A 56,541-nucleotide genomic window follows, 5' to 3' on the forward strand; every position below is an offset into this window, starting at 1 on the left:
GGGCTTTTCGACAGGACTCCTGTCCTGACGAAAAGGGATCGACATCCATGTCGATCCCCCTGCGGGCCTGTCGACCCCGCCTCACCGCCGCACAGCGGCCCCGGGTAGAGCGGCGCGCGTCCTGCGCGCACTGTTTGTAAGAGCTGGATCAAAAGTAGGGCAGGAGCAGGAGCAAAGCTCCATGCCGAAGCCGAAGGGTTCCGTAGACGGTGGCAATTGGCGCCAGCGCCCCCAGATTGGGGGCTTCAGATATGCCGAGAGCACCACATGATCCCTTTTTCCGTCCTTGACCTGGCCCCCGTTACCGAAGGCAGCGATGCCGGGCAGGCGTTCCGCAATACGCTGGATCTGGCGCAGCTGGCCGAGAAACTCGGTTATCAGCGCTACTGGCTGGCCGAACATCACAACATGCCTGGCATCGCCAGCGCGGCGACGGCGGTGTTGATCGGCCATGTGGCGGGGGGCACCTCGACGATTCGCGTTGGGGCCGGCGGGATCATGTTGCCGAATCACGCGCCGTTGCAGGTGGCCGAGCAGTTCGGCACGCTGGCGTCGCTGTATCCGGGGCGCATCGATCTTGGGCTGGGCCGGGCGCCTGGTACCGATCAGCCCACGGCGAAGGCGTTGCGCCGCTACTTCGACAGCGCCGATGCGTTTCCGCATGACGTAATGGAGCTGCTTGGGTATTTCGAGCCGGCCAAGCCCGGTCAACTGGTGCGCGCGGTACCTGGGGCCGGGATCGAGGTGCCGGTGTGGCTGCTCGGTTCGAGCTTGTTCAGCGCGACATTGTCGGCGCGGCTAGGCCTGCCATTCGCGTTTGCCTCGCACTTTGCGCCGGATGCGATGGATGAGGCGCTGGCGCTGTACCGCCGTGACTTCAGGCCTTCGCAGCGCCTGCAGCAGCCGTACGCGATGCTGGGCATCAACGTGGTTGCCGCCGACAGCGATGCGCAGGCGCGGCGACTGTTCACCACCCAGCAACAGAGCTTCATCAACTTGCGTCGCGGCCGGCCGGGGCTGATCCCGCCGCCGATCGACGACATCGAGTCCTATGGGTCGCCGGTCGAAAAGCTTGGCGTTGAACGTTCGCTGGCCTGCGCGGTGGTTGGCGACGAGGACACGGTGACTGACGGCATCGGCGCCTTCATTGCCCGACATAAACCGGATGAATTGCTGATTACGGCCAACGTGTTTGAGCATGCGGCGCGGCGGCATTCGTTCGAGATCGCGGCGGCGGCACGGGATCGGCTTGGGGCGGCCAGTTTGCACGCTAGCTGACCGGGTGTGGCCGCAAAACAGCGAACGGGACCGCTGATCGGCCATAATTGGCGCTATTCCTCGCATTGTTGAAGCTTTCCGACGCATGAAAACACCTAAGGGCCTGCAGGCACTGATCGACGAGGGCGTGATCGATCAGGTGCTCCGGCCACTCAAGAGCGGCAAGGAGGCCTCCGTGTATGTGGTGCGCGCGGGCGACGACATCCGTTGCGCCAAGGTCTACAAGGACATGGCGCAGCGCAGTTTTCAGGCTCGCGTGCAGTATCAGGAAGGTCGCAAGGTGCGTGGCAGCCGGCAGGCCCGCGCAATCGGCAAGGCCAGCAAGTTCGGCCGCAAGGAGATGGAAGCCGCCTGGAAAAACGCCGAGGTCGATGCGCTGTACCAGCTCACCGCGGCCGGCGTGCGGGTGCCGCAACCTTACGGTTACTTCAACGGCGTGCTGGTGATGGAGCTGGTCACCGATGCGGACGGGTATTCCGCCCCGCGACTGGGCGAAGTGGAGCTGTCGGCAGAGACGGCCCGCGCCTATCACCGTTTCCTGATGCAGCAGGTGGCACGCATGCTGTGCATCGGCCTGATCCACGGCGATCTTTCCGAATACAACGTGCTGGTGGCGCCCGAAGGTCCGGTGATCATCGATCTGCCACAGGTGGTCAGCGCATCTGGCAACAACGCGGCGCGAGCCATGCTGCGGCGTGACGTGGGCAATATCACCATCAGCCTGTCGCGCTTTGCGCCGGAACTGCTGGACACCCACTATGGCGAGGAAATGTGGGCGCTGTTCGAGCTGGGTGAACTGCATCCGGACAGCGAACTCACCGGCCACTTCGAGTTCGACGAAAGCGTTGCCGATGTCGACAGCGTGATGCAGTCGATCATCGACGCCCGCGAAGAAGCGATCATCCGCCAGCAGGGCCGCGAAGCGGCGGCGCAGGGCGACTGACGGGCTGTTGCGGCGAGGTTCTTGTGGGAGCGACTTCAGTCGCGATCGCTCTTTCCTGCGGGACCGAAGAGCATCGCGACTGAAGTCGCTCCCACAGGAGCTGGCTCAGCCATCCTTGCTTAGGGCGCGTGGACATCCAGCAGTTCCACATCGAATACCAGCGATGCATTCGGCGGGATGTCGTCGCCGGCACCGTTGGCGCCGTAGCCGAGTGCCGCTGGTATCAGCAAGGTGCGCTTGCCGCCGACATGCATGCCGGCCACGCCCTGGTCCCAGCCCTCGATGACTCTGCCCTGACCGAGCGTGAAGGAAAACGGCATGCCGCTATCGAGCGAGCTGTCGAACTTCGTGCCGTGTTTGTCCTTGGCGGTTTCGTCGTAGAGCCAGCCGGTGTAGTGGACCTTTACTTCCATGCCCGGCTTCGCTTCGGCGCCCGTCCCGACTTTCCGATCGATCGTGATGAGCTTGTCTACATGGCCAGCGGCGTGGGCTTGTGGCGTACCACCGCAAGCGGCGAGAACGAGCAGGGCGAGCAGGGACAGCAACCAACGCATGGCGTGATTCCGTGAAAGGAGTGGATGGGGTCGTGCGCTGATTATCCGGGAAAACCAGCGATGATGGAGCGGCGCATAGCGTGCCGATTCGATCGGAAGGGAGCCGGTCAGTTCACCATTTCTGGCGGCGCCATGCGTCGCACCGGATCCACGGTTACCGAGTCGGCATCATTCATCAACTGCAGCTGGCCATCCTGGATCAGGCATTGCAGGCGCATGCCACGCTGCAGCAGCGTGACCAGTTCGGTGACCGTGGCTGCGGGAATATCAAGTACGGTGAGGTTCTTGTTGCGACTCAGCGAGGGGCCGAGCTTGTTCCACCAGATCTCCGACGCATTGCCGCCGTAGTTGATCACCACTACCTGGCGCGAACGCCCGCAGGCCTTGCGGATGCGGGTTTCGTCCGGCTGACCCAGCTCGATCCACAGCTCGATTTCGTCCGTATACGCCTTGCGCCACAGGGCCGGCTCGTCCTCATCGCTGATGCCCTTGCCAAACTCCAGCCGGTCGTCCGCATACAGGGCGAACGCGAGCAGCCGGACCATGAGGCGTTCCTCGGTTTCCGACGGGTGCCGCGCGAGGGTCAGCGCATGGGTGGCGTAGTAATGCCGATCCATGTCGCTGATCTGCAGTTCGACTTTGTAGATGGTGGAGTTGAGGGCCATGGACGTGCCTTGAGACGACAACCGTCCATTCTACGCGCTGCGGTGGGGGTGTGGCCGGGTGGCGACCCTGGGCGGTATGGACCTTCGTCACCCGGCGTAGGCCAGGGCCCAGCGCCCCTGCCTGTGACCTGTCGCTGCCCTTGCTGCGCATGTAGCTCTTGTGGGAGCGACTTCAGTCGCGATGCTCTGGCTTTGCTGTTTGGGTTGCTTGTTTTTAGAGCTTAAGCTCTTGAGCTCTGAAGCAAGCGAAACAGCAAAGGCCAAACAAGAGCATCGCGACTGAAGTCGCTCCCACAAGAGCAACGGCAAATTCGCGCGAGCACCCGCCCCTCACGCTCTGCCCCCTCTCCCATGAGGGAGAGGGGGCAGAGCGCCGCCCCACCGGCGCGACAAGCCGCAGCTAAGACTGCCAGTTCGGTAGGGCGCACTACACTGGGGGCAGCCATGACATCGCCCACCCCATCCTTCATTCGCGCCCCCCACGCCAGCACCATCCATCTCCCGCCCGGCGAATGGACCACCGTGCTCGACAGCCTCTGCGCCCACTTCGCCACGATCAGCCGCGCGCAATGGCTGGATCGCATCGCGCGCGGGCTGGTGCTGGATGGACAAGGTGTGGCGATCGCACCGGATACGCCGTATCGGGCAGGGTTGCGTATTCATTACTACCGCGAGGTGATTGACGAGGCGCCGATCCCGTTTACCGAGACCGTGTTGCATGTCGACGAGCATCTGGTGGTGGCGGACAAGCCGCACTTCCTGCCGGTGACGCCGGCCGGTGGGTTTGTCGAGGAGACCTTGCTGCGGCGATTGATCCACCGCTTGGGCAATCCCGATCTGGTGCCGCTGCACCGGATCGATCGCGCTACCGCGGGATTGGTGTTGTTCTCGGCGAACCGGGCCAGCCGTGCTTACTATCAGGCGCTGTTTCGCGAACGCAGGATCGACAAGCGGTATGAGGCATTGGCACCGGCGTTGCCAGAGTTCGATTTTCCGCTGCGACGCCATTCGCGCATCGTCGTGGGCGAACCGTTCTTTCGCATGCAGGAGATCGACGGGGAACCCAACAGCGAGACGGGCATCGATGTGATTGCGCGTGGTGATGCCTGCTGGCGCTATGCACTGCATCCGGTGACGGGCAGGAAGCATCAGTTGCGTGTGCATATGGCCGCGCTCGGTGCGCCGATTGTCGGTGACACGCTCTATCCGGTGCTGACGGAAAAAGCCGCCGATGACTATCAGCGACCATTGCAACTGCTGGCGCACAGCCTGGCGTTCGTCGACCCGCTTTCGGGCATGCCGCGACGGTTCGAGAGCCGGCTGAGGCTCTGACGGGTCCGGATTTTCGGCCCGGGAGTAACCACGCACGGCCATTCCACGCTATCTTCCGCAGCAGCATCTGTCCGGGGAGTAACAAACGTGAGTGCACAGCCATTGTCCAGCGCGACACCGCGCAAAGAATTGACCGTACGCGGGTTGATCATCGGCATCCTGATCACGCTGGTGTTCACCGCAGCGAACGTCTATTTCGGCCTGAAGGCCGGCCTCACGTTCGCGACGTCGATTCCGGCGGCGGTGATCTCGATGGCGGTGCTGCGCTACTTCAAGGGCTCCACGATGCAGGAGAACAACATCGTGCAGACGGTCGCGTCAGCGGCAGGCACGTTGTCTTCGATCATCTTCGTGCTGCCGGGCCTGATCCTGATCGGATGGTGGACCGGCTTCAATTACTGGACATCGTTCGCGATCTGCGCGCTGGGCGGCATCCTCGGCGTGATGTATTCGATCCCGCTGCGCCGCGCGCTGGTCACCAATTCCGATCTGCCGTATCCCGAGGGCGTGGCCTGCGCCGAAGTACTGAAGGTGGGTTCGGGCGGCGGTGAGGGTGTCAGCGCCGAGGCGGCTGCTGAATCCAATCGTGCCGGCCTGCTCGCTGTGCTGTGGGGTTCGATTGTCTCGGCGGTATTCGCGGTGGTGGTCGCCACGCGGGTGTTCGCAGGCGACGTGGTGCAGTTCTTCCGTGTCGGCGACAGGGGAGGGGTGACCGGGTTCGACTTCTTCCTCTCGTTCGCGCTGTTCGGCATCGGCCACCTGGTCGGGTTGTGGGTCGGCGTTGCGATGCTGGTGGGTGCGTTGATCGGTTGGGGTTGGGGCGTGCCGCATTTTTCCGTGCTGGCGCCGGCAGCCGCTTCGATCTCGGATCTGGCGCTTGCAACATGGAGCCACAAAGTTCGTTTCGTCGGCGCGGGTACCATCGGTGTAGCCGCCATCTGGACACTGGCCAAACTGGTCAAGCCGGTGATCAGCGGGCTGAGTTCCGCGATGGCTGCCTCGCGCGTGCGTGGCGCAGGTAATGCGGCCTTGCTGCCGCGTACCGAGCAGGACATCCCGATCAAGCAGGTTGGCTTGATCTCGCTGGTGTCGCTGCTGCCGATCGGCTGGCTGATTGCGAACTTTGCGACGACGGCCGGTCATGGTCTGGGCGACCATATTGTGGCGCTGGTAGTGGGTGGTCTGATCTTCGTGGTGCTGATGAGCTTCTTCGTATCCGCTGTGTGCGGTTATATGGCCGGCCTGATCGGTTCGTCGAACAGCCCTCTGTCGGGCATCGGCATCATCGTGGTGATTGCTGCGGCGCTGCTGTTGGTGTTCGGCATCCGCTCGACGCTGCCTGTGGACAGTGAGAAAGCGCTGGTGGCGTTCGCGCTGTTCATTACCTCGATCGTGTTTGCCGCCGCGGCGATCGCGAACAACAACCTGCAGGATCTCAAGACCGGCCAACTGGTCGATGCGACGCCGTCGAAACAGCAATGGGCGCTGGTGATCGGCGTACTTGCCGGGGCCGCGATCATTCCGCCGATCCTGGACCTGCTCAACCACGCCTATGGATTTGTCGGTGCGCCAGGTCCGCAGCGCGAACACGCGCTGGCGGCGCCGCAGGCGGGCTTGATCTCGGCGCTGGCGCAAGGTGTGATCCAGAACAATATCGACTGGAGCCTCATCGAGATCGGCGGCGTGATCGGCGTGGTCATGATCATCGTGGATGAAGTGTTGCGACGCACGACGAAGTCCGCGCATCTGTCGCCGCTCGCTGTGGGCTTGGGTATCTACCTGCCGACCCAGAGCACGCTGATGGTGGTGGTCGGTGCGGTCGCTGGCTGGTACTTCGACCGCCGCGCGGACCGCAGCTCGAAGAATCCCGAAGCGACCAAGCAACTTGGCGTGCTGCTCGCGTCCGGCATGATTGTCGGCGAGGGGTTGCTCGGCGTGGTCATCGCCGCGTTTGTCGCGTTTTCCGGAAAGGACTACCCGCTTGCGCTGGTCGGCGACACGTTCGCGAATGGACCGGCGCTGTGGGTCGGTGGCGTTGCGTTCGTCGTGGTGATGGTGTTTCTGTATCGCTGGGTGGGTCGTTTGGGGCAAGCCTCGACGAACGCATAGCGAACCCCTGGCTGCCCCCGAAGCGTCGCCCTGGCGCGGGCGCACGGGGGTTGTGCAGCCATCGTCAGCAGCGTTGCGATAGTGATCTGGTTTTCGTTAATCACCTGAAACAGTCGAGGCTCTACACTAGGCGGTCACCAAGGGAGTCTGTCGTCGCGTGGAGCAGCAAGAAAAGGTTGAGCAGGTTCTGAGCGCCACGGAAGCTTTGGCGCCACCGAGCCAGCGCATGGTGGTGTTGCGCAGGCTCGCCGGGCCGTTACTGTCGGTGGGCATGCTGTGCCTCGCGCTATGGGCACTGCACCTGCTGGCTAAAGAGGTGAACTACCACCAGGTCCGAACCTACGTTCAGAGCATTTCGCGTGCACGGCTGTTGCTCGCCGCGCTGCTGACCGCGATGGGCTACGCGGTGATGACTCTCTACGACCGTTTCGCGCTGGCCTCGATCGGACGCAAACTGCCGTGGAGGCAGGTCACCCTGATTTCATTCATCAGCTATGCCTTCAGCAATGCGATAGGCATGTCGCTACTGGTGTCTGGTTCGATTCGCTATAGCTTTTATATCCAGAGCGGCCTGTCCACCAAAGAGGTGGCGAAGGTGGTGCTGTTTTGCACCAGCAGTTTCTGGCTGGGGCTGCTGGCGCTGACCGGGGTGACCTTGCTGTGCGTACCGTTGCCGCCGTCGCTTCCGCTGGCGGCGTTCCGCGTGCCGGCCGCCTTGCTGCTGACGCTGGTGCCACTGGCCTGGCTCGCCGGCGGCTTGATCAAACATCCCATACGGGTTTGGCGCTGGCGCGTGAGCATGCCGTCAGTGGCCACCGGCGTGCGGCAGATCCTGGTCGGCGCGTTCGACTGGGGATTGGCGGCGGCCGTGCTCTATGTGCTGATGCCGAATGAGCTGAACAACGGTTTCGGGCATTTCCTGGCGATCTTCGTGATTGCCCAGATCATCGGGCTGATCAGCCACGTGCCTGGCGGCCTAGGTGTATTCGAGGCGGTGATGCTGGCCGGCTTCGGCGCCACCGGCAACGAAGCGCTGGCCGCGCCGATCATCGGTGCGCTGGCGGCGTTCCGCGTTATCTACTACTTGCTGCCGCTGTGCATGGCCACCGTGCTGGTGCTGCAGCGCGAGGCGCGCGGGCTGCGCCAGAAGTCCCTGCTGACGCCATGGTTCACTGGACTGCTGCCGTCTTTCTTTGCGGGCCTGACCCTGGTTTCGGGCGCGGTACTGCTGTTTTCCGGTGCCACCCGCGCGTTGCCCAAGCGCATGGATATCCTGCGCGATGTGCTGCCGTTGTCAGTGCTGGAAGTCTCGCATCTGCTGGCCAGCGTGATCGGCATGATGCTGCTGATTCTCGCCCGCGGCCTGCAGCGCCGACTGGATGCGGCCTATTGGCTGACCCTGGTGTTGCTGGTGGCCGGCGCGGTGTTCTCGCTGCTGAAAGGCATCGACTATGAGGAAGCCACGCTGCTCACCTTGCTGGCGATGGCGCTGGCACCGGCGCATTGGCTGTTCTATCGGCGGGCATCGTTGTTCAGTACGACGTTCTCGGTGGGCTGGATCGTGTCGATCGTGGCGGTATTTGGCTGTGCCACCTGGCTGGTTTTGTTTAGCTACAAGCACGTCGCCTACAGCAGCGACCTGTGGTGGGAATTCAGTTTTTACCAGGGTGGTGCGCCGCGCGCGCTGCGTGCGCTGGTGGCTGCAGCGGCAGCCGGCCTGCTGTTCGCGCTGGCTAGTCTGATCCGACCGCGACGGCTGGCGCCTGAGCCACCCACCGAGGCGGAACTGGTGCAGGCGATGCCGCTGATCAAGCAGTTCCCGTCTGCGCAGGCTCACCTTGCGTTGATGGGCGACAAGACGTTGTTGTTCGATCCCGGCGGCAAGGCTTTCGTGATGTACGACATCGAAGGTCGCAGCTGGGTGACCATGGGCGACCCGGTCGGTAACGACGATGCCGCACGGCGCGAGCTGGTGTGGATGTTTCTTGATCAATGCGAACGCGCCGGTGGTTGGGCGGTGTTCTATCAGGTCAGTCCGGAAGATCTGGATCTGTATCTGGAAGTGGGCATGAGCCTACTGAAAATCGGCGAAGAAGCGCGTGTGCGACTGGCCACGTTCAACCTGGACGGCAAGTCGAAGAAAACCCTGCGCGGCACGGTGAACAAACTCGCGCGCGATGGTTTGCGACTGGAAATCGTGCCGGCGGAATCAGTGGCGCCGCTGTTGCCGCGGCTCAAGGTCATTTCCGACGCCTGGATGCTCGACAAGCGCGTGCGCGAGAAGCGCTTTTCACTGGGCGCGTTCGATCCGCGCTACCTGGTTCGCACACCGATGGCGGTGGTGTGGCAGAACGACCAGATCGTGGGATTCGCCAACCTGTTTCTCAACGAGACCAAGCAGGAAGCCTCGCTTGACCTGATGCGCTTTTTGCCCGAAGGTCCGGCCGGAATCATGGACTATCTCTTCGTGGAACTGATGCAGTGGGCGCGGCAGGAGGGCTATACCTGGTTCAACCTGGGCATGGCACCGTTGGCCGGGCTGCAAAATCGGCGACAGGCGCCGTTGTGGAACCGGTTTGGGGCCTTGGTGTTTGGTCGCGGCGAGCGTTTCTACAATTTCCGTGGGCTGCATCGCTACAAGGATAAATTCGATCCGGAATGGGAGGCGCGCTACATGGCGGTACCCGGCGGTATCGCGTTGCCGATGATCCTGGCCAATGTGGCCAGCCTGATTTCCGGCGGACTTTCCGGCGTGGTGCGCCGATGAAACGCAGGACAGGGATCACGCTGGCAGTCATCGCGGCCCTCATCGTGGGCGGCGTGATGGTCTGGAGTCCGTGGTCGCGGGTCAGCCTGGAGCAGACCACCGTCGTGCTACCGGTCAGCCACATCAGCACCGCACCACCGGCTGGCAAAGGCGACGTGATGGCGATCATCTATTCCGGTGACGGTGGCTGGGCCGATCTGGACCGGCGCCTTGGCATTGCGTTTATCGACCGTGGTATTCCCGTGCTGGGGGTCAACACGTTCAAGTACTACTGGCGCAATCGCACGCCAGACGAATCGGCGCAGGAACTCGACGCGCTGATGACGAAATACGTGAGCGTGTGGGGCAAGCAGCGTATCTGGCTGGTGGGATATTCCTTTGGTGCCGACGTCCTGCCAACCATTGTGGGCAAGCTCAGCCCTGCCAATCGCGCGCGCATCACCCAGATGGTGCTGCTGGCACCCAGCAAGGAAGCGAACTTCGAGATCGCCCTCGAGGGTTACATGATCAAGCAGGGATGGTGGCAGGAACACCTCAAGACGCTGCTGCAGAGCCTCAATCCGATCAAGGATTACGACGCGATGCCGCCGTTGCAGGCGCTGGACAACAAGCCGCCGGTGGTCTGTTACTACGGCATCGACGATAGCGACGACACCGTCTGCACCGAGCCCCAGCTGCCATCGTGGGTCGTCGTGCACCCCAAGAAGGGCGACCATCATTTCGACGGTGGTTACCAGCCGTTGACCCGGCAGATGCTGGATGAGCTGCCTGCGAGTGCGTCGACGGCTGGTATCACGCACTAATTCGCGCCCAGTACGGGGCCGTTTAGGCGCACCACCTGCGTAGTGGCGCAGAATGGGAGGCCACGGCCGGGCGCTGTGTCTGGCTGCACGACGGCGAGGAAACTCCCATGTTGGATTGGCTGGGTTACCGCAAAGAATTGATGGGGCGCATCGGCGACATCGCCAAGCTGAGCCCTGACACGGTGAAGGGCTACCAGACCCTGTCCGGTGCCGGCGGAAAGACCGGTCATCTGGATGCCAAGATGCGCGAATTGATTTCACTGGCCGTGGCGGTCACCACCCGCTGCGACGGCTGCATCACCGTACATGTCGGTGAGGCTTTGAAGCATGGCGCGACCCGCGAGGAAATCGCCGAGGCACTCGGCGTGGCGATTGCGATGAACGCCGGCGCCGCGTTGGTGTATTCGGCGCGGGCGATGGATGCGGTCGAGGCGCATAGTAGCGGCTGAGTTCGCGCGGCAAAACAGCGCCGGCATAGCAACGCTTGCCAGCTCTTTGACCGACAGCCACGTACAATGCCGCCTTCGTTTACGGTTGAAGAGATCACGTGACTGCTGCCGGTGTATTTGCAGCCGCGCCGGATTCGGCGCTGGCTGCGCTGTTTGTTCCCTTCGAATCGGCAGAGTTGCGTCTGCCGTCGGATGGTCGCGTGCTGTTTCTGCGCGCGCGTGCAGGTGTGCGGTTGCGCGAGGTAGCCCAGCCCGGCTGGCTGTGTGAGCAGAGCTTCATGCCGTTTGCCGACGAGCTGGGCCGCAATGGTTTTCGTGTGGGCAAACCTGGAGCCGACGAACTGTTTTCATTGGTACTGGTGCTGCCTCCGCGTCAGCGTGACGAGGCACGCGCGTTGTTCGCGCGCGCACTGCGCCATACCGCGCCGGGCGGTACGGTGTTGGTGAGCATGCCGAATGCCGAGGGTGCGAAGTCCGGTGAGACGGATCTGAGGAATCTGGTCGGTACCGTGCAGCATCTTTCCAAGCACAAATGCCGGGTGTTCTGGAGCACGCCTGACGTGGCCGGGATCAACCAGGCTTTGCTGGATGAGTGGTTGGCTTTGGACGCGCCGCGCGCGATCGTCGCTGGTTACGTCAGCCGGCCTGGCCTGTTCGCATGGGATCGCATCGACCGCGCCTCGGCGTTGCTCGCTGCGCACTTGCCAGACGATCTGCATGGGCGCGTGGCGGACCTCGGTGCCGGTTACGGTTATCTCGCCGCTCAGGTCATCGCGCGCTGTCCGCAGGTTCGCGCGATGGATTTGTACGAGGCCGAGGCGCGTGCACTGGAGCCGGCGCGGATCAATCTCCAGCAGGCCCAGCGCGAATATGGCCGCGAGCTTGACGTGTCGGTGCACTGGCACGACGTCACCCGCGGTTTGCCGCAGCGTTACGACGCCATCGTAAGCAATCCGCCGTTTCATCAGGGGCGTGCCGACTTGCCGGAGCTGGGTCGCGCGTTCATCACCAGCGCGGCCGATGCGTTGCAACAGGATGGCCGCCTCTGGCTGGTGGCGAATCGGCATCTGCCTTACGAGGCAATATTGACCGCGCGTTTTCGCGACGTGCGCAGCGTGGTGGTGCAAGAGGGTTTCAAGGTGATCGAAGCTAGTGGAGTGCGCGGATGAAATTGGTCAAGCTGATCGCAAACCTGGGGTATGGCAGCCGCAAGGATGTGTCGCAGATGTTTCGTGCTGGCCGCATCACTGATCCAGACGGCGAAGTGCTTTACGCCGACGACGTCGTGCCGCACGAAAGCATCCGCATCGACGACGAGCCGCTCGATCCGGCTGCCGGGTTGATCCTGATGCTCAACAAGCCGCTGGCAGTTACCTGTTCGCGCAAGGATCCGGGACGGGTCGTGTATGACCTGCTACCGCCGCGTTACAACGTGCGTACCCCGGTGTTGTCCAGCGTGGGACGGCTCGACCGAGACACCACCGGATTGCTGCTGTTCACCGACGATGGCGCGCTGCTGCATCGGATCATTTCGCCGAAGGCGCAGGTGAGCAAGGTCTACGAGGCCACGTTGGCGCAGGACCTGCGCGGCGACGAGGCTGAACTGTTTGCCAGCGGCACGTTGCTGCTGGAATCGGAAAAGGAGCCGCTGGCGCCCGCGATACTTGAGGTGCTGGGGCCGCGTCACGCCCTGCTTACCGTGACCGAGGGGCGCTATCACCAGGTGCGGCGCATGTTCGGCGCCACCGGCAATCACGTCGAGACGTTGCAGCGCATCGCGGTCGGTGGACTCACGTTGGGCGAATTACCGCTGGGTGAGTGGCGCGTGCTCAACACCGATGAGATCTCGCTGATTTTCAGCGGCAATCCCTAGAGGGAAACTCCTCTGGCAGGAGCGCACCCTGTGCGCGAAAGGATTCGAGAAGACCCTGTGGGAGCGACTTCAGTCGCGATAGCTCTACAAGCAAGATCGCGTCTGAAGTCGCTCCCACAAAAGCTTTCGCGCACAGGGTGCGCTCCTACAGTTAGAGCAAATGCACCGCTGTGGGAATCGACGCGCCGTACCACTTGTGCCGCTCGTCGCGGCAGCTTGGGCTGCCCATCGCGTATTTGCGGCAGATCGCCGGGCGATCCTCGTAGATGGTGCAGCCAGAGGTATTCGGATTGACGGCGGCGCACCAGCCGTCTTCACCCTTGGCCAGGGTTTCCATGCCGTGCAGGTCACGATGGATCAGCCATGACGGCACGTGGTCGTCTGGCATCAATACGACGGTGAGGCGGCAGCAGATGGCTTCGCAGGACGTGCATTGCACGCCCGGATCGACGCTTTCAGCGTACAGGTCGGGGAGATTGTTCACTCGCCAGCATGACAGCTTCGCCCGACGGGAATGTGAATCGCACGTCGTCAGCGTGCCCAATCACTCCTTCGTTTCGCGCCACAGTGCCTGCCAACCATCGGTGCCCAGGCGTTGCAGCGTCTCGATGTTGCGTCGATAAATGCTGTCGGTATCGCTCATGCTTTCCATCGCGCGCTCGATGCTCGCTTCGCGCAACAAGTGCAGCGTGGGGTAGGGCGAGCGGTTGCTGAAGTTCTCGATCGCGTTGGGCGCACTTTCGGCGAACTGGTAATCGGGGTGGAAGCTGGCCACCTGCCATTCACCTTCCAGCCCCAGTGTCTGAACGGCTGCGTCGGCGACGTCGAGGAAATCGTTGTAGTCGAGAAAATCCGTCAGCACGAACGGGTGGATCAGCAGGCCGGTCTCGCATTCGTCCGGCGTCAGCGCATTCAGCGATTGCAGTTCGCCGCACAAGTCATCCAGCAGTGCATCGGTGTCACGCGCATGGCTCACGCGCATGCGCAACTTGCCCTGTACGTGCGGGGCGCGCGCGAACGGACACAGGTTGAGCCCGATCACCGCGCGCTCCACCCAGCGTGTGGTGGCGGCGATGAACGGCGCGTCCTCGGGCAGTGCGTCGGCGTTGAGGCTGGCGGGAGGAGTGTCGGTCATGTGGTTCTCAGGTTGATGCTGGCGGCGGCGACTATAACGCCATGCGGTTCCAGTGGCTCCCGGACAACCGCTCTTCTTTAGCTCGTCATTCCTGCGAAGGCAGGAACCCGGCGCCCTTAGCCCTCCAGGAACACGAGGCTACTGGGTTACTCGCTTTGCTCGCCCCTTCGGGGCCGCTCTTCGAGCGTTCTGCGCGCTTTGCGCTTGTCCTGCCTACGCCGGGATGACGAGCGGGGGGGCGGGTCATTCGAGGTGCCCCGCACGGCTCTTGCATGTGTCGATCCGCGCCCGAATATAGGGTCAGCCCGTTCATCAGATCCTGCCGCCCATGTTCAACCCTCGTTTCGACAACGCATTTGTCCGCGACGTGCCCGGTGATGCCGAGCACGGGCCTCGTCTGCGTCAGGTCGAAGGTGCGCTGTACTCGCCGGTCGACCCCACGCCGGTTGCCGCGCCACGAGTGCTGGCGCATTCGGCCGAGATGGCCGCGGCGCTGGGCTTCAGCGAGGCGGATATCGCGACGTCGGAGTTCGCCCAGGTGTTCGGCGGGAACGCCTTGCTGGATGGCATGCAGCCCTATGCGGCGAATTACGGCGGTCATCAGTTTGGTCATTGGGCCGGACAGCTCGGTGACGGCCGCGCGATCTCACTGGGCGAAGTGATCAATGCGGCCGGTGAGCGCTGGGAATTGCAGCTGAAAGGTGCCGGGCTGACGCCGTATTCACGTGGTGCCGATGGCCGTGCGGTACTACGTTCATCGGTGCGCGAATTCCTGTGCAGCGAGGCAATGCATCACCTCGGTGTGCCGACCACGCGGGCACTGAGCCTGGTGGATACCGGCGAGCCAGTATTGCGCGACATGTTTTACGACGGTCACGCGAAAGCGGAGCCCGGCGCGATCGTCTGCCGCGTCGCGCCTTCATTCATCCGCTTTGGCAATTTCGAGTTGCCGGCCTCGCGTGGCGACACCGCTTTGCTGCGGCAGCTCGTCGACTTCACCATCCGCCGTGACTATCCAGAGCTCCATGGCCAGGGCGAAACGCTGTATGCGGAGTGGTTTGCTCAGGTGTGCGAGCGCACCGCGACGATGATCGCGCACTGGATGCGCGTGGGTTTCGTGCATGGCGTGATGAACACCGACAACATGTCGATTCTCGGCCTCACGATCGACTACGGCCCCTATGGCTGGGTCGACAATTACGATCCGGAATGGACGCCGAACACCACCGACGCGCAGCGCCGCCGCTATCGCTACGGCCAGCAGCCGAACGTGGCGTGGTGGAACCTCAGTCGCCTGGCAGGCGCGCTGGCGCCGTTGTTTGCCGGCATCGAGCCCTTGCAGGCTGGATTGGATCGCTATGCCGCAACTTATGCCGCCGCCGATCGCGCCAACATCGCCGGCAAACTTGGCCTGGCCGAATGCCGCGACGACGACGTGGTGTTGATGCAGTCATTGCATACGCTGATGCAGCAGGCCGAGATCGACATGACGCTGTGGTTTCGCGCGCTGGCGGACGTCGATGCCCAGACGCCGTCGCTGGCGATATTCCAGGACGCGTTCTACGACGAAACGAAGCGGCGAGAGGCAGAGTCCGCGCTCAATGACTGGCTGACGCAATATGTCGCGCGTCTTGCGACAGATCCGCAATCGGCCGAGCAACGTCGAGCAGGCATGCGCGGAGCCAACCCGCGCTACGTGATGCGCAACTACCTGGCGCAGCAGGCGATCGATCGCGCCGAGCAGGGCGATGCCAGCGGCATTCATGAACTGCTCGAGGTCATGCGCCACCCGTACGACGATCAGCCGGGTCGCGAGTCCTTTGCGGAAAAACGCCCGGACTGGGCGCGGCATAAGGCTGGCTGCTCGATGCTGTCGTGCAGTTCGTGAGCGCGGCACTCGCCCAGACGGCCAGAGGCCGGCATGCCGGCCTCTGGATTCAATGACTTTGGTGCCCTCGAGACGATTCGAACGTCCGACCTGCCCCTTAGGAGGGGGCCGCTCTATCCAACTGAGCTACGAGGGCAGCGGCGGGATTTTCGCATGGATTCCGGGCGGGTGCGATCCAGCCTTAACTGGCGGCCTGCTAGAATTGCCCTTTTATACGCCTTCAATTCACGGCGCCGGCAGGCGCCACGCAAGTCCAGGAGACATCCATGTCCCACGCAATCCTCACCGCGCTTGGCCTCAACGGCGAGCAGTCCGGCAGTTATCTCGGGCAGGGCGAGTGGTCCAAGACCACCGACGCCGGCACGTTGCAGCCGGTGAACCCCGCGACCGGCGAAGTGCTCGGTACGGTGCATGCTTCCAGCGCCGCCGACTATGAAGTGATCGTCAAGCGCGCGCAGGCCGCGTTCAAAGTATGGCGTACCACGCCGGCGCCGCAGCGCGGCGAAGCGGTGCGTCTGTGCGGTGAAGTGCTGCGCAAGAACAAGGATGCGCTGGGTTCGCTGGTCGCGCTGGAGATGGGCAAGATCAAGCCCGAGGGCGACGGCGAAGTGCAGGAGATGATCGACATCGCCGATTTCGCCGTGGGCCAGAGCCGCATGATGTATGGCTCTACGATGCACTCGGAGCGTCCGGGTCATCGCATGTACGACCAGTACCATCCGCTCGGCCTGGTTGGCATCATCAGCGCGTTCAACTTCCCGGTCGCGGTGTGGGCATGGAATACCTTCCTGGCCACCATCTGCGGCGATATCTGCATCTGGAAGCCGTCGCCGAAGACGCCGCTATCGGCCATCGCGACGATGAAGATCTGCAATGAGGCGCTCAAAGCTGGCGGCTTCCCGGATCTGTTCTTCCTGTTCAACGATGCCGGCACGGAGCTGTCGCAGGCATTCGTCGAAGACAAGCGCATCCCGCTGATCAGTTTCACCGGCTCGACCAAGGTCGGCCGCATGGTCGGCGAGCGCGTGGCGCATCGCATGGGTCGCTCGCTGCTGGAGCTGGGCGGCAACAACGCGATCATCCTGGACGAAAGTGCGGACCTGAAGCTGGCGATCCCGGGCATCGTGTTCGGCGCCGTCGGTACTGCCGGTCAGCGCTGCACCACCACGCGTCGTCTGTTCGTGCACGAGTCGATTCATGACAATGTCGTCGACACGCTGGTGAAGGCCTATGGCCAGGTCGAAGGCAAGATCGGTGACCCCACCCTCGCCACCACGCTGATGGGTCCGCTCAACAGCCCCGAGGCCGTGCAGGGTTATCTCGCTGCGATCGAGAAGGCCAAGGCCGCCGGTGGCAAAGTGCGTACGGGCGGCAAAGCGCTCACCGATCGCAAGGGCAACTTCGTGCTGCCGACTATTGTCACCGGCCTGAAGAATGCCGATGACGTGGTACAGACCGAAACGTTTGCGCCGATCCTCTACGTGATGCCGTTCAAGACGCTGGATGAGGCGATCGAGCTGCAGAACGCCGTGCCGCAGGGCCTGTCCTCGTCGATCTTTACGCAGAATCTGCGCTCGGCCGAGCAGTACCTGTCCGCGGCGGGATCGGACTGCGGCATCGCGAACGTCAACATCGGCACCTCAGGTGCAGAGATCGGTGGCGCGTTCGGCGGCGAGAAGGAAACCGGTGGTGGTCGCGAGTCCGGTTCCGATGCATGGAAGGTCTACATGCGTCGCCAGACCAACACCATCAACTACTCCGATGCGCTGCCGCTGGCCCAGGGCATAAAGTTCGAGTTCTAAGTGGTACAAGTCGATCGCGGGCGGTTCGCTGCCCGTGATCGATGACGAGGCAAGACGGCGCTATTCCCACTTCCAGCAGAGTGAGCGATCCGATGAGCTATCAACCTTCTTCCCGTTCGACCACCAGTTCGCTGGCGATTGTGAGCCTGGTATTCGGCATCCTTTCCTGGTGTGTATTGCCGTTTATCGGTGCGATCGTGGCGGTCGTCTGCGGTCACCTGGCACGCAGCGAGATCCGTCGCTCAGCCGATGGCCCGATGGAAGGTGACGGCATGGCTGTGGCCGGCCTGGTGCTCGGCTACCTGCACCTGCTGTTGTGGCTGTTGCTGATCATGATTGGCATTGCCGCCCTGATTTTTGGCTTTACCTTCACGCACTGGCACTGGCACTGGCATTGATACCTGTTCGATGACGACCCAACCTGCCTCCCCACCGTACGATTTTCAGGGCTATCGCGTCGTCGTCGCTGGCGGAAGTCGCGGCATCGGTCGAAGTATCGCATTGGCATTCGCGCAGGCTGGCGCGGCCGTTTCGATCTGCGCGCGCGGCGAAAGTGCGCTGGAGGAAACCCGGCAGTCCATCGCCGCCTTTGGGGGCGTCGCCCACGCGCAGTCTTGCGATCTGGCCGATGCCCAGGCGATCGAGCGATATATCGAGGGTGCTTCGAGTGCACTCGGCGGCATCGACGTGCTGGTCAACAATGCCAGCGGCTACGGCTTTGGCGACAACGATGAAGCCTGGCTCGCCGATTTCAACGTCGACCTCATGGCCGCGGTGCGCGCCTCGCGCGTGGCGCTGCCGCATCTGGCGAAGTCAACGCACGCGTGCATTCTGCATACCAGTTCGATTGCGGCATTGCGACCGCGCGCAGGCAGCCCGTCCTACGCGGCGATGAAGGCCGCGCTTAGTCACTACACCGCGTCGCAGGCACTGGTGCTCGCCGAGCAGCGCATCCGCGTCAATGCCATCGCACCCGGTTCGATTGAGTTTGCCGATGGCATGTGGGATCGCTGCAAGCATGAGGACCCGGTGCGCTATGCCGCGGTACTGGCGAAGATTCCGTTCGGCCGTTTTGGTACGCCTGAGGAGATTGCCCATGCGGCCCTGTTCCTGGCTTCACCGTGGGCTGGCTGGATCACCGGACAAACTTTGGTCGTCGATGGCGGTCAGATGCTCAATGGCTGATAAGGGCGAGCACTGATGACCGCGAGGTTGATGGCATGAGCGAATTGCACTCCACGTCGCGTTTCAGCGATCGCGTCGACGACTACGTGCTTTACCGGCCGGACTATCCACCGGCGTTGCTAAATTGGCTACAGCGCGAGCAGGGCGTCGACATCAGTTGGCGAGTGGCCGATATCGGCGCAGGCACTGGTATCTCATCGAAGATGTTTCTCGATGCCGGCTTTCGCGTCACGGCCGTGGAACCGAATGCGCCGATGCGCTCTGCTGCGGAACTGTGGCTGGAGGCATACGCAGAATTCGAAGCCGTCGATGGCCGCGCCGATGCCACCGGGCTGGACGACGCCAGCGTAGACCTGGTGACGGTGGCACAGGCATTCCACTGGTTCGACGAGCAGGCGACGCATCGCGAGTTCGCACGCATCCTGCGACCCGGTGGACTGGCGGCGATCTGGTGGAATTCGCGTCGTCTGACCGGTACGCGCTTTCTCGAAGGTTACGAGGCACTGCTGCAGAAGTTCGGCACCGACTACGTCAGCGTAGCGGAGCGCTATGCGGATGATGCGCAGATGCGTGCCTGGTTCGGCAGCGGCTATCGGGGGAGCGCCAGTTTCGAGCATGGCCAGCGACTGAATTTCGAAGCTCTTCGCGGCCGGCTGATGTCCTCATCCTATGCACCGAAGGCGGGGGATCCACAGCATGAGCCCATGCTGCAGGCACTGCGCGAACTGTTCGATACCTGCGCAGAGCACGGCACGGTAAGCTTCGATTACGACACCCGCATTTTCGCGGGCCATCTGGTCTGACCCATGTACGACTACCTGCGCCCGCTGCTGTTCAAGCTCGATGCCGAGACCGCGCATCGGGTCACCCTGTACGGCCTGGGCGTGGCCCAACGCAGCAATTTCGCGCAATGGATCGCCAAACCTCCGGCTGATCTGCCGACGACCGCGTTCGGCATCACGTTCCCGAACCCGGTGGGCCTGGCCGCTGGCCTGGACAAGAATGCCGAACATCTCGATGCGCTGGACGCGCTCGGTTTCGGTTTCATCGAAGTAGGTACGGTGACGCCACTGCCGCAACCGGGCAACGACAAGCCACGGATGTTCCGGCTGCCGCAGTACGAGGCGATCATCAACCGGCTCGGCTTCAACAACGGTGGTGTCGATGCGCTGGTGCGCAACGTGCAGCAGTCCAGTTATCACGGCGTGCTTGGCATCAACATCGGCAAGAATAAAGACACGCCGAACGAGAAGGCGGTCAACGATTACCTGATCTGCCTGGGCCGCGTCTACGAACACGCCAGTTACATCACCGTCAATATTTCCTCGCCGAACACCCAGGGCCTGCGCGACCTGCAGGAGGAAGCCACGTTGCGCCGCTTCATCTCGATCCTGCGCGAGGCGCAGGAGCGGCTTGGCTCGCAGCATGGGCAGCGCAAGCCGATGCTGCTGAAGATCGCGCCGGATCTGAGCGAAGCGGAGCTGGACGCGATTGCCGAAGTGCTGTTGCGCACCGGCATCGATGGGGTGATCTGCAGCAACACCACGATCGACCATGCCGCCGTGGCCGATGACCCTCGCGGCCACGAGATCGGCGGCCTGTCCGGCAAGCCGTTGTTCGCGCGGTCCACGGAGGTGCTGGCCGGCATGAGCAAGCGCCTGCAAGGGCGCATTCCGCTGATCGGCGTGGGCGGCATTCTCGATGGCAGTGACGCGGCAGAGAAGATCGATGCCGGTGCTGCGTTGGTGCAGGTCTATTCGGGCTTGATCTATCGCGGGCCGCAGTTGGTTGGCGAGTGCGTCAATGAAATCCGCCGTCAGCGCGAGGACGCTTTTGATGGACGCCCACCTGATGAGAGCGGTTATGCCGGCTGAGCGAGTAGACATGCCGGCGCAGCGAGTGGACATGGGCGGCTACACGCTCATCGAAAATGCGCCGCTGGCCAATCGAAACACGCTACGCGTCGCTGCTCGGGCGAAGCTGCTGGCCGAGTTCCGTGACGCCAGTCGATTGCCTGAGCTGCTGGATTTTCCCGCTATTCGCAACAGTCGCCTGCTGGTGCTGGGCGAGGGCAGCAACGTGCTGTTCACCGGTGACTTCGACGGCACCGTTCTGGTGATGGCGACCCGCGGCGTGCAGGTCGAGAGCGATGGCGACAGTGCACGCATCGCCGTGGCCGCCGGCGAGCGCTGGGATGACTTCGTGCGCTGGACTCTGGGCCAGGGCTATGCCGGTCTGGAGAATCTGATCCTGATTCCCGGCACAGTGGGCGCTGCACCGATCCAGAACATCGGCGCCTACGGCTGCGAAGTGGCCGAGTTCATCGAAAGTGTGGAAGCGTGGGATACCCGCGAGCACTGCGTCGTGACCCTCGATCACGCCGCTTGCGCGTTCGCTTATCGCGACTCGTTGTTCAAGCACGAGCCGGGGCGTTACATCGTCACCGCGGTGCGTTTCGTGTTGCCACGCAGTCGCCCGCTGCGCACCGACTACGCCGGCATCAACGAGCAGCTGGCGCGGATGGGCGTGGACAAGCCCGCACCGTTCCATGTCGCCGAAGCGGTGGTGCATCTGCGCATGAGCAAGCTGCCCGATCCCGCGGTGATCGGCAACGCTGGCAGTTTCTTCAAGAACCCCATCGTCGATGCCGCGCTCGCCGAACAGCTCAAGCGCGATCATCCCGGGCTTGCCGTTTGGCCACAGGCCGACGGTCGCTGCAAAGTGTCGGCGGCCTGGCTGATCGAGGCAGCCGGGTTCAAGGGCATGCGTGAAGGCGACGCGGGCATTTCCCAGCGTCATGCGCTGGTACTGGTCAATCACGGCAAGGCGAGTGGCCCCGAATTGTGGGCGTTGGCCCAGCGCGTGATCGCCGGTGTGCAGGAAAAGTTTGGCGTGCGGCTGGAGCCGGAGCCGTTGGTCATTGGCGCAAGCGCTTGAAGCCGGCTGTAGGCTCTCGACTACAACTCGCGGCGCACCCAGGCATGCCTTATGGCACACGGATACCCGCAACGGCACGCTCAGAATCAGCTAGATAAGCCATGGAGCGCGCGGCTCGCGACGCGACTCCATCCCGTTCGGTAGTCACCAGGAAGCACATGCATGAAGTTGCATAAACTCACCACCCTGACATGGAGCGTATGGCTTGGCATGGGGATGCTGGGGGGTGTCGCCCATGCGGCCACCGCAACGCCAGCTGCGTCCAGTCAAAGCAGCAACGTGCTGCGCGCAACACTGAAGAACGGGCTGCGCGTGGTCATCGTGCGCGACACCCTGGCACCGATGGTGACCACCCAGATCACCTATCTGGCCGGCGGCTATGAAACGCCGAAGGGCTTTCCCGGCACGGCGCACGCGCTGGAACACATGATGTTTCGCGACAGCACCGGCATGACCGGCACGCAGTTGAACGTGATGACCGGCAAGATGGGTGGTGACAACAACGCCTTCACCACCAACGACGCCACGCAGTATTACTTCGTCGCGCCGTCAGCCTATCTCGACATCCTGCTGCACATCGAAGCCACGCGGATGCAGGGGCTGCTGGTCAGCGACAAGGACTGGGCGCTGGAAAAAGGCGCGATCGAGCAGGAAGTTTCGCGCGATATTTCCGATCCGGGTTTCCTCGCTTTCCAGAAGGTTGAAGATGCCCTGTACGCAGGAACCGGTTACGCCGCGGATCCGCTGGGCACGCGTCCTTCCTTCGACAAGACCACGCCCGATCTGCTGCGGCAGTTTCATAAGGATTGGTATGTGCCGAACAACGCGATTTTCGTGATCGTCGGCGATGTCGATCCGCAGGCCACGCTGGCCAAGGTGAAAGAGCTGTTCGAGCCAATTCCCGAACGCGCCACGCCCGAACGCGTACCGATCAAGCTGCAGGCGTTCAAGCCGCAGACCATCTCCAGCAGTACGCCGCAAGGCACCGGTTCGGTGCAGTTCCTGTATCGCATGCCGGGCATGCAGACGAAGGATTTCGCCGCAACGCAGGTGCTGATGGACGTGTTGGGCAACGCGCGCAGCGACCTGTCGGAACTGGCGGTGCAGGGCAAGGTACTCAGTGCCGATGCGCAGATCCAACCGTTCTCGCACGGTGGCATCGGCGTGGTCGAGGCCAGCTTTCCGAAGGGAGGCGATGCGAAACAGACGCAGGCGGATCTCGATCAGGTGATCGCGCAACTGCTGAAGGACGGTGTCCCGTCCGATCTGGTCGATGCCGCCAAGCGTTCGGAAATCACCCAGGCTGAGTTCAACAAGAACAGTGCAGTCACGCTGGCCAGCGCATGGTCGCAAGCCCTGGCCTGGCAGGGGCTTGATTCACCGGACGAGGCCGAGCAGCAGATTCGCAACGTGACCGTGGATGACGTGAACCGGGTCGCCCGTGCGTATCTGAAAACGGATGGCCGCGTGACCGTGGTGCTTACGCCCGACCAGAACGGCAAGCGGCCGCCCGACAGCAACGGCTTCGGCGGCACCGAGTCGTTCGGCAGCAAGGACAAGGTCGATGCGCCACTGCCGGAGTGGGCAGAGCAGACCCTGCGCACGCTGGCGATGCCGCACTGGACGCTGGCGCCGGTCGACATGAAGCTGGACAACGGCATCCGCTTGATCGTGCAGCCGGAATCCATCAGCAAGACGGTTACCGTGGTTGGCCATGTCGATCAGGACGCCGGCTTGCAGGAGCCGACGGGGCAGGAGGGTGTCGGGCGCTTGCTGTCGTCGTTGTTTGACTACGGTACCCGCAGCCTCGATCGCAGTGCGTTCCACAAGGCGCTGGACGATATCTCGGCGACTGAATCGGGTGGCACCGATTTCAATCTGGCCGTACCGAGTGGCCAGTTCGACAAGGGCATGCAGTTGCTCGCCGACAACCAGCTGAATCCCGCATTGCCGCAAGCCGGCTTCGACGTGCAGCGCAGCTCGCTGGCGCGCACGCTCGCCGGCGAGATGCAGTCGCCCGACTACAAGATGATGCGCGCGCTGAAGCAGGGTTTGTTGCCTGCCGGCGACTCGGGTTTGCGCCGAGCCACGCCTGAGACGGTTGCCGCCCTGACCCTGCCGCAGGTGAAGGATCACTTCGCAAAGACCTACCGCCCGGATCTGACCACCCTCGTGGTGGTCGGTGATGTGACGCCGGAACAGGCCAAGGCCACGGTGGAAAAATACTTCGGCGGCTGGAAGGCCACTGGTCCCAAACCTGATGTCGTGCCGAAGCCGGTTCCACTCAATCCCGCTGGCTACACGCTGGTGAACAATGCCTACGCGTCGCAGGACCAGGTGCTGATGGGGCAGGTACTCGACGTCGACTTGTACAACCCGGATCGGTTTGCACTGAAGCTCGGTAATGATGTGCTCGGCGGCAACGGCTTCGCTTCGCGCCTGATGACCGATGTGCGCGTGCGCCACGGCTACGCCTATGGCGCAGCCTCGGGCATGCAGTTCGATCGTTCGCGCTCGTTGTTCTACGTGGAGTACGGCAGCGACCCGGGCAAGGTGGCTCCGGTGGATGGGCTGATCCGCCAGAATCTGGCGGACATGCAGAACACGCCAGTGAAAGATGACGAGCTGATCAACGCGCGTCAGTTCGAGATCCGCTCGATTCCGCTGGGCGTATCCAGCGTCAACCATATCGCACGCTCGCTGCTGAGCTGGGGCTACAAGGGCCAGCCACTGGACGAGCCAATGGTGGCGGCAAGCTATTACCTCAAGCTCACGGCAGCGCAGGTGCAGGACGCGTTCAAGAAGTACCTGAAGCCGGAGCATATGGTGCAGGTAGTGCAGGGGCCGCCGCCGGCCAAACACTGAGTAGCGCATCGTCCCGGCCCGCGCATTTCGCGGGCCGGAGATCGTCAGGCTCTCGGAGTCTGTCTGCTTGCCAAGCGATCATCGTCCCTAAAAACATGAGAGCGAGTTCTTCTGTGGGAGCGATTTCAGTCGCGATCGCACTATCTGAGGCTGCTCAGACAAATCGCGACTGAAGTCGCTCCCACAAGAGCCCGCTGTTACGCATGGAGAGCGTAGGTTGGGGTGAGCGTAGCGATTCCCAACGTTTTTCCGGAGGTTGGAGTGCGTGTTGGGCATCGCTGCGGTCACCCCAACCTACGCGTCGGCCTGGGGTCATTGGCGCTAGTTGAGTTTGTCGTCTTTGTAGTAACGCGCCCTTGGCGGTGATCTTGCGTGCAAACATAGAATCTCCCACAAGAGACGACGCTCAGAGGCTGGGTTGGAGCCGAACTTCTCGCGCGAGCTGCGATAAAAAAAGGGCTGTGGGGAGGTTTGAACAATCCCTCACACTTCCCTCGTCAAAAAGACGCTGTACGGATCTTCAACGTAGTCCGCAAATGGCCCGCATGGCTTAAATCCAAAACTGGCATAAAGGCGATGGGCGGGCACAAACGCCGCCATCGAACCGGTTTCCAGGCTTAGCCGCCGATAGGAACGACGCTTGGCCTCATCGAGGATGTGGCGCATGAGCGCTGCCGCAACGCCCTTGCGCAAGTGCAAGGACGCCGTGCGCATGGACTTGATCTCGGCGTGCCGGGTATCGAGCTCCTTGAGCGCCGCGCAACCCATCAATTCAGCGCCCTGCCATGCGCTCCAGAAAGTGATTTCCGGCTTGCGCAGCGCGTCGAGGTCGAGCGCGTGAATGCTTTCCGGGGGAGAATGCAGCGCCATAGCTTGCAGGTGTTCGTGCAGCAACTGGGCAATCGCCGGACCACTCAAATCATCGACGCGAATATCCATGGCGGCCTGCATCTGCTGCTGTTTGTCACGTTTCTCGGTACTACGTCCGCCCTGCGTCGACGTAGTGCCGGCTGCCGTCCGCGGCATCGAAATAGACGGCAACCATGGCCCCACTTTCCGGATCGACAAAACGCTCGCCGGTGTCAGACCAGCGCGGATCGGGTCGGGCCTTGCCGACCGGTTTGTAGCGCCAGCGTTCGATCGCCAGCCCTACGATCAACAACAGGCCGCCGATCAGCAGTTGCGGCAACAGCAGCACGAACAGGCCGGTGATTGCCGCCAGCGCCGCGCCGAGAAGCAGCGCGGCGCCGATGACATAGAGTGTGATCGACAGCATCGCTGCGGACTCAGGCTGGCGGATCGAGCACGACGGCGGTGCCATAGGCGACGATCTCGCTCATGGTCTGACCGATCTCCGCCGAATCGAAGCGCATCATCACGACGGCATTGGCACCCATCGCGGTGGCATTCTGCACCAGCCGGTCGAGCGCATGGCGGCGTGCCTCTTCGAGCATCTGCGTGTATTCGTGGATTTCTCCGCCGACGATCGAGCGCAGGCCGGCCATCAGGTTGCCGCCGATGCCACGGCTGCGCACCACCACGCCGAATACCTGGCCTTTGACGTCCCTGACCTGGCGTCCGTGAACATTTTCAGTCGTGACAACGATCATCTGGATCCTCTCCTTGCTGAGTAATCGGTGAGTCATGCGGCGACAAGCCAGTTCGAGTTGGGCCGGCCGACGCGCTGACAGCTATCGCTTGTCCGTCAGCGGCGTGTCTTGGACAGCAAGCGCAGAAGTTCCATGTACAGCCATACCAGGGTGACCATCAGCGCAAACGCGCAGTACCACTCCATGTACTTCGGTGCGCCCTGTTCGGTAGCGCGTTCGATCATGTCGAAATCGAGTACCAGGTTGAGCGCTGCCAGCCCGACCACCAGCAGGCTGAAGCCGATACCCAGCGCGCCCGATTCGTGAATGAAGGGAATCTGGATACTGGTAAACGCACGCAGGCCCATATCCACCAGATACAGCAGCGCAATCGCACCCGTGGCAGCGACCACACCCATGCGGAATTTATCGGTCACCTTGATCAGGCCGGAGCGGTAGAGCAGCAACATGGCCGCCAGCACACCTACCGTCAGCATCACCGCCTGCAACACGATACCCGGATAGCGCAACTCCAGTACCGCAGAGATGCCACCGAGAGCGAGGCCTTCGGCCAGTGCATAGAGAGGAGCGGTAAGGCCGGCCCAGCGTTGGGCGAACGTCGTCACCAGCGCCAGCACGAAGCCGGCAATCAGGCCACCCCACATATACGGCGTCACGGCCGCCAGCGCCGCTGCCGTGTTGCCGCCACCGGCGGCGGTCGCGAAGGTATGCCAGGTCCAGCCACCGCTCAGGATCGTCAGCGCCAGCAGCAGGGCGGTCCTGGTAATGGTGCCGTTCATCGTCATCCGCTCGCCAGTGACGGTCAGTCCCTGGAAAGCCTTGTCCTGCAGTACTGGATTGCCTGAGCGCATTGTCCGACCCCTTGGAGGTTGCCACGAACGCATCGCATGCGTTGCCAGCGGCCATGCTAACGCGTTGCCGACATGACGTCAGCCGGCGGGTATGCGCACTGCGAGCGGGGTCAGCTGTGCCGGGGTTGTTCCAGGTTCGGCAGAAACACCGTGATCAGGCCCATCAGCGGCAGGTAGGCGCATAGCTGGTAGACGTACTCGATGCCGTGGGTGTCGGCCAATTGTCCGAGTACTGCCGCGCCGACGCCGCCCATGCCGAACGCGAAGCCGAAAAACAGTCCCGAGATCATGCCGACCCGGCCCGGAATCAGATCCTGCGCGTAGACCAGGATTGCCGAGAACGCCGATGCAAGGATCAGCCCGATGATCACCGTCAGCACGCTCGTCCACATCAGGTTCGCATGTGGCAACAGCAGGGTGAACGGCGCGACGCCGAGGATCGACACCCAGATCACCCATTTGCGTCCGATACGATCGCCGATTGGACCACCAATCAGCGAACCGGCCGCCACCGCGAACAGGAAGATAAACAGATGGAACTGTGCGCTCTGCACCGACACGCCGAATTTATGGATCAGATAAAAAGTGAAATAGCTGCTGAGACTGGCGAGATAAAAATACTTCGAGAAGATCAGCAAGCCGAGAATGGCCAGCGCACCCATGACTTTGTTGCGCGACAGCGTCACCACAGGAAGGTGACGCGCCTGCGATTTGCTGCGCGCCACGTGATGCTCGCCATACCAGCGACCGACCTGCAGCAGCACCACGATCGCCAGCAGCGCCGCCAGCGAAAACCAGGCCACGCTACCGCGTCCGTACGGCACGATGATCCACGCGGCCAGCAATGGGCCCAGCGACGAACCGGTATTGCCACCGACCTGGAACAACGATTGCGCCAGCCCATGCCGGCCACCCGAAGCCAGTCGTGCCACCCGCGAGGATTCAGGATGGAAGATCGACGAGCCGGTACCGACCAGCGCAGCGGCCAGCAACAGCACCGGGAAATTCGGCGCGACCGCCAGCAGCAACAGGCCGCACAGGGTGAAACCCATGCCAACCGGCAGCGAGTACGGCATCGGCCGGCGATCGGTGACCATGCCGACCAGCGGTTGCAACAGCGAGGCAGTGAGCTGATAAGTCAGCGTGATCAGGCCGATCTGGGCAAAGCTCAGGTGGAAGCTGTTCTTCAGGATCGGATAGATCGCCAGGATCAGCGACTGGATCATGTCGTTGAGCATGTGCGCGAAGCTGATGCCGCCGAGTACGGCAAATTGGGTGCCTTCGCTCGCCAGCGCGCTGCCCGGCATGTCGGTCGACATCGGCATCGCGGTAGGTGACAGCGGGGAGGTTTCGACGCGGGTTTCCATGCTGTGCTCGATCAGGGGTGGTTCTTCGGCATAGCCGTTGCGTTGCCGGGAGCGCCACTTTAGAGTGGCTGGCGTCGGCCCGCACACATCGGTGGGTCAAGTTCTATCGAATTCGGGCCAAGATCCCGTCATCATGCGCAACACACGCGTCATCCACTACGAAGATACGCCGCGCGATGTCGTCACCACGGGTAACGACTATCCGCCGCACTATGTGTTGCCGCGACACGCCCACAAGCGCGGGCAACTCCTGTACGCCGCCACCGGCGTGGTCACGGTGATCACGGACGAGGGCAGCTGGGTAGTGCCGCCCCGTCGCGCGCTGTGGATTCCGGCCGGCGTCGCGCACGAGGTGCGCATGAGCGGTGCCGTATCCACTCGCAGCGCGTATGTGAGGTACGAGGCTTCTTCAAACCTACCGGCACATTGTCGGGTGATCGGGGTTTCGCTGCTGTTGCATGCCTTGCTGCTGGAAGCCGTGGACTTGCCTGCCGAGTACGCGCTGGATGGTCGCGATGGTCGGGTGATGGCACTACTGCTGGACGAGATCGCCGCGATGCCGGCGCTGACGCTCAACACGCCGTTGCCACGTGATCCGCGTCTGGCCCGTCTGTGCCGTGCGCTGATCGCCGCCCCCGCGCTCGAAATCGATATCGATGCGATGGCGCTAAAGGCCGGCATCAGCCGGCGCAGCTTTACGCGGCTGTTCCGCCAGCAGACCGGCATGAGTTTTGGTGCATGGCGCCAGCAAGCGTGCCTGCTGGCCGCCTTGACCCGGCTGGGCAGTGGCGATTCAATTACCCAGGTGGCGATCGAGCTGGGTTACAGCAGCGCCAGCGCGTTCACAGCCGCGTTCCGTCGTGTGCTCGGCGCCGCGCCCAGTCGCTATCTGGCATCGCACGAACGCATCGCCCGCAGCACGGCGGATGGCTGATCAGGGCATGCTGGCGAACACCGCAGTCACGGGGTTGTCAAAGTGCTGCGGCAAGCTGGGTAAGCCACCTTGTCATGCCTCTCACCGCGCCTGCACTGCATCGCGGGTTACCATGCTCCTCCAGATACAAAGCCGCAGATACAACGACGGGCCGCACTCGCGACCTGCCTGACCGGATCATGGAATGTACCGATGAACACCCGCATCATCCGTGAGACTTCGTCGACCGACGCCTCCACGCCGGCCGCCAACGATGCCGTGCCGCCCGTACCGGCACGCGATCTCAATGACAGCCGGCTGTACATCAACCGCGAACTGTCGCAGCTCCAATTCAATATCCGTGTGCTGGATCAGGCGTTGGACGAGCGCACGCCGCTGCTGGAGCGGTTGAAGTTCCTGCTGATCTTCTCGCGCAACATGGACGAGTTCTTCGAGATCCGGGTGGCTGGGCTGAAGGGCCAGGTCGCGCTGGATCATGAGCTGATCGGCCAGGACGGTATCCCACCCCGGCGCGCACTGGCCGAGATCAGCGAGATCGCGCACCGGCAGATCGAGCGGCAGTACACGATACTCAACGAACGCATCCTGCCGGAGCTGGCCGAGCAGGGCATTCGCATCGTGCGTCGCACACAGTGGTCGCACAAGCAGAAGCTGTGGGTGCGTCGCTATTTCCGCGAAGAGGTGGCGCCGCTGGTCACACCGATCGGCCTCGACCCAACGCATCCGTTTCCGCTGCTGGTCAACAAGAGCCTCAATTTCATCGTTCGCCTGGAAGGCGTCGATGCGTTCGGCCGCGATTCCGGTTTGGCGATCGTCCCGGCGCCGCGCGTGCTGCCGCGCCTGATCCGCATGCCCGAAGCGATTTGCGAGGGTGGCGACAACTATGTGCTGCTGTCGTCGATGATCCATGCGCACGCGGACGAGTTGTTCCCCGGCATGCAGGTGCTTGGCTGTTACCAGTTCAGGCTGACCCGCAATGCCGATCTTTCGCTCGATCCGGAGGACGTCGAAGACCTTGCGCTGGCGCTGCGCGGCGAGTTGTATTCGCGTCGCTTTGGCGACGCGGTGCGACTGGAGGTGGCCGACAACTGCCCGAAGGATCTGATCGACTACCTGCTCAAGCAGTTCGGCCTCAGCGAGTCGGAGCTGTACGAAGTCAACGGTCCGGTGAACCTGGCGCGACTGTTCCGGATTGCCAGTGAGGCAGGTTACCCGCAGCTGCAGTACGTGCCATTCACCCCGGCGTTGCCAAAAGCGCTCAAGCATGCCGAAGATCTGTTCCAGGTCATCGGCAAGCAGGATGTGTTGCTGCTGCATCCTTACGAATCGTTCTCGCCGGTGATCGATCTGCTGCGCCAGGCAGCGAAGGATCCGCAGGTGCTGGCGATCAAGCAGACGCTGTACCGGACCAATGCCAATTCGGAAATCGTCGACGCGCTGGTCGATGCGGCGCGCGCCGGCAAGGAAGTGACGGCGGTAGTGGAGTTGCGTGCGCGCTTCGATGAGGAGTCGAACCTGACACTCGCATCGCGCCTGCAGCAAGCCGGCGCGATGGTGATTTACGGCGTGGTAGGCATCAAGACGCACGCGAAGCTGATGTTGATCCAGCGCCGCGAAGGCAGTGAGCTGGTGCGCTATTCGCATATGGGCACCGGCAACTACCACACCGGCAACGCACGGCTATATACCGATTACAGCTTGCTCACTTCCGATGAGGCCTTGTGCGAGGACGTGCACAAATTGTTCAGCCAGCTCACCGGCATGGGCAAGGTGTTGCGCATGAAGAAACTGCTGCATGCGCCGTTCACGCTGAAGAAGACTTTGCTGGAACTCATTGCGCGCGAGACCGCGCATGCCGAGGCCGGCAAGCCGGCGCAGATCATCATCAAGGTCAATGCACTGACCGAGCCGAAGATGATCCGTGCCTTGTACAAGGCCAGCATTGCCGGAGTGTCGATCGACCTGATCGTGCGCGGCGTATGTTGCCTGCGCCCGGGCGTGGAAGGTGTCTCGCAGAATATCCGCGTGCGCTCGATCATCGGGCGCTTCCTGGAACATAGCCGCGCTTACTGGTTTGCCAATGACGGCGAACCGGCGCTGTACCTGTCCAGCGCCGATCTGATGGAGCGCAACCTGGATCGCCGCGTGGAAAGCGCGTTCCCGATCGAAGGCAAGAAGTTGCAGCAGAAGGTACGCGACGTGCTGCAGCTTTATCTCAACGACAACACCAGCGCTTTGCTGATGCACTCCGACGGTCAGTATGTGCATCCGTCATTGGCCAGTGGGGAAAACACCCGCAACGTGCAGACCCAATTGCTGGATAAAATCTGCGGGAGTGGCACCAAGAACAACCACTGATGGTGCGGTTGGGCAGCGTATGGTCGTCTGAGCTTCTTCAGGCTGGCCGACGGCGCTGCCGCATCATGTTTGCGACTCGCCGCCGGCGGGTCCCCAGAAGATCACCCAGGTGGAAAAGTCCGCAGAGAAATTCTCGAAGCGGTGTTCGACGCCGGAGCCCACAAAGAACACATCGCCCGCCACGAAGGCGTGCCGGACCTCGGCAATAACCAGCTCGCCAGCGCCGGCCTGAATGATGTAGAGCTCATCGCGTCGGTGGGGCTGCTGTAGATCACTGCCAGCGGGCGCGTAAAGTCCTACCGACATCGAACCGTGCGAGAACCCCTGCGCGAAACGCTCCGCTGCCGGCGACTGCGGCGATGGTGCGCCGGGAATACGGGCTAGCAGCTCGGACAACGATGCTTTCATGGCACGTCTGGCCTCTCCAGCTTCAGCGGTCGGCTCAAATGGGTTTGGCGAAGAATATTGACGGATGGACTTTTCCGTCGCCTGGCTCGAAGTAGAGCCCGTGTCCCTCCAGCTGATTGGCGGTCGTCAATTTTGCCGTCACCGTGCCTGATTCGGTCGCGCGATTGCCTTCCTTGGACCAGAGGAACGTCAATATCTGGTCTTTGAACGTCCCCTGGATCGAAAACGGCTCACCTGCGTCAGGACCGGTGAGGCAGATGTATTTTCCACTGACCCGACCGCCAATACAGCTGATTTCGATCCTGAAAGTACCGACGTCGCCGGAACCCTGAAAGTTTTCTGTTGCCTCCCAGGAACCTTCGATCTGCTTCGCCTGGCGTCGCAGATCCCCGTCGAAGATGCTCTGCAGCCAGGGCCAGCTCTGCTGTAAAAGCAGCACCACAAAACCGCCGAGGACTCCGATGAGCAGGTCGTACGCCGGTTTTGCCATCGTGATTCCAAGGATGGATACAGTCGTTTGATCAACTACCATCGTCATATCCCCCAACGCCTGGATGATCAGTTTTCCCGGTCGGATTGAAGCGGCGGCCGGGCTGTCTGTCTTGATGCCTTGTGAGCTATCTCTCAGATCACCGCTTTTCTTCCATGAGCCCGACCAGGTTGCCATCGGGATCGCGCAGGAAAGCCAGCCACAATTCGTGGTCTGGCAGCTTCGCGACGAAGTGAGGAGCCTGCTCGCCGGATGCTCCGCGATTCACAATCGCGGCATAGGCTGCAGCGATATCGGCAACCTTGAAGTACAGAACGGAGTTTGCGCCGATGGTCCCCGCACCCTGCGGCGTGCTGAGCATGACCCGCACCGCGCCAGCGGACAGGAAAGCCAGATTCGGTGCAGGGCTGAACAGGAAGGTCAAACCTAGCGCATCCCGATAAAACGGCAACGCCTTTTCGACGCTGCTGACGGTGACAGCTATCTGTCCAATCTCGGAAAGCTTGATTTCCACAAGTCTCCCTCCGTGATGTTCAACGCCTGAGTCAAACGGCGCGTGGTGCGCGCGCCGCCCGGATCGTCAGTTGGGCACAGCGGCCAGTGTTCTTTGAACCTTTGCACGCCATGGAATGGTGATGAGAAGAATCACGTTCAGGAGTAGGGCGACGGGTGAGAAGGTTTGGGTAAATACCAGCAGGACGATGGTCAGGATGGCGGGCAGCGCGACAAGCCACGGCGCTGCATATTTCTTGACCCAGACCTGGTGGGCAGCCACGGCATACATGATGCCAATGACCAGCGCGCAGATGGCAGTGGGGACCAACCTGCTGGTTGCGTACAGCTGCAATGCGCCGCCAGCCAGGTTCGCGAATGCCGAGTAGGCGAGAATGCCGAACATGGTCATCATCATCCCCCTGCGTGGTTTGTCCAACGCCCGAGTCGAGTGGCGCGCACCCCCGCGTACGCCAGGACGAAGCAGCGGGATCACTTTACTACGGAGAGGGCGTGCCTGGTCCAGGCCTGGTCAGGCACTGTTCTTGCCCGCGCATGACACACAGGAGGGGCCCATCAGGATGTTGGGCCAGGAGCGCCGGGCATCGTTCAACCCGGCCGCCGCGCGCCCAGCAGTACCAGCACTTCCTGTGCGCTGCGCAGGCGTTCGGTGGCGCCGGGCAGGTCCAGGATGATCTTCAGCTTGTCCTGGCCGTCCAGCTTGTAGACGCGGGGTAGGCGCTGGATCAGCTTGATGATGGTCATCGGATCGACCTCAGGCTTCTCGCGGAACACGATACGGCCGCCGTTGGCGCCGAAATCGAGCTTGCGGATGCCCAGCGGAGTGGCCATCAGTTTCAGGCTGGCGACGGCAAACAGCTGTTTGGTCGGCGCGGGCAGCAGGCCGAAGCGGTCGATCATCTCGACTTGAAGGTCGCGCAGATCGTCCTCGCTGCGTGCACTGGCGATCCGCTTGTACAGCGTCAGGCGGGCGTGGACGTCGGGCAGGTAGTCGTCCGGGATCAGCACCGGCATGTGCAGTTCGACTTCGGTCTCGTGTTCGCTGCTGAGGTCGAAGTCCGGCACTCGGCCGGACTTCAGCGCACGCACCGCGCGGTCGAGCAGTTCGGTGTAGAGGCCGAAGCCGATTTCCTGGATCTGGCCGGATTGTTCGTCGCCGAGCAGTTCGCCGGCGCCGCGGATTTCCAGGTCGTGGGTAGCTAGCGTGAAGCCCGCGCCGAGCTCTTCCAGCGACGCGAGTGCCTCCAGGCGCTTCTGCGCATCCGCCGTGATCGACTTGCGGTCGGGCACCACCAGGTATGCGTAGGCACGGTGATGCGAGCGACCGACACGGCCGCGCAGCTGATGCAGCTGAGCCAGTCCGAAACGGTCGGCGCGATCGATGATGATGGTGTTGGCGGTGGGAATATCGATGCCGGTTTCGATGATGGTGGTGCACACCAGCACGTTGAAGCGCTGGCGGTGGAAATCCGCCATCACGCCTTCGAGTTCACGCTCGGGCATCTGACCGTGGGCGATACGGATGCGTGCCTCGGGCACCAGTTCCTCGAGCTCGCGCACCGTGCGTTCGATGCTCTCGACCTCGTTGTGCAGGAAGTACACCTGGCCACCGCGCGACAGCTCGCGCTGCAGCGCCTCGCGGATCGTCGCCGGATCCCACGCCGAAATAAATGTGCGCACGGCCGAGCGATGCGCCGGGGGCGTGGCGATCAGCGAGAGGTCGCGCAGGCCGGCCATCGCCATGTTCAGCGTGCGTGGGATCGGGGTGGCGGTCATCGTCAGCAGGTCGACTTCGGCGCGCAGCTTTTTCAACTGTTCTTTCTGGCGCACACCAAAGCGCTGCTCCTCGTCCACGATCACGAGACCAAGATTCTTGAACTTGATGTCCGGCTGCAGCAGTTTGTGGGTGCCCACGATCACGTCGATCTGGCCGTCCGCGAGACGCTTAAGCGCGTCGTTCACTTCCTTGGTCGATTTGAAGCGCGACAGTACGTCCACGCGCACCGGCCAGTCGGCGAAGCGGTCGGCGAAGTTGCGGTAATGCTGCTGGGCGAGCAGGGTGGTCGGCACCAGCACGGCGACCTGCTTGCCGGCGGTGGCGGTGGCGAACGCGGCGCGCAGCGCGACCTCGGTCTTGCCGAAGCCGACGTCGCCGCAGATCACGCGGTCCATGGCGCGTGGCGCGGCGAGATCGCTGAGCACGGCTTCGATCGCGCTTTCCTGGTCGGGAGTTTCCTCGAACGGGAACGTGCTGCCGAATTCCTCCACCAGCTGGCGATCGATCGGCATCGACTCACCACCACGTGCTTCGCGTTGCGCATAGATCGCCAGCAGTTCGGCCGCAACGTCGCGTACTTTCTCGGCGGCCTTCCTGCGCGCGCGCTCCCACGCGTCGCCACCCAGCGAATGCAGCGGCGCCAATTCCGGTGCGGTGCCGGAGTAACGGCTGACCAGTCCCAGCTGCGCCACAGGCACGTACAACTTGTCACCCTTGGCGTACTCGATGGTGAGGAACTCGCCATCCATGCCGCCCACGTCCATCGAAATCAGGCCCTGATAGCGGCCTACGCCATGATCGACATGCACGATCGGCGCACCGAGGCTGAGCTCGGTGAGATCGCGGATGATGCTTTCCGGATCGCGTGCTCCGCCGCGACGACGTTTGCGGTCGCGCTCGCTGCGAACACGCTCGCCGAACAGCTCGCGCTCGGTGAGCACGGTGATGGCTGGCTTGGTGAGCGCAAAGCCTTGTTCGAGTCCGGCGATGAAGATGGCGAATTTCGGCCCCGCTTCTGCCCCCGCTCCTGCTGGCAGCAGAAACGCCGGCCAGCTCTCCACGTTCTCCGGCTTCATGCCCGCAGCGGCCAGCGACTCGATCAAGGCCTCACGTCGGCCAGCCGAATCGGCGGCGATCAATACGCGGCCTGGATAGCTTTCGATGAAGTGTCGCAGCGAGGTGCCGGGCTCTTCGCCCTTGCGGTTGAGCGGCAGCTCCGGCGCCGGCTGGGTGCCGACGCTGACGGCGTGTTCGTGGCCAGGTTCGACCACTTCCACGCGCAGGCGCTTGTTGAACTGCTCGCGTAACAGTTCAGGCGACAGATACAGCTCGGCCGGTGGCAGTACCGGGCGTTCGATGTCGTGCGCGCGCTGATCGTAGCGCTCGGAGGTCTGCGTCCAGAATTGTTCCGACGATTCGTTGACACCCTCGCCAAGCACGAACAGCGCATCGTCGGCGAGGTAGTCGAACAGCGTGGCGGTCTGCTGGAAGAACAGCGGCAGGTAATACTCGATGCCGCCGGGCGTCACGCCTTCCTTCATGTCCTGATAGAGCGGGCAGCGACGCACGTCGATCGGGAAGCGCTCACGCAGATGGCTACGGAAGTTTTTGGCGGCCTCCTCGGTGAGCGGGAATTCGCGCGCGGGCAGCAGTTCGATCCGGTCGACCTGTTGCTGCGAGCGCTGGGTTTCCGGATCGAAGCTGCGGATCGATTCCACTTCATCGTCGAACAGCTCGATGCGGTACGGCTCGGCCGTGCCCATCGGAAAAATGTCGATCAGCGCGCCACGCACCGCGAAGTCGCCGGGCTCGGCCACCTGCGGCACGTTGCGATAACCCGATGCTTCCAGCCGGCGCTGTTCAGCGGCGAGGTCGAGCTTCTGGCCCTTCGTCAGCACCAGGCCGGAACCGGTGATGTGCGAGCGCGGTGCGATCCGCTGCATCAAGGTGGCCACCGGCACCACCAGCACGCCGCGTTTTACGCTGGGCAACTGGTACAGCGTGGCGATGCGTTGCGAGACAATCTCCGGGTGCGGGCTGAACACGTCGTAGGGCAGCGTTTCCCAGTCGGGGAAATGCAGCACCGGCAGGGCGTCGGCGAACACCTTCAGCTCGGCCTCGAGCGCTTGCGCACGTTGCGTGTCGCGGGTCACCGCCACCAGCAAGCCCTGATGCGAGCGCGCGGCCTCTGCGATCACCAGCGCGCGCGCGGAGCCGTGCGGTGGCGTCCAGTAACGGCGTTGCCTGGGCGTGGTGGGCAGGGGCGGGTGCGGGATCAGGCTGGGCATAGGGGACGCGTGTTCAAGGCGCAGCCATGGAGCCGCGACGGGGAAAGCGGGCAAGTGTAACGCGACCGCCCCGGGTCGCCTCGCATCGTGTAGTAGCGCACCCTGTGCGCGATGTCTTGCTGTTGATGTACCCCGGCAGGCCATCGCGCACAGGGTGCGCTCCTACATGGAGGGTTACAGCTTCAGCGTGATCTGTGCGGTACCCGGCTCGTTACGTTGCAGGCGCCGGACGAAGCCCAGCTCCTTGCACAGCTCCAGCATCGGCCGGTTTTCCAGCAGCACATAGCCCCAGACTTCCGCCAGGCCACGGCGGCGGCAGTCGTCGACCAGTCGCTTCATCAGCATGGCGCCCAGCCCGACGCGGGACCAGTCGTGCTCCACCAGCACAGAGAATTCGGCGCTGTCGGCGGCCTCGTCGACATAGATGCGGCCGACGCCGCGGATCTCGGCAGGGGCGACCGATTCGTCGACCAGCACCAGGGCGGTTTCCAGCGCCGGATCGATCTGGCAGAGGCGCTGCGCCATCGGTAAGGGCAGCTCGGACATCGCGTGCAGAAAGCGGCGGCGGATGTCCTCCGGCGACAGCCGGACGAAGCAGCGCCGCAACGCGTCCACGTCGGTCAAGTCGATGCTGCGCAAGCGCAATTGGCGCTGGTCGTGCGTGGACACGATTTCGCCTTTTGGCACTTCTTGCACCAGGCGTGGCGCAAAGCGGTCGCGGCTGCGCGGTGGCAGCACGGCATGTTGCGACGGGGCGGAAAAGTCGATGGCAGGTATCGGTAGCATGACCATACTTTACCGTACTGTGTGCGCTGCAACATGAATAAAGGGGCGCATGCTGTCCGTTGGATGGGGCGGCTTAATGCCGCACCGCCTGCGATCCAGGCGTGAAGCCTGTGCTGGTGGCGGTGAAACGGCCATGAGACCGTTTGCGATCGTCGCCAGGCCGGCCACAATGCAACCCATCAGCAGGAGGATTGAGCATGACCAAGTCTGCAATGGGTATGACTGCGATCCAGCTCGAGACATTTTGCGGCCACTGGCCGGGCGTGACGCGCGACATCAAATGGGGAGCGGATCTGGTGCTCAGTGTCGGCGGCAAAATGTTTGCGGTGACGCCATCGGACGGCAGCGAAGGCGGCCGATTTTCGTTCAAGGTGGCGGACGAGCGCTTTCTGGAACTCACCGATCAACCGGGCATCATTCCGGCGGCCTATATGGCGCGGGCGCACTGGATCTCGGTCATCGAGCCGCAGCGCTTCACCACAGCCGAGCTGGAGTCGTTTGTGCTGGACGCCTATGTGCTGGTGCGCTTGAAGTTGACGAAGAAATTGCAGGCGGAACTCGGTCCGCTGCCGACCCTCAAGGCAGGTGAAAAGTGAAACAACACCTTGGCGCGCTGGCGCTCGTCGTATCCGACTACGACGAAGCGATCGCCTGGTATACGCGTGCGCTTCGCTTCGAGGTGATCGAGGACACCGATCTCGGCGGTGGCAAGCGTTGGGTGCTGCTGGCTCCGCCGGGTTCGCATGAAACCCGTTTGCTGCTGGCCTTGGCGCAAGGCAACGAGCAGGCCTCGCGCATCGGCAACCAGACGGGTGGCCGCGTGTTCCTGTTTCTGCACACTGATGATTTTCAGCGCGATTGGCATCGCATGCGCGCCGCCGGCGTGCGCTTTCGGGAAGATCCGCGCGAAGAGTCCTACGGCACGGTCGCGGTGTTTGAAGATTTGTATGGGAATGCGTGGGATTTGCTGGAGATGAAGAAGTGATGCTAAGCGGTCAACGTGGTTGATCTGCTGACTGCGCGTTGTCCGTATCGCATCTTCGTCGCGCATCAAGGTTCAACGGAGAAGGTTGGGCCGCAAGCGCATGCATGCTCCTGCGCCAACGCAGATAAACAAGGTGCCTCGAGCCGTGGTGGCGGGAGGCACCTCGAACTATGACGCATTGCCAGCTTCTGGCTGGAGCTGTCGTATCAGAGCACGGCGACCCTTACGTCGGCATGTACGCTCTGGCCCGCTTCGCAAGCGAAAGCGGGGGCGATTCCAAGTACAGAGCGCGTAGGGATAAGGCTGCCGACGACGATGGTGGGCGTACTCAGTACGTCGAGCCGATAGCGTTGTCCGCTGCTGTCCGGCAACTGATCAGCGAACTCGAACGCGGCATTTGTATCCGTCGCGCGGTAGGCGGTCTGGTGCGTTTGCTGGTCGATCAGGCGAACGACCGCGTTGGGCAACGGTTTCCCGGAGTAGTCGTAAGCGGTGCCGGTGATGAGGCAGGTGTCGGACGACGCGTACGCGTCGAGCGCCAGGGTTGCGAGCAGGGCAATCAGAACGAGGCGGATCATGGGGATACCTCCAGCGGTGCGAGGAGTGCATCCCTGCTTGTGGGCTCACGATCGGATTTTACCGCTCTACTGCGTCGGTAAGCACGATTCACTGGCCTGTTTGCGGGCCAATCGATGCGTGAACCGACCTTTAACTGGACATTTACGGTTGCCGCGAAAACGATCTTGTGGGGCAGGTCGAATGACGTGTTGAGCTGGAGCGTGAAGACAGGATCGGGTTGCATCGGCGCCTTCCGACACTGAGATCTCAATGCAAAAAACAGGCGTTTGTTTCGCAGCGCACTTCGGCCGCATCGAATCAGTCGACCGCTCGCTTGGCAATTTCGGCCACGAACGCATCCGAGTCCGTCGCTCCAGTATTGCCAAGAATAATGATCGTGATGTCTTGATCGAGGACGTGGAAAAACTGGCTTTGGGCGCCCATGATCGCGCCGGGCCTTTTTACCACCGGGTGTTTCTTTCCCTTCAAGGTCGTGTCGTACGACCATAGTCCATAGCCATAGTCGTCCAGCCCGGGCTTGATCAAGAGGTCGAGCGTTGCCTGCTTGATCAGCTTCAGGCCGAAAAGGGCGTTGGAGAATTTCATGAGGTCGTTGGTGGTTGAGTACATCGCCCCGGCGGCGTACCAGTTCTCGGGATACGCTGGCAGATCATTGGACAAAACCTTGCGATCGTCGCGATAAAAATACGTGTCAGCCAGGCTGTTGATGATGTCGCCCTGATGCAGCAGGCCGCTGTCATTCATCTTCAGGGGCCGAAGGATTTTCTCCTTGAGGACCTGCTCATACGGTTCGCCGTAGAGATGCTCGATGATTTTTCCCAGCACGACGTAATCGGCATTGTTGTAGTTGAACACTTTGCCGGGAACGCTGATGAGAGGACCGCTGGAATACTTCGTCAGCAGCTGATCGCTGGTGTGGGGCATCTGGTAGACGGGGATGCCATCACGAATGGCGGTGGCTTGATCGGAGATCCCGTCGAAACTCGGCAGGCCAGACGTGTGATTGAGCAACTGCTGGATGGAAACCTTGTTCCCGGCTTCGCCTGCGTAGTCGGGTAGGTAGGTCCGAATCGGCTTGCCAAGATCAAGCTTGCCCTGCTCATGAAGCTGCAGGATCAACACCGATGTGAACAGCTTGGTGATGGACGCGATCTTGTATCGGGTGTGTTGGGTGTTGGGAACTTCAAAGGGAATGTTGGCCAGCCCAAAGCTTTTGGCGTAGCGGATATCACCGTGCTGCTCGATCAGAATCGAGCCGTTGAAATGGTGCTCCTTTGCATACGTGCCGATAAACCCATCCAACGCCGTTGATTGGGCAAGTACGCCCAGGGAGAGGAGCAACGCGACAATCAGAATGAGAAGTTTCATGGGATACCCGGGCCTGGTCTGCAAAGTCGTATCCACGCAGCTTCAGCGCGCCAGGACGATGACGATCTTCATCGTCGCCTGTCTATGAAGGCGCGCATTGGCCGGTGTCCGCAGCTTTAGATACTGATGGTCATGCACCGGTTGCAATGGCTAGTTGTGCTGGCGTCGAGATTCATGCGAAGGCGCGCACGGGCATGGGGGAGTGCGCTACGCTGATGTCCATGGGCAACCAGCATCGGGGCATTGATATGCGCGCACCAGCGGGTTCGATCGTGGGGCTTTGCTCTGCCTCCGCCACCATGTGTGCCATGGGCATGGCGTTTCTCGGTTACTGGGGTGTGCACGAACCGGTGCCCTGGCATTGGACAGATCGCTTCGTCGTGTTTCTCGCATTCGCCAGTTTTGCAGCGCTCGGCTCGGTCGCCTGGATCGTCACCACGCCGGTTGCCGAAGAGGGCGCCGAGAGAGTAGTTGCTGCCAGGCGGGCGTTTGCCGTGGGCGTCGTCTCGATCTGGTTGGCCATTGTCATCGCCGTCATCGCGTCGCCCTGATGCCGTTCGTGGGGTATCGCCCCTCGACTGCGTGAGGTGCCTTCGACCCATCGTGGCAATCAGTCCGCGATATCCGGCTCGAAAAAACTCCAGCGCACGTCGTCGAACTGATCCTTCATGGCGCGCTCGACGATGTTGATCGCGTCGATCAGGTTGCGATCGCTGGTCGCCGGCATCATGCGTGCCTTCACCGCGACCATGACGTCGGGACCCATCTGCAAGGTAATCAAATTCAGTACTTCGGCGACTTCGGGACGATCGTTGAGGAAGCTGAGCAGTTCGGCGCGACGGCGCGGATCCACGCCCTGGCCGATCAGCAGTGCCTTCACTTCGATCGCCAGCAACACGGCCACGATGAGCAGCAGCGCGCCAATCACCATGGTGCCCAGCGCATCGAAGATCGGATTGCCGGTGAGCATGGTGCCGCCGATCGCCAGTGCGGCTACGCACAGGCCGAGCAGAGCGGCCAGGTCTTCACCGAAGATCACCAACAGTTCGCTGGAACGGGTTTCGCGGAACCATTGCCACAGGTTTTGCTCGCCGCGCACCTTGTTCACCTCGAGCATGCAGCCGCGCATCGAGATGCTCTCGGCGACGATGCCGAATGCCAGTACGCCGAGCGCCAGCCATGGCCATTTCAGCGGTTCCGGCGCGGTGAGTTTGTGAATGCCTTCATAGACCGAGAACATGCCGCCGACACTGAAAAGCAGCATCGCCACCAGGAACGACCAGAAATACAAGGCGCGGCCCCAGCCCAGCGGATATTCATCCGATGCGGGTCGTTTCGCCTGGCGCATACCGAGCAGCAACAGTCCCTGGTTGCCGCAGTCCGCGAGCGAGTGCACGGCTTCGGCCAGCATCGCGCCGGAGCCGGTGATGATCGCCGCAAAAAGCTTGGTGGCGAAAATCGCGAAGTTCGCGCCCAGCGCGAGCAGGATCGCCCTCAACGAATTGGCGTTACCGGACATGTTTCATCCCCTCGGCAATGGCCTGTAGTGTAAGGCACCGAAAGAACTTTCGAGTCACGCCGTTGCTCAGTCATGGCGTCCATGCCATGCGCGCTGCAAAATACGCGTATGACCCATCAGGAGTCTCTGCCGGCGCCAGCGTTGCAAACACTGGTAGCCGCTTACTGGTCCATCGATGGTGTCACCGACGGCACGTCGACGTCGCGGCGGGTTTTGCCCGATGGCTGTGCCGATCTGATCTGTGATTTCAGCGAGACATCGCCGAGCATGCGCTGGGTTGGCACGATGACGCGCGCGATCGAGGTGCAGGTCGCAAGTTGCCGCAACCTTTTCGGCATCCGCTTTGCCTCGGGAGGTTTGTTTCCGCTGCTCGGTGCCCCGCTTTCACTGCTGACCGATGACAGCGCCGAGTTCGCTGCGTTGCCGGCGCGGGCGTGGTGTCCACCATGGAATCGATGGTGTGAGGATCGCAGTTTCGCTGCACGTTGTGCACGGGCCGATGCGAGCCTTCTGGCCGTTTTGCCGCGACTGTCAGTCCCGTCGGCGATGTTGCTGATCCAGCGTCTGCCGTATGCGCCGATGCTGCCGACGGTGTCCGCGCTGGCCGAGGACGCCGGTATGGGCCTGCGCACATTGCAACGGCATTTCATGGATCAGCTCGGCGTCAGTCCACGACAGCATCTGCGCTACCTCCGTTTCGAGCGCGCGCGGGAATTGCTACTAAGGCACGATCATCGGGCCGTCGATATTGCGATGGCGGCGGGCTATAGCGATCAAGCGCATTTCGTGCGCGAGTTTCGGCGGTTTTCCGGGATCACGCCGGGACGCTGGCGCTGACGCGTTTGTTCAATACAGGGCAAGCCCGCTGGGGCATGATGGTGTTCTGACTGCCCAGGAGCGCTGCCATGACGTCACCCGTTTGCCAAAAGGCCACGCCTGTCTTGTTTGTGGAAACCATCGCGCCCAGTCTTGCGTTCTGGCGCGACCGCTTGGGCTTTGCGATCACCGCGGAAGTGCCAGGCGAGGATGGGCCGGTATTCGTGATACTCAGCGGCAATGGCATCGAGTTGATGCTGCAGACCACCGCCTCGCTGGCTGCCGACCCAAATGGGGCGGCGTTGGCATGGCGCGGCGACCGCAGCTGTCTGTTTATCGAGGTGGACAGTATCGACGCGCTTGCCCTCACGATGGAGGGATGCGAGATCGTGGCGCCGCGCCATGAGACGTTCTACGGTGCCACCGAGATCGGCTATCGCGAACCGGGTGGCCACTTCGTTACGTTCGCGCAGTTCCATCGCTGAGAGAATGGGCTGGTCGCGAGCGAGCCGGTCTTCGTAAAACCCGCAAAGAGTGCACTCCTTCAGCGGATGCCGACGCCCACGCCCACGCCGAATTGAACGTTGTTGCGGCCTGCATTCATTTCCTTGGGTGTCCACACGTGGGATTGCGCCACGCTGACCAGCGGAAACACGTAGTTCGCTTCGCCGACCATGCCGACGCGGGTGCCGTTGAGTTTGCCGCTCATCGTCATCAGTGCACCGGCCGGGTAGTCGAGCGGCTCCACGTAGCCGGGCATCACGGCAATGAAGCGGCCGTTGCCGATGTCATTCAGCTGGGGTCGCTGCGAGGAGTCCAGCGGGTAGGCAAGCAGCTCGATCTCGCTGTGGTTCGCGAACGTCGTGACCTGAACGATGCGTCCGCCCCAGATCACATCGCCGCCGGGATAGCGTTCAGGCGATTGCGCCACCAGTGCGGGTGGGGCGGTGATCGCATTGGGAGCGTTCTTGTAGATCGGTGCCGGCGCACAGGCGACCAGCACGAGGGCCAGCAGTGGGCAGAACAGGTGGCGCAAGGAGCAGGTGGCGATACGCATGGTCGAACTCCGACAGATGAGTTGGAACAGGGTGGCCGCTGGTCGCGGAGACCCTGGCCGTGACCTTATGCTACAACCGGCGCGTGTCAGCAAATTGTGTTGCCTGTGCGCGTCAGCGTGGGCGACCGGGTCCGGTTTTGCGTGGCGGACGTGATGACGGTGAACGTGACGAAGGTGAACCCGACGTCGGACTGGAGGAAGTCGGGCCCGACGGGGGAGTCCGTGAAGAGGGAGTCCGCGAAGAAGATGCGCCTGAAGAAGGTGCACGCGATGAAGGCGCACGCGAGGAAGGTGGTGCCGATGACGGCGCGCGCGGCGGAGGCGCGCGCGATGCCAGCAATCGCAAAGCCGCCAGGCGCGAAGGCGGCAGCGGACTGGGTGCGGGCGGTTCGGCACCTTCCTGCAACAGCCAGTCCAGCTTCCATTCGGCCGGTCGATCTTTTGACAGCAAGCGCGCCATCGCCTGCAGGGGTTCGCGCAGAGTGTCGTCAAGTTTCCACGGCGCATTCAGGATCACCATGCCGGAGCCATTCAGGCGCAGCGGCGAGTCGTCTGGATGCACCATCAATTCCGCGCGCAACACACGCTTCGCACCGCAGCGTGACAGCCAGCGCAGGAACGGCTGCACCTGGCTGCGCAGCTTGATCGGATACCAGATCGCGTAGACCCCGGTGGGCCAGCGTTGCATCGATGCCTTGATAGCCTGTTCGATTCGCTTGTACTCGGCCTCCTGTGCCTCGTACGGGGGATCGATCAACACCAGGCCACGTTTTTCCTTCGGTGGCAGCAGTCCGCTCAACGCCTCGTAACCGTCACGCTGATGCACGTGGATGCGTGGATCGCGACGAAACAATTCATGCAGCAGCGTCGCTTCCTCTGGGTGCAACTCGCTCAGCTGGGCGCTATCTTCGGCGCGCATGGCGTTGGCGGCCTGCAACGGTGAGCCGGGATAAACCTTCAGGCCTTCTTCGTTGCCGGGCACCGCAAGAATGCTGTCCAGCCAGCGGCGCAGCAGCGGCGGCAGGCTGCTGGCCTTGGCGGTGCTGCCATGCAGGTCGGGATACAGTAGCCGCGAGATGCCGTCCTTGAATTCACCGGTCTTGCCGGCTTCCCTGCTGTCCAGCGCGTAGCAGCCGCTGCCGGCATGGGTTTCGATCACGCAGAACGGTGTCGGCTTGCTCTGCATCGCCTCGATCAGCGCCAGCAGGACGGTGTGCTTGAGTACATCGGCAAAGTTGCCGGCGTGATAGGCGTGGCGATAATTCATGGCAGGCACGGCGAGCAGGGTGGTCAAGTATAGACGTTGAGGGCCCAAGCCCCGTTGGAGCCTGCTCCAGAGTTGGCAAGGACGCCTTCTGGCCGTACGCTCGGCGCATGTCCCTGCACCTTTTTCGCCGTCTGCGCCGTTGCCGCCTGCTGTTTGCGCTGGCCCTGTGCGCGTGGCTGGCGATGGGTAGCACGGCCTGGGCGAAGGCGGATTGTTGCGCGTCGGTCGGGATGCAAGGCATGGCGGCGATGCACGCGGGCGCCCCGATGCCCCATCCGCCCCATCATCCTTCGGATAGTTGCCAGTGCGCCTGCAGCCACATGACCGTCGATCTGTCGGCGGTGCAGGGGCTGGCGCCAGCGTCCATCATGCCCGGGCAGGCCGGCTGGCAGGCCGCGATCCAGGCGGCACCTCAGCCCGGTTACGCGCCCCCCTTGCGACCTCCGGCCACCTGATCCTTCGAGAGTCCACCGGCCGCCAGAGGCGGCTGTGCTGCGTCTGCGCTTTCACGAAGGAAAAGATCCATGAACAGGCAAGACCCGCGCGGCTTCCAGTTGCCGCGCCGACGATTCGTGCAGGGACTGGCGTTGGGCGGCGTGGCTGCCGCGCTGGGCTTGCGCGGTGGCGAGCTGTTGGCGCAGCAGGCCGCACCGCGCGCTGAGTTGCGCGGCACCCATTTCGATTTGGCGATCGGCGAGCTCCCAGTCGATTTCACCGGGCATCGCCGCATCGCCACCGTAGTGAACGGCCAGCTACCAGCCCCGCTGCTGCGCTGGCGACAGGGCGACACCGTCACCCTGCGCGTGCGCAATCAACTGCCGGTGACCAGCTCGATCCATTGGCACGGCATCGTCCTGCCGGCCGACATGGATGGTGTGCCGGGGCTGAGCTTCGCCGGTATTCCACCCGGTGGCGAGTATCTGTACCGCTTCACCGTGAACCAGAGCGGCACCTACTGGTATCACAGTCATTCACGCTTTCAGGAGCAGACCGGGCTCTATGGGCCGATCGTGATTGACCCCCGCGAGGGCGAGCGTCATCGCACCGAGCGTGACTACGTGGTGCTGCTCAATGACTGGAGCGACACGGATCCCGAACGCATCTACGCAAACCTCAAAAAGCAGAGCGACTACTACAACGTCGGCAAGCCCACCGTTGGGGACTTCCTGCAGGACGCCGGTAAACAGGGTGTGCGCGGCGCCATGGCCGAGCGGCGCATGTGGCAACAGATGCGGATGGATCCGAGCGATCTGGCCGATGTCTCTGCGATGACTTACACCTATCTGATGAATGGCCACGCGCCGGCTGGCAACTGGACCGGCCTGTTCGATGTCGGCGAAAAGGTAAGGTTGCGTTTCATCAACGGCGCGTCGATGACATTTTTTGACGTGCGTATTCCAGGCCTGAAAATGACCGTGGTGGCCGTCGACGGACAGGACGTGGAGCCGGTCAGCGTGGACGAGTTCCGCATCGGTACCGCCGAGGTTTATGACGTGATCGTCACGCCATCCGCCGACCGTGCGTGGACGATTTTCGCGCAAAGCATGGATCGCAGCGGCTATGCCCGCGGCACACTGGCGCCGCGCATGGGCATGAGCGCCGACTTGCCGTCACCCGACCCCAGGGCATTGCTGACGGTGGGCGACATGATGGGAACGTCGATGTCGATGCCGGGCATGGCGGACATGAATCACGTGGCGACGGAGCATGCCGCCATGCCGACACCCACGGCACCGCTGCCGACCGGCGTGGAAGCGGACATGCGCGTGCCGCGACCGCGCACCAGCCTCGACGATCCCGGTGTCGGCTTGCGCGACAACGGTCGCCGCGTGTTGAGTTATGCGGACCTGCACACGCTCGATGCGCCGATCACGCCCCGAGTGGATCGTGAACTCACCTTGCACCTCACCGGCAACATGCAACGCTACCTGTGGTCGTTCGACGCCACCCGCTTCTCCGAGGCGCCACCGTTGCGGCTGAAGTATGGTGAGCATGTGCGGGTCACCTTGATCAACGACACGATGATGACCCACCCGATCCATCTGCATGGCATGTGGAGCGAGCTCGAGGATCCGCATGGCGAGTTCCAGCTGCGCAAGCACACCGTCGTCGTGCAGCCGGCGCAGCAGATCAGTTACCGCGTCAGCGCGGATGCGATGGGCCGATGGGCCTACCACTGCCATCTGCTCTACCACATGGAGGCGGGCATGTTCCGCGAGGTGGTGGTGGCATGAACGTGCGGGGAAGACTGATTGTCGCGACCCTTGTCCTGCTGTCGGTCGACACCACGGCCATGGCGCAATCGAGGGATCGCGACATGCAGGCGATGCCGACGTCGTCCAGCAGTGCAGCAGCACCGATGGCCGGCATGGCGATGCAGGACATGCCAGGCATGGACATGCCGCCGACGAAGCGAAAGCCCGTCAGCAAGGCTGTGCCGGTCAAGCATCCTCACCCGGCACCTGCATCGGTAAACGTGCAACCGAATGACGCCATGTCGTCACCCATCCACACCGATCCGGCCATGCCGATGCGCGCGCCGAACGACCACGTACCGCCGCCGGCACCCCGGCAGCCGTTGTCTGCGATGTCGCCCACGCAGATGGTCGACACGATGCAGATGAATGACCAGGCCACACGCGCCATGTGGATGTTTGATCGTCTGGAGTATCGCGACGCTACCCGTGGCGAAGACAGCGCGGCATGGAATGCCGAAGGCTGGTGGGGCGATGATCTGAACAAGCTGTGGCTGAAGACCGAAGGCGAGCATGATCGCGAGGGCACCCGCGATGCGAGCGCCGATCTGCTGTGGAGTCATGCGACGTCGACATTCTGGGACTGGCAGCTGGGTGCGCGTCACGACTTTGGTCAGGGCCCGTCACGCGAGTGGGCGGCTGCGGGTGTGCAGGGACGGTCGCCGTACTGGTTTGAAATCGCGGCCACGTTCTATGCCGGTCCACAAGGTCGCACGGCAGCGCGGCTGGAAGCAGACTACGATCTGCTATTTACCCAGCGGCTGATCCTCAGTCCTGATCTGGAACTGAACTTCTATGGCAAGGACGATCCGCAACGCGACACCCGTTCTGGCCTCGCCGAGGCGGAAGCCGGCCTGCGCCTGCGCTACGAATTCAGTCGCCGCTTTGCCCCCTATGTAGGCATCGACTGGACGCGGCACTTCGGTCATTTCGACAGCCAGTCAAACGATCTGCCGGCGCGCGACACCACCTTCGTGGCGGGCGTGCGGTTCTGGTTCTGATTTATCGCATCATCGGGAGTTACGCATGAAATATTTGCTCATCGTGTTGTTGCTTGGCGTGCTGGCGGTCATCGGCTTCGTCGGGGCTGGCTGGTACAACGTGGGTGCCGACAGTCCACACTGGAAAACCACCTACACCCTGATGCAGTTCGCCCGTGAGCGCTCGGTCGCGTATCACGCAAGGGACTTGAGCGTGCCGGCTGATCTCGGCGACGAGGCAGTGATCCTCAAAGGCGCGGGGCAGTACGCGGCGATGTGCACCGGTTGCCATCTGCAACCGGGCATGAAGGAGTCCGAGATACGACCAGGCCTGTATCCGCAGCCACCGGACCTGTCGCAGATGCGGGTTGATCCGAAGGAAGCGTTCTGGGTGATCAAGCACGGCATCAAGATGAGCGCGATGCCGGCGTGGGGCAGCAGTCACGATGACGCCACGATCTGGAGCATGGTGGCATTCCTGCAGAAATTGCCCCGACTGACGCCCGCCGAATACAAGGCCATCGTGGCGAAGGCACCACCCGATGACGACATGGAACCCATGCATGACGAACATGCCGATCCATCGGCGACGCATGACATGTCGATGCCGGCAGCTGCAGCCAGCGCGGCCGCAACTGCCCGTCACTGAGTGATCCGGCCGCTACGTACAAAGACATGTCCTACGCATCAACCGTTTCCTACGCATCATCCGTTCGCCCTGAGCGTAGCGTTGCGAAATTGAAGGGCAGGTATTACGTATCCTCCGTTCGCCCTGAGCGTAGCGTTGCGAAATTGAAGGGCAGGTATTACGCATCCTCCGTTCGCCCTGAGCGTAGCGTTGCGAAATTGAAGGGCAGGTATTACGCATCCTCCGTTCGCCCTGAGCGTAGCGTTGCGAAATTGAAGGGCAGGTATTACGTATCCTCCGTTCGCCCTGAGCGTAGCGTTGCGAAGTCGAAGGGCACGCGGGAAACTATTTGCGGGCCAGGTGAATAAGCACAAGGACTCAGTAAGCAACCGTAATGCGCTGGCGCAACGCATCACGCTGCTCTATGCGGTCGACCAGCGCAACCGCATAATCGGCCACCGAGATGCGGCTCTCGCCCTTGGCATCAAGCAGCAGTTGGTCGCCACCAACACGGAACTTGCCAGTGCGCTCGCCGTCCTGGAGCACGGCGGCCGGACTGATATACGTCCAATCCACGTCGGCCTTGCTGGCGCGAAAAACGTCCAGCGCCTTGGCTTGAGCCTCCGCCTCGGGTTTCCACTCAGCCGGGAAGTTCGGGTCATCAATCACCCTCACACCCGGCGCGATTTCCAGTGAGGCGGCGCCGCCCACCCACAGCAGGCGCTTCACGCCGGCCTTCGGCAGGTTGTCCAAGAGCACGCGGGCGTTGGCGGGCAAGCTGTCGGGATTGCCGTCGCGACGAGCCGACAGGCTGGCGACTACGGCGTCTGCTCCGCGCACAGCGTCAAGCCAGCTGGCGGCATGGGCGACATCACCCGTGACAACCTTCAGCGGGTCGTTGCGCTGAGCAAGACGGCTCGGGTCGCGTACGACGGCAACCACGTCGTAACCGCGTGACAGCGCTTCATCGAGAATCGCATGGCCGATGTGGCCGGTGGCACCGAACAGTGCAATTTTCATGGCAGATTTCCGAGAGATGGGCGGATGGGGCACAGCATGCGCCGGCTCCAGAGCATCGATGATCATGCCGCTGAAAATCCACCGTAAAGCTACGACACACCGCTCTGCGGACGTATCAGTCGACCATGCCGTGGCTCTCGGTCGTGCCAAGCGACTCCGGTTGTATCGGCTGCTGGTCCCGGCGATGCAGCAAAGGATGCATGAACACCGCGGCGAGGATCACCGCCACGCCAGCGTAAAACCAGCCATCCAGCTGGCGCTGTTCGTTGAGCAGCACGACCGCCAGCACGATGGCGTATACCGGCTCAAGGTTGGTCACCATCTGGGTGACGAACGCGCTTAGGTGGCGTAGTGCCACCAGCGCCAGCGTGAACGGCAGCAAGGTACAGCCGAACGACAGCGCAAGCAGCAGCAGGGTGTCATGTGTATTTGGCAGCACGAAGGCCGCGCCCGAATGGGGCAACAACGGTGCCAGCACAGTAAGAAGCGCGGTGCCGGTACCCAGTTCGATGCAGGTCACGGTCAACGGATCGCCGTGTTCCACCAGTCGCTTGTTGAGCGAGCTGAACAGCGCCACAAGCAGTGCCGACAGCACCCCTACCGCGATGCCCAGGCGCATGCCGTGTGGCACGCCGCCGACCACCATCGCGACGCCGGGCACCACCGCAATGCCGATCATCAATTCGCGTGGATCGAATCGACGGCGTGCGATCCACGGTTCGATGAAAGCCAGAAACACCGCCCCCAGCGCCATGCAGGTGGTGCCGACCGACGCATTCGACAATTTGATCGCGGCGTAGAAACTCAGCCAGTGCAGCGACACCAGCACGCCGATGCCGGCATACGCCCAGCGCAACCGCGCGGGCATCGCGAACAGTCCGCGCCATACTTTGGGCATCAACAGCAGTGCAACCACCACCAGCAACATGCGCCACCACACCAGCGGCAGTGCCGGCAGCGTGATCAGCTTGCCGAGGATCGGGGTGAAACCCCATAGCAACACGCAGAAATGGATCTGCAGGCGGGCTTTGCTGACGGGTTGCATGCGGGGCATCGGTTGGGGGCGTGACCCGCATTCTAGCTGGCGCGACGGGCGAACCCGCCTATCGCCGGCCATTCGGCCGCTCCCACCGTGGGTCCGTGTGCCCCGCGCAACGTTTTCAACGTGGGTCGCCTGATGGTGCGCCCGGGCTGGGCGCACCATCAGGCGGTCGATCAATGAACGTCGTGGGTGTGCGCGTGCTTCTTGGCGGCGTGCTCGGCGTGTTCGATCGCGTGCAGCTTGTGGCCATGTGCCAGGTGAGCGTGATGGCTCGCCTTTTCGTGCTGGCCGGCTTCCGCGTGCTTGGCGGCTTCGCGGTGATGGCGGGCGGCCTCGTCGAGGTGCTTGGCCGCTTCATGATGGTGATGATGAATTTCGTGCTGGTCGCTCATGGAAAGCTCCTTCATCGTCGGTGATCTCGATCCACAGGAAGATCGAGATCACCGACGGTAGGCGCGCGCAGTGACAGTGGTATGACCTGTCGCGCAACCGCGGTCTAGTGCGCTGCGGGGCTGGCTGCCTTGCCGGCTGGCGTGGCTGACGCCGGCGCACGCATCTCATCCAGTACGGTACGGCAGGTGTTTTCGCTGGCGTCCGAATTGTGGCTGGGCGCCACCAGCGCGAGCAGGGCAGCGGCGGGAGCGGCGACCACAGCCAATGTGACTACGCCGGCACCACGCATCAGCAAGGGCCCTTTCTGCACCCCGACGTCAGGATTCTTCAGCGTGCCCCTGACATAGAGTGGCGAACGCAGCGAGAAAATGCGCACGCCCTTGGTGTGAGGCACGACATCGAGGTTGAGCTGTTCGTTGGCCATGTTTGCCGTGCCAGTGACATTGACGGTGGCATCCTCCGTATCGAGCACGAACAGTCTTGCGTCGAACAGGCCGTCGTTGGCCACCAGATACGACGCGGCGCAATTGATCTTCACCGTCTTGTCGCCAAACAATTTGCCGATGACGATATTGCCGACGTTGAGGCCCGCGGTTTCCAGCAGTGTCTTGCTGATCGCGCCGTCATTCATCAGCAGCTTCAACTCACCGTTGGCATGATCCAGCAAGGCCGCGATCGAGTTACCGCGCATGCCCATGTCCGCGTTGCCGTTGATTTCGCCAAGGCTGGTCTGCATCGACTCGAACGTCGGAAACAGTTGCTTCAGCTTGAGGTGTCGCGCCTGCAGTTGCAGCTTGCCCTGCATCGGCGACGTACCGCCGTCCAGACGGACGTGACTGTTGACGGTACCACCGGCAACGCCAAAATTCAGCGGATCCAACTGGAGCAAACCGTTGCTAAGGACCAGGTGTGTGTTCAACGACTGGATGGGTAGGCGCGACCCACGCAAGATACTTGCGGCGCTGAAATTCACATCGGCATCCATTACCTGCCAGCGATCGGTGCGGAAGGGCTCGACCGGCAGGGCCTTGTCGGTAGGTTGCGCGACGGCGTCACCGCGCTGTTGTTTCTCAGTGTTGGAATCGGCTCCGATCAGGGGTGCCAGATCATCAAATTGCAATACTTTTGATTGCACGGTGCCGCTCAGTTTTGGCCGCGCGCCGGCACTGCTGTAATCGAGATCGCCCGAGAGATCGCTGCCGCCCACCCGCCCGCGGAAATGCTGATAGCTGAATTGGCTGCCGTTGCCATGGAATTCACCTTTGAGCCGCCCTTCGGTGGCAAAGGGCGGCGTGTCGGGCAGCGTGATGCCGATGATCGGATACAGCTTGGCCATGCTGGAGCTGGCGAACCACAGCCTGAGATTGAGCGCCGCCAGGTGGGTCGGGTCGGTCAGCGTGCCGACCAGGCCAATATGGCTGTCACCGATGTGCAGCCTGGCCTGTATCGGGAACGGCAGCTCGGTCTGTTGCAGGGCCAGCACGGCACCGATCCGGCCGGTACCGCTGGCTGGCACGCCTTGATAGATGCCATCGGCCTTCCAGGCGAACTGGTAGTTCGTCTTGCTGGCGGCGGCATGGCTTTCGCTGGCGTTGTCATTGTCTTCGGCATTGGCCACGGCCTCGCCCGCTTTCGAACCCGCAGTCTTGTCGGCCTGTGTACGTGCTTCGGCGGATTCCTGCGCCACGATCTGATCGAAGGGAATCGCCTGTTGCAGCGGTTCGACGCTGATCTTGAGGCTGATCTTGCGCAGCGCATCGTTCAGTGCGATCTGGCCCCGGTCGAAACCGACCGCGCCCAGATCAAGCGTCCATGTGGACGGCGTGCGACTTTGCGGCAAGCTGAAATCCCACGTGGCTTGTCCTTGCAAGTTGCGTTCGAGATCAATGTCAGGCTGTGTCAGCTGCATTGACGGAATGCTGATGCGATGAGCCAGCAACCCCAGCGGTGATAGCCGAAAACGCACTGCATCGAGACGCGCGAATTGCGGCTGGCTTGCCCAGGACGGATTGGCGATCTGGACATCGCGGGCAGTGAATTCGGGCCATGGCACCATGGCTGCCAGTCCGCCCACCATCGGTTCGCGCTGCCAGGTCGCGCTCAAATCGCCGTTGATCGTGAACGGGCGACCAATCGCCAGACCGATTTTTTCATCGAAGTAGGGCTTCAGCCGGTTCCAGTTGAAGTGCGTGATGACGATGACCAGCACGACGACCAGCACCAGCAGCGTGCCCGTCATCCAGCTCAGCACCTTGCGGCTGCGTTTCATTGGTTGCTTCCGTGTATCGCCCTGCATGGGCGATCCCATGGCAGCAGTGATAACCAAGTCGACGGCAAGGTTATGTGTGCAAGTGCCCCGTCGGCCCGGGGAAACGTCCTGCTATCGCGCTGCCAGCGGCTGTTGCGCTATGCCGCGACGCGTTCGCGCTGGCGACGACCGATGCGGTAGACCGCGGCAGGCGGCAGGTTGAACAACACGCTGCCGATGCGCTCTGCCACGAGATCCAGGCGTTCCAGCAAATGGCGTGGCAACGGGCAGCGTGGGCCATAGGTGAACTGATAGAACGCCCCATCGGCGTGCAATTGCCGTTCGAACACGCCCTGGATGATCGCGGCGACCTGGGTGGCCGGCATCGACAGCAAGGGCAGGCCGCTGACCACCGCACTGGCCCGCTCCTCGCCGAATATCGGCAAAGCGTCACCGAGCCGCGCCGCATCCATGCTTAGCACGTGGGCGCCTGGATAGCGCCGGGCGAGCGCATTGGCGAAGACAGGGTCTGCTTCGATCAGCGCCAGACGATGGGTCGGTACGCCGCGGGCGAGCAGGGCACGGGTAAACACGCCGGTGCCGGGGCCCAGCTCGATCACCGGGCCGTCGAGATGGTTGACGTGGGTCGTCATCAACCGCGCCAGCGATGACCCTGACGGAGCCAGCGCGCCGATGCTGCGTGGAGCTCGCAGCCACGCGCGCAAAAATGTCAGAGTGTCGCTCACGGCATCAAGACTTCCGGGGGTGATGGTTACGCGTGCAGGCGGCCGATTTCCAGGCCCACCAAGCGCACAAATTAACCGACAAGGCTGAACACAATGTTTTCACGGGAGATCCGGCAGCAGCAACGGCAGACGTCAAGGCTTGGTTGACGCCGCGGTTTGGGCTGCGCGCATCGGTACGTCGATGCCGCACAGGTCGACCTTGCCGGCAGGTGTGGTGTAGAACGCGTCGCGGCGATTGCGCTTCGCCTCGATCAAGGCGGTGAACGTGGCGCTGTCGGTACGCAGCACTTCGATCGAGGGTCGTTGCGCCGCGGGCAGATCGGCGGCCAGGCGCACGGACTGGATGGCGGTTCGCTGAGCAGGATGGGTATAGAAGCCCATGGGTGCGGGACCACGGGGCAGGCCCGACAGCAGCGGCATGCCTTCAAGCACGCGGCCGACCACCGCCAGATTGCGGTCCAATCGGCGTGGGGCCTGGCCGATCACCGCATACAACTCACTGCCGCTGCCGGTTTCCGGGCCGTTATCGCGCCCGACACCAACCATGCCGTAACAGTGGGTCAGCCATTCCTGCCCGCTGGCCGGATCGCGCGCCACCGGAAAACCTTTGGAAAAACCGACTTCAGGTGCGTAGACGTCGCCATCGGGCAGGGCCGTCCACGGCAGTTTCAGATCGATTGGGCGGGTGAATTCCGGTGCCACGGTGCTGCTGGCCTTGCCCAGCGGTCGGATCCTGGCCGGGTCGCTACCGTCGTTGCCAGCCGGATCACCCCACTGGGTCACGAAGTTGTCCTGCACCCGCTCGATCGCCAGACCATCGAAATAGTGCTCGCGTACCAGCGTGCGGATATTTGCCGCATGTAGCGGGGCAAAGTCTGGCGCCAGTTCGATCAGTACCCGTCCGCTGGACAATTGCATGACCAGCAGATTGTTTGGGTCGGGCTGGCGCCATTCGGCAGCGCTGGACTTGGTCAGCAGCTCCTGCGACGTCGGCGTGGGCTTGCCCTGATCGGCGAGCGCGGGCAACGCAAACAGGCTGGTCAGCACGAGGGCGGCGACGAGGTGACGGCAGCGCAGCATGGAGTTCCCCCTGGGACAACTGATCGGCAGAACCCGCAACTTAGCAGAGCCGGGAGTGCGGCAGCTGCGAAGTAGCGAGGAATTTACGCAGTCCGGAACTTTGCATATAGCTCCTTTACGGCCCCCGGTACCAACATGACCCATCCGCTTTGTCTACCGACATGGGTGTGCCGTTGTGACCATCATGATTATTCAGGGGCCTCACGCAACCGCCAGATCTCTCAGCGCTGAACTTCTGAGTCATCTGCAGCAATTGGCGCGTGCGGCAGGTCGCACATTGGAGATGTGTACCTGCGGCGGCTTGCGTGAGTTCGTCGCACGCGTGCGCGCCGGGCGGTCGCAAGCCGTAGAGTTCATGCTGCTCGACCCAGGGGAACTTGCACAGCAGGTACAGGCGCATCCAGAGGCTGGCCTCGGCGATGCCCTCGATGAGCTGGCCACGCCCTATATCGAAGTCCACGACGACAGTGACGGCGCGCTGGAATCCAGGGACTGCTCGCACAGCGCCCCCCAGGCCACCATCATCTTCAATGGCGACCTGGCCGTCAGTTACAAGATCGCTCTGGGCATCGCGCTCAGGCAATTGAGCAG

General features: G+C 62.6%; 55 protein-coding genes and 1 tRNA gene (1 of these 56 only partly in view). 30 read left to right on the plus strand and 26 right to left on the minus strand.

The annotated features are described in order from the left end of the window. Positions 1-267 precede the first annotated feature (267 nt). Positions 268-1,278: an LLM class flavin-dependent oxidoreductase gene (locus HDE77_RS16605; RefSeq protein WP_184419037.1), complete on the plus strand. Its 1,011-nt coding sequence runs from the start codon at positions 268-270 to the stop codon at positions 1,276-1,278. Positions 1,279-1,363: 85 nt separating this feature from the next. Then, positions 1,364-2,221, plus strand: a complete 858-nt coding sequence (locus HDE77_RS16610) for a PA4780 family RIO1-like protein kinase (protein WP_184419038.1) — start codon at positions 1,364-1,366, stop codon at positions 2,219-2,221. A gap of 119 nt (positions 2,222-2,340) precedes the next feature. On the opposite strand, the gene HDE77_RS16615 is transcribed toward HDE77_RS16610, so the two are convergent. After that, positions 2,341-2,775, minus strand: coding sequence for an FKBP-type peptidyl-prolyl cis-trans isomerase (locus HDE77_RS16615; RefSeq protein WP_184419039.1), 435 nt, complete (start codon positions 2,773-2,775; stop codon positions 2,341-2,343). Between the two features lie 107 nt (positions 2,776-2,882). Beyond that, positions 2,883-3,440 carry a YaeQ family protein gene (locus HDE77_RS16620; protein WP_184419040.1) on the minus strand — a complete coding sequence of 186 codons (558 nt, stop codon included), beginning with the start codon at positions 3,438-3,440 and terminating at the stop codon, positions 2,883-2,885. A gap of 444 nt (positions 3,441-3,884) precedes the next feature. Here HDE77_RS16620 and HDE77_RS16625 point away from each other — a divergent pair, with 444 nt between their 5' ends. The 7 genes from HDE77_RS16625 to HDE77_RS16655 all read left to right on the plus strand — a co-directional run bounded on the left by HDE77_RS16625 (position 3,885) and on the right by HDE77_RS16655 (position 12,773). After that, positions 3,885-4,772, plus strand: a complete 888-nt coding sequence (locus HDE77_RS16625; RefSeq protein ID WP_184419041.1) for an RluA family pseudouridine synthase — start codon at positions 3,885-3,887, stop codon at positions 4,770-4,772. Between the two features lie 87 nt (positions 4,773-4,859). Next, entirely contained in the window at positions 4,860-6,881 is a 2,022-nt protein-coding gene (locus tag HDE77_RS16630) for an oligopeptide transporter, OPT family (protein WP_184419042.1), read from the plus strand. A 157-nt stretch (positions 6,882-7,038) separates the two neighbouring features. Then, the gene (gene mprF, locus HDE77_RS16635) at positions 7,039-9,648 is read left to right on the plus strand and encodes a bifunctional lysylphosphatidylglycerol flippase/synthetase MprF (RefSeq protein ID WP_343206129.1); all 2,610 of its coding nucleotides are present in this window, start codon (positions 7,039-7,041) and stop codon (positions 9,646-9,648) included. Beyond that, on the plus strand, positions 9,645-10,451 hold the full coding sequence (locus tag HDE77_RS16640) for an AcvB/VirJ family lysyl-phosphatidylglycerol hydrolase (RefSeq protein WP_184419043.1): 807 nt from the start codon (positions 9,645-9,647) through the stop codon (positions 10,449-10,451). The genes mprF and HDE77_RS16640 overlap by 4 nt, the downstream gene beginning before the upstream one ends. Positions 10,452-10,558: 107 nt before the next feature. After that, positions 10,559-10,900 (plus strand): carboxymuconolactone decarboxylase family protein, encoded by a 342-nt coding sequence (locus tag HDE77_RS16645; RefSeq protein ID WP_184419044.1) that lies wholly within the window; start codon positions 10,559-10,561, stop codon positions 10,898-10,900. A 98-nt stretch (positions 10,901-10,998) separates the two neighbouring features. Continuing rightward, entirely contained in the window at positions 10,999-12,069 is a 1,071-nt protein-coding gene (locus HDE77_RS16650; RefSeq protein ID WP_184419045.1) for a class I SAM-dependent methyltransferase, read from the plus strand. Then, a complete protein-coding gene (locus tag HDE77_RS16655) occupies positions 12,066-12,773 on the plus strand; it encodes a pseudouridine synthase (RefSeq protein WP_184419046.1) in 708 nt (235 codons plus the stop codon). The genes HDE77_RS16650 and HDE77_RS16655 overlap by 4 nt, the downstream gene beginning before the upstream one ends. 151 nt (positions 12,774-12,924) lie before the next feature. Here the strand turns inward: HDE77_RS16655 and HDE77_RS16660 are convergent, their stop codons facing one another. After that, positions 12,925-13,257 carry a YkgJ family cysteine cluster protein gene (locus HDE77_RS16660; protein ID WP_184419047.1) on the minus strand — a complete coding sequence of 111 codons (333 nt, stop codon included), beginning with the start codon at positions 13,255-13,257 and terminating at the stop codon, positions 12,925-12,927. Positions 13,258-13,317: 60 nt separating this feature from the next. Continuing rightward, positions 13,318-13,908, minus strand: a complete 591-nt coding sequence (locus tag HDE77_RS16665; RefSeq protein WP_184419048.1) for a DUF1415 domain-containing protein — start codon at positions 13,906-13,908, stop codon at positions 13,318-13,320. Positions 13,909-14,236: 328 nt separating this feature from the next. Between HDE77_RS16665 and HDE77_RS16670 the strand changes: the two genes are divergently transcribed. Next, positions 14,237-15,796, plus strand: a complete 1,560-nt coding sequence (locus HDE77_RS16670; protein ID WP_184419049.1) for a YdiU family protein — start codon at positions 14,237-14,239, stop codon at positions 15,794-15,796. 59 nt (positions 15,797-15,855) lie between these two features. Here HDE77_RS16670 and HDE77_RS16675 read toward each other — a convergent pair. Next, positions 15,856-15,932 (minus strand) — tRNA-Arg (locus tag HDE77_RS16675). A gap of 130 nt (positions 15,933-16,062) precedes the next feature. Here HDE77_RS16675 and HDE77_RS16680 point away from each other — a divergent pair. The 7 genes from HDE77_RS16680 (at position 16,063) to HDE77_RS16710 (ending at position 24,585) form a co-directional block, all read left to right on the plus strand. Next, positions 16,063-17,598 carry an aldehyde dehydrogenase family protein gene (locus HDE77_RS16680; RefSeq protein ID WP_184419050.1) on the plus strand — a complete coding sequence of 512 codons (1,536 nt, stop codon included), beginning with the start codon at positions 16,063-16,065 and terminating at the stop codon, positions 17,596-17,598. Between the two features lie 92 nt (positions 17,599-17,690). Next, on the plus strand, positions 17,691-17,996 hold the full coding sequence (locus HDE77_RS16685; RefSeq protein WP_184419051.1) for a DUF4190 domain-containing protein: 306 nt from the start codon (positions 17,691-17,693) through the stop codon (positions 17,994-17,996). A 10-nt stretch (positions 17,997-18,006) separates the two neighbouring features. Beyond that, positions 18,007-18,783: an SDR family oxidoreductase gene (locus tag HDE77_RS16690; protein WP_184419052.1), complete on the plus strand. Its 777-nt coding sequence runs from the start codon at positions 18,007-18,009 to the stop codon at positions 18,781-18,783. 35 nt (positions 18,784-18,818) lie between these two features. Then, positions 18,819-19,586 carry a class I SAM-dependent methyltransferase gene (locus HDE77_RS16695; RefSeq protein ID WP_184419053.1) on the plus strand — a complete coding sequence of 256 codons (768 nt, stop codon included), beginning with the start codon at positions 18,819-18,821 and terminating at the stop codon, positions 19,584-19,586. A gap of 3 nt (positions 19,587-19,589) precedes the next feature. Then, positions 19,590-20,657, plus strand: a complete 1,068-nt coding sequence (locus HDE77_RS16700; protein WP_184419054.1) for a quinone-dependent dihydroorotate dehydrogenase — start codon at positions 19,590-19,592, stop codon at positions 20,655-20,657. Between the two features lie 31 nt (positions 20,658-20,688). Beyond that, positions 20,689-21,720 carry a UDP-N-acetylmuramate dehydrogenase gene (murB, locus tag HDE77_RS16705; RefSeq protein ID WP_184419129.1) on the plus strand — a complete coding sequence of 344 codons (1,032 nt, stop codon included), beginning with the start codon at positions 20,689-20,691 and terminating at the stop codon, positions 21,718-21,720. Between the two features lie 162 nt (positions 21,721-21,882). Then, entirely contained in the window at positions 21,883-24,585 is a 2,703-nt protein-coding gene (locus HDE77_RS16710; RefSeq protein WP_184419055.1) for a pitrilysin family protein, read from the plus strand. Between the two features lie 483 nt (positions 24,586-25,068). On the opposite strand, the gene HDE77_RS16715 is transcribed toward HDE77_RS16710, so the two are convergent. The 5 genes from HDE77_RS16715 to HDE77_RS16735 all read right to left on the minus strand — a co-directional run bounded on the left by HDE77_RS16715 (position 25,069) and on the right by HDE77_RS16735 (position 28,353). Further along, positions 25,069-25,524: a GNAT family N-acetyltransferase gene (locus HDE77_RS16715; RefSeq protein ID WP_184419056.1), complete on the minus strand. Its 456-nt coding sequence runs from the start codon at positions 25,522-25,524 to the stop codon at positions 25,069-25,071. A gap of 40 nt (positions 25,525-25,564) precedes the next feature. Beyond that, a complete protein-coding gene (locus HDE77_RS16720) occupies positions 25,565-25,861 on the minus strand; it encodes a hypothetical protein (protein WP_184419057.1) in 297 nt (98 codons plus the stop codon). 10 nt (positions 25,862-25,871) lie between these two features. Then, positions 25,872-26,195, minus strand: a complete 324-nt coding sequence (locus HDE77_RS16725; protein WP_184419058.1) for a YbjQ family protein — start codon at positions 26,193-26,195, stop codon at positions 25,872-25,874. Between the two features lie 95 nt (positions 26,196-26,290). Beyond that, positions 26,291-27,046 carry a Bax inhibitor-1/YccA family protein gene (locus HDE77_RS16730; protein WP_184419059.1) on the minus strand — a complete coding sequence of 252 codons (756 nt, stop codon included), beginning with the start codon at positions 27,044-27,046 and terminating at the stop codon, positions 26,291-26,293. 110 nt (positions 27,047-27,156) lie between these two features. Continuing rightward, positions 27,157-28,353, minus strand: coding sequence for an MFS transporter (locus tag HDE77_RS16735; RefSeq protein ID WP_255482783.1), 1,197 nt, complete (start codon positions 28,351-28,353; stop codon positions 27,157-27,159). Positions 28,354-28,546: 193 nt separating this feature from the next. Here HDE77_RS16735 and HDE77_RS16740 point away from each other — a divergent pair, with 193 nt between their 5' ends. Continuing rightward, on the plus strand, positions 28,547-29,347 hold the full coding sequence (locus tag HDE77_RS16740; RefSeq protein WP_184419061.1) for a helix-turn-helix transcriptional regulator: 801 nt from the start codon (positions 28,547-28,549) through the stop codon (positions 29,345-29,347). A 192-nt stretch (positions 29,348-29,539) separates the two neighbouring features. Beyond that, positions 29,540-31,705, plus strand: coding sequence for a polyphosphate kinase 1 (gene ppk1 / locus HDE77_RS16745; RefSeq protein WP_184419062.1), 2,166 nt, complete (start codon positions 29,540-29,542; stop codon positions 31,703-31,705). A gap of 63 nt (positions 31,706-31,768) precedes the next feature. Here the strand turns inward: ppk1 and HDE77_RS16750 are convergent, their stop codons facing one another. From HDE77_RS16750 to HDE77_RS16775, 6 genes are all read right to left on the minus strand, one after another. After that, positions 31,769-32,113, minus strand: a complete 345-nt coding sequence (locus HDE77_RS16750) for a cupin domain-containing protein (protein WP_184419063.1) — start codon at positions 32,111-32,113, stop codon at positions 31,769-31,771. A gap of 34 nt (positions 32,114-32,147) precedes the next feature. Next, positions 32,148-32,780: a hypothetical protein gene (locus tag HDE77_RS16755; RefSeq protein WP_184419064.1), complete on the minus strand. Its 633-nt coding sequence runs from the start codon at positions 32,778-32,780 to the stop codon at positions 32,148-32,150. Next, on the minus strand, positions 32,743-33,117 hold the full coding sequence (locus HDE77_RS16760; protein WP_184419065.1) for a VOC family protein: 375 nt from the start codon (positions 33,115-33,117) through the stop codon (positions 32,743-32,745). The genes HDE77_RS16755 and HDE77_RS16760 overlap by 38 nt, the downstream gene beginning before the upstream one ends. Positions 33,118-33,183: 66 nt before the next feature. Continuing rightward, positions 33,184-33,501, minus strand: a complete 318-nt coding sequence (locus HDE77_RS16765) for a hypothetical protein (RefSeq protein WP_184419066.1) — start codon at positions 33,499-33,501, stop codon at positions 33,184-33,186. Positions 33,502-33,704: 203 nt separating this feature from the next. After that, positions 33,705-37,181 (minus strand): transcription-repair coupling factor, encoded by a 3,477-nt coding sequence (gene mfd / locus HDE77_RS16770; protein ID WP_184419067.1) that lies wholly within the window; start codon positions 37,179-37,181, stop codon positions 33,705-33,707. A gap of 174 nt (positions 37,182-37,355) precedes the next feature. Further along, on the minus strand, positions 37,356-37,967 hold the full coding sequence (locus tag HDE77_RS16775) for a GNAT family N-acetyltransferase (protein ID WP_184419068.1): 612 nt from the start codon (positions 37,965-37,967) through the stop codon (positions 37,356-37,358). Between the two features lie 197 nt (positions 37,968-38,164). Between HDE77_RS16775 and HDE77_RS16780 the strand changes: the two genes are divergently transcribed. Both HDE77_RS16780 and HDE77_RS16785 read left to right on the plus strand, forming a co-directional pair. Continuing rightward, positions 38,165-38,563 (plus strand): MmcQ/YjbR family DNA-binding protein, encoded by a 399-nt coding sequence (locus HDE77_RS16780; RefSeq protein ID WP_184419069.1) that lies wholly within the window; start codon positions 38,165-38,167, stop codon positions 38,561-38,563. Then, positions 38,560-38,952 (plus strand): VOC family protein, encoded by a 393-nt coding sequence (locus HDE77_RS16785; protein WP_184419070.1) that lies wholly within the window; start codon positions 38,560-38,562, stop codon positions 38,950-38,952. The genes HDE77_RS16780 and HDE77_RS16785 overlap by 4 nt, the downstream gene beginning before the upstream one ends. Positions 38,953-39,158: 206 nt before the next feature. Here the strand turns inward: HDE77_RS16785 and HDE77_RS16790 are convergent, their stop codons facing one another. Continuing rightward, positions 39,159-39,530: a carboxypeptidase-like regulatory domain-containing protein gene (locus HDE77_RS16790; protein WP_184419071.1), complete on the minus strand. Its 372-nt coding sequence runs from the start codon at positions 39,528-39,530 to the stop codon at positions 39,159-39,161. Between the two features lie 298 nt (positions 39,531-39,828). Continuing rightward, the gene (locus HDE77_RS16795; protein ID WP_184419072.1) at positions 39,829-40,935 is read right to left on the minus strand and encodes a serine hydrolase domain-containing protein; all 1,107 of its coding nucleotides are present in this window, start codon (positions 40,933-40,935) and stop codon (positions 39,829-39,831) included. Positions 40,936-41,114: 179 nt separating this feature from the next. On the opposite strand from HDE77_RS16795, the gene HDE77_RS16800 reads away from it, so the two are divergent. Continuing rightward, complete coding sequence (locus tag HDE77_RS16800; protein WP_255482776.1) at positions 41,115-41,450, plus strand: hypothetical protein; 336 nt, start codon at positions 41,115-41,117, stop codon at positions 41,448-41,450. Positions 41,451-41,509: 59 nt separating this feature from the next. Here HDE77_RS16800 and HDE77_RS16805 read toward each other — a convergent pair whose 3' ends face one another. After that, positions 41,510-42,418, minus strand: coding sequence for a cation diffusion facilitator family transporter (locus tag HDE77_RS16805; RefSeq protein WP_184419073.1), 909 nt, complete (start codon positions 42,416-42,418; stop codon positions 41,510-41,512). Positions 42,419-42,526: 108 nt separating this feature from the next. Here HDE77_RS16805 and HDE77_RS16810 point away from each other — a divergent pair, with 108 nt between their 5' ends. Together HDE77_RS16810 and HDE77_RS16815 are read left to right on the plus strand one after the other, a co-directional pair. Next, entirely contained in the window at positions 42,527-43,255 is a 729-nt protein-coding gene (locus tag HDE77_RS16810) for a helix-turn-helix domain-containing protein (RefSeq protein ID WP_343206130.1), read from the plus strand. Between the two features lie 68 nt (positions 43,256-43,323). Then, positions 43,324-43,719 (plus strand): VOC family protein, encoded by a 396-nt coding sequence (locus HDE77_RS16815; RefSeq protein WP_184419075.1) that lies wholly within the window; start codon positions 43,324-43,326, stop codon positions 43,717-43,719. Positions 43,720-43,778: 59 nt separating this feature from the next. Here HDE77_RS16815 and HDE77_RS16820 read toward each other — a convergent pair whose 3' ends face one another. After that, a complete protein-coding gene (locus tag HDE77_RS16820) occupies positions 43,779-44,291 on the minus strand; it encodes a Slp family lipoprotein (protein ID WP_184419076.1) in 513 nt (170 codons plus the stop codon). Between the two features lie 112 nt (positions 44,292-44,403). Further along, a complete protein-coding gene (gene rlmJ, locus HDE77_RS16825; RefSeq protein WP_184419077.1) occupies positions 44,404-45,558 on the minus strand; it encodes a 23S rRNA (adenine(2030)-N(6))-methyltransferase RlmJ in 1,155 nt (384 codons plus the stop codon). A gap of 107 nt (positions 45,559-45,665) precedes the next feature. Here rlmJ and HDE77_RS16830 point away from each other — a divergent pair, with 107 nt between their 5' ends. The 4 genes from HDE77_RS16830 to HDE77_RS16845 all read left to right on the plus strand — a co-directional run bounded on the left by HDE77_RS16830 (position 45,666) and on the right by HDE77_RS16845 (position 49,442). Further along, on the plus strand, positions 45,666-46,013 hold the full coding sequence (locus HDE77_RS16830) for a hypothetical protein (protein ID WP_184419078.1): 348 nt from the start codon (positions 45,666-45,668) through the stop codon (positions 46,011-46,013). 69 nt (positions 46,014-46,082) lie between these two features. After that, a complete protein-coding gene (locus tag HDE77_RS16835) occupies positions 46,083-47,792 on the plus strand; it encodes a copper resistance system multicopper oxidase (protein WP_184419079.1) in 1,710 nt (569 codons plus the stop codon). Then, positions 47,789-48,814 carry a copper resistance protein B gene (locus tag HDE77_RS16840; protein ID WP_255482777.1) on the plus strand — a complete coding sequence of 342 codons (1,026 nt, stop codon included), beginning with the start codon at positions 47,789-47,791 and terminating at the stop codon, positions 48,812-48,814. The genes HDE77_RS16835 and HDE77_RS16840 overlap by 4 nt, the downstream gene beginning before the upstream one ends. Before the next feature lie 25 nt (positions 48,815-48,839). Continuing rightward, positions 48,840-49,442 carry a cytochrome c gene (locus HDE77_RS16845; protein WP_184419080.1) on the plus strand — a complete coding sequence of 201 codons (603 nt, stop codon included), beginning with the start codon at positions 48,840-48,842 and terminating at the stop codon, positions 49,440-49,442. Positions 49,443-49,799: 357 nt separating this feature from the next. Here the strand turns inward: HDE77_RS16845 and HDE77_RS16850 are convergent, their stop codons facing one another. Next, complete coding sequence (locus HDE77_RS16850; protein ID WP_184419081.1) at positions 49,800-50,441, minus strand: NAD(P)-dependent oxidoreductase; 642 nt, start codon at positions 50,439-50,441, stop codon at positions 49,800-49,802. 115 nt (positions 50,442-50,556) lie between these two features. Then, positions 50,557-51,486: a DMT family transporter gene (locus HDE77_RS16855; protein ID WP_184419082.1), complete on the minus strand. Its 930-nt coding sequence runs from the start codon at positions 51,484-51,486 to the stop codon at positions 50,557-50,559. Between the two features lie 182 nt (positions 51,487-51,668). Here HDE77_RS16855 and HDE77_RS16860 point away from each other — a divergent pair, with 182 nt between their 5' ends. Beyond that, entirely contained in the window at positions 51,669-51,899 is a 231-nt protein-coding gene (locus tag HDE77_RS16860) for a hypothetical protein (protein ID WP_184419083.1), read from the plus strand. 80 nt (positions 51,900-51,979) lie between these two features. Here the strand turns inward: HDE77_RS16860 and HDE77_RS16865 are convergent, their stop codons facing one another. The 3 genes from HDE77_RS16865 to HDE77_RS16875 all read right to left on the minus strand — a co-directional run bounded on the left by HDE77_RS16865 (position 51,980) and on the right by HDE77_RS16875 (position 55,950). Continuing rightward, positions 51,980-54,145, minus strand: a complete 2,166-nt coding sequence (locus HDE77_RS16865) for an AsmA family protein (RefSeq protein WP_184419084.1) — start codon at positions 54,143-54,145, stop codon at positions 51,980-51,982. 137 nt (positions 54,146-54,282) lie between these two features. Continuing rightward, entirely contained in the window at positions 54,283-54,870 is a 588-nt protein-coding gene (locus tag HDE77_RS16870; protein ID WP_184419085.1) for a phospholipid methyltransferase, read from the minus strand. Between the two features lie 132 nt (positions 54,871-55,002). After that, positions 55,003-55,950, minus strand: a complete 948-nt coding sequence (locus tag HDE77_RS16875; RefSeq protein ID WP_184419086.1) for a peptidylprolyl isomerase — start codon at positions 55,948-55,950, stop codon at positions 55,003-55,005. A gap of 175 nt (positions 55,951-56,125) precedes the next feature. On the opposite strand from HDE77_RS16875, the gene HDE77_RS16880 reads away from it, so the two are divergent. Further along, a protein-coding gene (locus HDE77_RS16880; protein WP_184419087.1) for a hypothetical protein crosses the window boundary here: on the plus strand, positions 56,126-56,541 show its 5' portion. Its footprint extends 10 nt past the window's final position; the window shows 416 of its 426 coding nt (coding positions 1-416); the start codon lies at positions 56,126-56,128; its stop codon lies beyond the right edge, outside the window.

The organism is Rhodanobacter sp. MP7CTX1 (assembly GCF_014205795.1).
GTDB lineage: Bacteria > Pseudomonadota > Gammaproteobacteria > Xanthomonadales > Rhodanobacteraceae > Rhodanobacter.

Bases quoted from the DNA above. Each gene is read 5' to 3' on its own strand.
- HDE77_RS16605 (WP_184419037.1), top strand. From the start codon at position 268: ATGATCCCTTTTTCCGTCCTTGACCTGGCCCCCGTTACCGAAGGCAGC.
- HDE77_RS16610 (WP_184419038.1), top strand. From the start codon at position 1,364: ATGAAAACACCTAAGGGCCTGCAGGCACTGATCGACGAGGGCGTGATC.
- HDE77_RS16615 (WP_184419039.1), bottom strand. From the start codon at position 2,775: ATGCGTTGGTTGCTGTCCCTGCTCGCCCTGCTCGTTCTCGCCGCTTGC.
- HDE77_RS16620 (WP_184419040.1), bottom strand. From the start codon at position 3,440: ATGGCCCTCAACTCCACCATCTACAAAGTCGAACTGCAGATCAGCGAC.
- HDE77_RS16625 (WP_184419041.1), top strand. From the start codon at position 3,885: ATGACATCGCCCACCCCATCCTTCATTCGCGCCCCCCACGCCAGCACC.
- HDE77_RS16640 (WP_184419043.1), top strand. From the start codon at position 9,645: ATGAAACGCAGGACAGGGATCACGCTGGCAGTCATCGCGGCCCTCATC.
- HDE77_RS16645 (WP_184419044.1), top strand. From the start codon at position 10,559: ATGTTGGATTGGCTGGGTTACCGCAAAGAATTGATGGGGCGCATCGGC.
- HDE77_RS16655 (WP_184419046.1), top strand. From the start codon at position 12,066: ATGAAATTGGTCAAGCTGATCGCAAACCTGGGGTATGGCAGCCGCAAG.
- HDE77_RS16665 (WP_184419048.1), bottom strand. From the start codon at position 13,908: ATGACCGACACTCCTCCCGCCAGCCTCAACGCCGACGCACTGCCCGAG.
- HDE77_RS16670 (WP_184419049.1), top strand. From the start codon at position 14,237: ATGTTCAACCCTCGTTTCGACAACGCATTTGTCCGCGACGTGCCCGGT.
- HDE77_RS16680 (WP_184419050.1), top strand. From the start codon at position 16,063: ATGTCCCACGCAATCCTCACCGCGCTTGGCCTCAACGGCGAGCAGTCC.
- HDE77_RS16685 (WP_184419051.1), top strand. From the start codon at position 17,691: ATGAGCTATCAACCTTCTTCCCGTTCGACCACCAGTTCGCTGGCGATT.
- HDE77_RS16690 (WP_184419052.1), top strand. From the start codon at position 18,007: ATGACGACCCAACCTGCCTCCCCACCGTACGATTTTCAGGGCTATCGC.
- HDE77_RS16695 (WP_184419053.1), top strand. From the start codon at position 18,819: ATGAGCGAATTGCACTCCACGTCGCGTTTCAGCGATCGCGTCGACGAC.
- HDE77_RS16700 (WP_184419054.1), top strand. From the start codon at position 19,590: ATGTACGACTACCTGCGCCCGCTGCTGTTCAAGCTCGATGCCGAGACC.
- murB (WP_184419129.1), top strand. From the start codon at position 20,689: ATGGGCGGCTACACGCTCATCGAAAATGCGCCGCTGGCCAATCGAAAC.
- HDE77_RS16710 (WP_184419055.1), top strand. From the start codon at position 21,883: ATGAAGTTGCATAAACTCACCACCCTGACATGGAGCGTATGGCTTGGC.
- HDE77_RS16715 (WP_184419056.1), bottom strand. From the start codon at position 25,524: ATGGATATTCGCGTCGATGATTTGAGTGGTCCGGCGATTGCCCAGTTG.
- HDE77_RS16720 (WP_184419057.1), bottom strand. From the start codon at position 25,861: ATGCTGTCGATCACACTCTATGTCATCGGCGCCGCGCTGCTTCTCGGC.
- HDE77_RS16725 (WP_184419058.1), bottom strand. From the start codon at position 26,195: ATGATCGTTGTCACGACTGAAAATGTTCACGGACGCCAGGTCAGGGAC.
- HDE77_RS16730 (WP_184419059.1), bottom strand. From the start codon at position 27,046: ATGCGCTCAGGCAATCCAGTACTGCAGGACAAGGCTTTCCAGGGACTG.
- HDE77_RS16735 (WP_255482783.1), bottom strand. From the start codon at position 28,353: ATGCCGGGCAGCGCGCTGGCGAGCGAAGGCACCCAATTTGCCGTACTC.
- HDE77_RS16740 (WP_184419061.1), top strand. From the start codon at position 28,547: ATGCGCAACACACGCGTCATCCACTACGAAGATACGCCGCGCGATGTC.
- ppk1 (WP_184419062.1), top strand. From the start codon at position 29,540: ATGAACACCCGCATCATCCGTGAGACTTCGTCGACCGACGCCTCCACG.
- HDE77_RS16750 (WP_184419063.1), bottom strand. From the start codon at position 32,113: ATGAAAGCATCGTTGTCCGAGCTGCTAGCCCGTATTCCCGGCGCACCA.
- HDE77_RS16755 (WP_184419064.1), bottom strand. From the start codon at position 32,780: ATGGCAACCTGGTCGGGCTCATGGAAGAAAAGCGGTGATCTGAGAGAT.
- HDE77_RS16765 (WP_184419066.1), bottom strand. From the start codon at position 33,501: ATGTTCGGCATTCTCGCCTACTCGGCATTCGCGAACCTGGCTGGCGGC.
- mfd (WP_184419067.1), bottom strand. From the start codon at position 37,181: ATGCCCAGCCTGATCCCGCACCCGCCCCTGCCCACCACGCCCAGGCAA.
- HDE77_RS16775 (WP_184419068.1), bottom strand. From the start codon at position 37,967: ATGCTACCGATACCTGCCATCGACTTTTCCGCCCCGTCGCAACATGCC.
- HDE77_RS16780 (WP_184419069.1), top strand. From the start codon at position 38,165: ATGACCAAGTCTGCAATGGGTATGACTGCGATCCAGCTCGAGACATTT.
- HDE77_RS16790 (WP_184419071.1), bottom strand. From the start codon at position 39,530: ATGATCCGCCTCGTTCTGATTGCCCTGCTCGCAACCCTGGCGCTCGAC.
- HDE77_RS16800 (WP_255482776.1), top strand. From the start codon at position 41,115: ATGTCCATGGGCAACCAGCATCGGGGCATTGATATGCGCGCACCAGCG.
- HDE77_RS16805 (WP_184419073.1), bottom strand. From the start codon at position 42,418: ATGTCCGGTAACGCCAATTCGTTGAGGGCGATCCTGCTCGCGCTGGGC.
- HDE77_RS16810 (WP_343206130.1), top strand. From the start codon at position 42,527: ATGACCCATCAGGAGTCTCTGCCGGCGCCAGCGTTGCAAACACTGGTA.
- HDE77_RS16815 (WP_184419075.1), top strand. From the start codon at position 43,324: ATGACGTCACCCGTTTGCCAAAAGGCCACGCCTGTCTTGTTTGTGGAA.
- HDE77_RS16820 (WP_184419076.1), bottom strand. From the start codon at position 44,291: ATGCGTATCGCCACCTGCTCCTTGCGCCACCTGTTCTGCCCACTGCTG.
- rlmJ (WP_184419077.1), bottom strand. From the start codon at position 45,558: ATGAATTATCGCCACGCCTATCACGCCGGCAACTTTGCCGATGTACTC.
- HDE77_RS16830 (WP_184419078.1), top strand. From the start codon at position 45,666: ATGTCCCTGCACCTTTTTCGCCGTCTGCGCCGTTGCCGCCTGCTGTTT.
- HDE77_RS16835 (WP_184419079.1), top strand. From the start codon at position 46,083: ATGAACAGGCAAGACCCGCGCGGCTTCCAGTTGCCGCGCCGACGATTC.
- HDE77_RS16840 (WP_255482777.1), top strand. From the start codon at position 47,789: ATGAACGTGCGGGGAAGACTGATTGTCGCGACCCTTGTCCTGCTGTCG.
- HDE77_RS16845 (WP_184419080.1), top strand. From the start codon at position 48,840: ATGAAATATTTGCTCATCGTGTTGTTGCTTGGCGTGCTGGCGGTCATC.
- HDE77_RS16850 (WP_184419081.1), bottom strand. From the start codon at position 50,441: ATGAAAATTGCACTGTTCGGTGCCACCGGCCACATCGGCCATGCGATT.
- HDE77_RS16855 (WP_184419082.1), bottom strand. From the start codon at position 51,486: ATGCAACCCGTCAGCAAAGCCCGCCTGCAGATCCATTTCTGCGTGTTG.
- HDE77_RS16865 (WP_184419084.1), bottom strand. From the start codon at position 54,145: ATGAAACGCAGCCGCAAGGTGCTGAGCTGGATGACGGGCACGCTGCTG.
- HDE77_RS16875 (WP_184419086.1), bottom strand. From the start codon at position 55,950: ATGCTGCGCTGCCGTCACCTCGTCGCCGCCCTCGTGCTGACCAGCCTG.